Origin of the sequence: Marinobacter algicola DG893 (assembly GCF_000170835.1) — a bacterium.
Taxonomy (GTDB): Bacteria; Pseudomonadota; Gammaproteobacteria; order Pseudomonadales; family Oleiphilaceae; genus Marinobacter; species Marinobacter algicola.
Genome location: NZ_ABCP01000001.1, coordinates 402244 through 459064, shown reverse-complemented (window position 1 = coordinate 459064; position 56821 = coordinate 402244). Strand labels below are relative to the sequence as shown.

The 56821-nt window shown below is 57.4% G+C and carries 55 protein-coding genes (2 of these 55 running past the window's edge); 34 read left to right on the top strand and 21 right to left on the bottom strand.

The window, feature by feature from the left end; all coding sequences use genetic code 11:
• The 6 genes from MDG893_RS02065 to MDG893_RS02040 form a co-directional block, all read left to right on the top strand.
• Positions 1–195, top strand: the 3' portion of a protein-coding gene (locus MDG893_RS02065; protein WP_007152052.1) for an HDOD domain-containing protein. It extends 1176 nt beyond the left edge of the window; only the last 195 of its 1371 coding nucleotides appear in the window; its start codon lies beyond the left edge, outside the window; it ends in the stop codon at positions 193–195.
• Between the two features lie 216 nt (positions 196–411).
• Positions 412–1065: an adenylate kinase gene (adk, locus tag MDG893_RS02060; RefSeq protein WP_007152051.1), complete on the top strand. Its 654-nt coding sequence runs from the start codon at positions 412–414 to the stop codon at positions 1063–1065.
• Positions 1066–1069: 4 nt separating this feature from the next.
• Positions 1070–1765 (top strand): tRNA (adenosine(37)-N6)-threonylcarbamoyltransferase complex dimerization subunit type 1 TsaB, encoded by a 696-nt coding sequence (tsaB, locus tag MDG893_RS02055; RefSeq protein ID WP_007152050.1) that lies wholly within the window; start codon positions 1070–1072, stop codon positions 1763–1765.
• A gap of 36 nt (positions 1766–1801) precedes the next feature.
• On the top strand, positions 1802–2599 hold the full coding sequence (locus MDG893_RS02050) for an undecaprenyl-diphosphate phosphatase (RefSeq protein WP_007152049.1): 798 nt from the start codon (positions 1802–1804) through the stop codon (positions 2597–2599).
• 85 nt (positions 2600–2684) lie between these two features.
• Entirely contained in the window at positions 2685–3047 is a 363-nt protein-coding gene (locus MDG893_RS02045) for a hypothetical protein (RefSeq protein WP_007152048.1), read from the top strand.
• Positions 3044–3856 (top strand): class I SAM-dependent methyltransferase, encoded by an 813-nt coding sequence (locus MDG893_RS02040; RefSeq protein WP_007152047.1) that lies wholly within the window; start codon positions 3044–3046, stop codon positions 3854–3856. Before MDG893_RS02045 ends, MDG893_RS02040 begins: the two co-directional genes overlap by 4 nt.
• Positions 3857–3870: 14 nt before the next feature.
• Here MDG893_RS02040 and plsB read toward each other — a convergent pair whose 3' ends face one another.
• On the bottom strand, positions 3871–6339 hold the full coding sequence (plsB, locus tag MDG893_RS02035) for a glycerol-3-phosphate 1-O-acyltransferase PlsB (protein ID WP_007152046.1): 2469 nt from the start codon (positions 6337–6339) through the stop codon (positions 3871–3873).
• A 144-nt stretch (positions 6340–6483) separates the two neighbouring features.
• Here plsB and nudC point away from each other — a divergent pair, with 144 nt between their 5' ends.
• Both nudC and murI read left to right on the top strand, forming a co-directional pair.
• Positions 6484–7305, top strand: coding sequence for an NAD(+) diphosphatase (nudC, locus tag MDG893_RS02030; RefSeq protein WP_007152045.1), 822 nt, complete (start codon positions 6484–6486; stop codon positions 7303–7305).
• Positions 7302–8153, top strand: a complete 852-nt coding sequence (gene murI, locus MDG893_RS02025; RefSeq protein WP_007152044.1) for a glutamate racemase — start codon at positions 7302–7304, stop codon at positions 8151–8153. Before nudC ends, murI begins: the two co-directional genes overlap by 4 nt.
• Here the strand turns inward: murI and MDG893_RS02020 are convergent.
• The 4 genes from MDG893_RS02020 to MDG893_RS02005 all read right to left on the bottom strand — a co-directional run bounded on the left by MDG893_RS02020 (position 8131) and on the right by MDG893_RS02005 (position 14259).
• Entirely contained in the window at positions 8131–9138 is a 1008-nt protein-coding gene (locus tag MDG893_RS02020; protein ID WP_007152043.1) for a DUF2156 domain-containing protein, read from the bottom strand. The two genes, murI and MDG893_RS02020, sit on opposite strands and share 23 nt — an antisense overlap.
• Before the next feature lie 49 nt (positions 9139–9187).
• Entirely contained in the window at positions 9188–9841 is a 654-nt protein-coding gene (locus MDG893_RS02015; protein ID WP_007152042.1) for a class I SAM-dependent methyltransferase, read from the bottom strand.
• Between the two features lie 239 nt (positions 9842–10080).
• The gene (locus MDG893_RS02010; protein ID WP_007152041.1) at positions 10081–12255 is read right to left on the bottom strand and encodes a putative bifunctional diguanylate cyclase/phosphodiesterase; all 2175 of its coding nucleotides are present in this window, start codon (positions 12253–12255) and stop codon (positions 10081–10083) included.
• Positions 12256–12279: 24 nt separating this feature from the next.
• A complete protein-coding gene (locus tag MDG893_RS02005) occupies positions 12280–14259 on the bottom strand; it encodes an HDOD domain-containing protein (RefSeq protein ID WP_007152040.1) in 1980 nt (659 codons plus the stop codon).
• A 320-nt stretch (positions 14260–14579) separates the two neighbouring features.
• Here MDG893_RS02005 and MDG893_RS02000 point away from each other — a divergent pair, with 320 nt between their 5' ends.
• The 4 genes from MDG893_RS02000 to MDG893_RS01985 all read left to right on the top strand — a co-directional run bounded on the left by MDG893_RS02000 (position 14580) and on the right by MDG893_RS01985 (position 20610).
• Complete coding sequence (locus MDG893_RS02000; protein WP_007152039.1) at positions 14580–15893, top strand: MinD/ParA family ATP-binding protein; 1314 nt, start codon at positions 14580–14582, stop codon at positions 15891–15893.
• Positions 15894–16117: 224 nt separating this feature from the next.
• On the top strand, positions 16118–17656 hold the full coding sequence (locus tag MDG893_RS01995) for a fatty acyl-CoA reductase (protein ID WP_007152038.1): 1539 nt from the start codon (positions 16118–16120) through the stop codon (positions 17654–17656).
• A gap of 297 nt (positions 17657–17953) precedes the next feature.
• Positions 17954–19900, top strand: coding sequence for an acetate--CoA ligase (acs, locus tag MDG893_RS01990; RefSeq protein ID WP_007152037.1), 1947 nt, complete (start codon positions 17954–17956; stop codon positions 19898–19900).
• 44 nt (positions 19901–19944) lie between these two features.
• The gene (locus tag MDG893_RS01985; RefSeq protein WP_007152036.1) at positions 19945–20610 is read left to right on the top strand and encodes a LuxR C-terminal-related transcriptional regulator; all 666 of its coding nucleotides are present in this window, start codon (positions 19945–19947) and stop codon (positions 20608–20610) included.
• 82 nt (positions 20611–20692) lie between these two features.
• Here MDG893_RS01985 and MDG893_RS01980 read toward each other — a convergent pair whose 3' ends face one another.
• Entirely contained in the window at positions 20693–21676 is a 984-nt protein-coding gene (locus MDG893_RS01980) for a D-2-hydroxyacid dehydrogenase (protein WP_007152035.1), read from the bottom strand.
• A gap of 259 nt (positions 21677–21935) precedes the next feature.
• On the opposite strand from MDG893_RS01980, the gene MDG893_RS01975 reads away from it, so the two are divergent.
• The 3 genes from MDG893_RS01975 to MDG893_RS01965 all read left to right on the top strand — a co-directional run bounded on the left by MDG893_RS01975 (position 21936) and on the right by MDG893_RS01965 (position 24045).
• A complete protein-coding gene (locus tag MDG893_RS01975) occupies positions 21936–23162 on the top strand; it encodes a pyridoxal phosphate-dependent aminotransferase (RefSeq protein ID WP_007152034.1) in 1227 nt (408 codons plus the stop codon).
• Between the two features lie 5 nt (positions 23163–23167).
• A complete protein-coding gene (locus tag MDG893_RS01970) occupies positions 23168–23359 on the top strand; it encodes a CPXCG motif-containing cysteine-rich protein (protein WP_007152033.1) in 192 nt (63 codons plus the stop codon).
• 116 nt (positions 23360–23475) lie between these two features.
• Positions 23476–24045: a YceB family lipoprotein gene (locus MDG893_RS01965; RefSeq protein ID WP_007152032.1), complete on the top strand. Its 570-nt coding sequence runs from the start codon at positions 23476–23478 to the stop codon at positions 24043–24045.
• On the opposite strand, the gene MDG893_RS01960 is transcribed toward MDG893_RS01965, so the two are convergent.
• Positions 24032–25198, bottom strand: a complete 1167-nt coding sequence (locus MDG893_RS01960; RefSeq protein ID WP_007152031.1) for an isocitrate/isopropylmalate dehydrogenase family protein — start codon at positions 25196–25198, stop codon at positions 24032–24034. The two genes, MDG893_RS01965 and MDG893_RS01960, sit on opposite strands and share 14 nt — an antisense overlap.
• 162 nt (positions 25199–25360) lie before the next feature.
• Between MDG893_RS01960 and MDG893_RS01955 the strand changes: the two genes are divergently transcribed.
• Positions 25361–25717 (top strand): hypothetical protein, encoded by a 357-nt coding sequence (locus MDG893_RS01955; RefSeq protein WP_007152030.1) that lies wholly within the window; start codon positions 25361–25363, stop codon positions 25715–25717.
• A 9-nt stretch (positions 25718–25726) separates the two neighbouring features.
• On the opposite strand, the gene MDG893_RS01950 is transcribed toward MDG893_RS01955, so the two are convergent.
• Positions 25727–26620 carry a LysR family transcriptional regulator gene (locus MDG893_RS01950; RefSeq protein ID WP_007152029.1) on the bottom strand — a complete coding sequence of 298 codons (894 nt, stop codon included), beginning with the start codon at positions 26618–26620 and terminating at the stop codon, positions 25727–25729.
• A gap of 120 nt (positions 26621–26740) precedes the next feature.
• Here MDG893_RS01950 and MDG893_RS01945 point away from each other — a divergent pair, with 120 nt between their 5' ends.
• The 5 genes from MDG893_RS01945 to MDG893_RS01925 all read left to right on the top strand — a co-directional run bounded on the left by MDG893_RS01945 (position 26741) and on the right by MDG893_RS01925 (position 31495).
• The gene (locus MDG893_RS01945) at positions 26741–27952 is read left to right on the top strand and encodes an acyl-CoA dehydrogenase family protein (RefSeq protein ID WP_007152028.1); all 1212 of its coding nucleotides are present in this window, start codon (positions 26741–26743) and stop codon (positions 27950–27952) included.
• A gap of 145 nt (positions 27953–28097) precedes the next feature.
• Positions 28098–28913: an SDR family oxidoreductase gene (locus MDG893_RS01940; RefSeq protein WP_007152027.1), complete on the top strand. Its 816-nt coding sequence runs from the start codon at positions 28098–28100 to the stop codon at positions 28911–28913.
• A 41-nt stretch (positions 28914–28954) separates the two neighbouring features.
• Positions 28955–30019 carry a phosphotransferase family protein gene (locus MDG893_RS01935; protein WP_007152026.1) on the top strand — a complete coding sequence of 355 codons (1065 nt, stop codon included), beginning with the start codon at positions 28955–28957 and terminating at the stop codon, positions 30017–30019.
• Positions 30019–30708 (top strand): histidine phosphatase family protein, encoded by a 690-nt coding sequence (locus tag MDG893_RS01930; protein ID WP_007152025.1) that lies wholly within the window; start codon positions 30019–30021, stop codon positions 30706–30708. The genes MDG893_RS01935 and MDG893_RS01930 overlap by 1 nt, the downstream gene beginning before the upstream one ends.
• 16 nt (positions 30709–30724) lie before the next feature.
• Positions 30725–31495 (top strand): SDR family oxidoreductase, encoded by a 771-nt coding sequence (locus MDG893_RS01925; RefSeq protein WP_007152024.1) that lies wholly within the window; start codon positions 30725–30727, stop codon positions 31493–31495.
• A gap of 2 nt (positions 31496–31497) precedes the next feature.
• On the opposite strand, the gene MDG893_RS01920 is transcribed toward MDG893_RS01925, so the two are convergent.
• From MDG893_RS01920 to dacB, 4 genes are all read right to left on the bottom strand, one after another.
• The gene (locus tag MDG893_RS01920) at positions 31498–32367 is read right to left on the bottom strand and encodes a DUF6279 family lipoprotein (protein WP_007152023.1); all 870 of its coding nucleotides are present in this window, start codon (positions 32365–32367) and stop codon (positions 31498–31500) included.
• A 161-nt stretch (positions 32368–32528) separates the two neighbouring features.
• On the bottom strand, positions 32529–33344 hold the full coding sequence (locus MDG893_RS01915) for an OmpA family protein (RefSeq protein ID WP_007152022.1): 816 nt from the start codon (positions 33342–33344) through the stop codon (positions 32529–32531).
• 27 nt (positions 33345–33371) lie between these two features.
• Positions 33372–33746, bottom strand: a complete 375-nt coding sequence (locus MDG893_RS01910; protein WP_007152021.1) for a DUF4398 domain-containing protein — start codon at positions 33744–33746, stop codon at positions 33372–33374.
• 321 nt (positions 33747–34067) lie between these two features.
• Positions 34068–35645: a D-alanyl-D-alanine carboxypeptidase/D-alanyl-D-alanine endopeptidase gene (gene dacB / locus MDG893_RS01905; protein WP_007152020.1), complete on the bottom strand. Its 1578-nt coding sequence runs from the start codon at positions 35643–35645 to the stop codon at positions 34068–34070.
• Between the two features lie 213 nt (positions 35646–35858).
• On the opposite strand from dacB, the gene MDG893_RS01900 reads away from it, so the two are divergent.
• Positions 35859–36782, top strand: coding sequence for an aldo/keto reductase (locus MDG893_RS01900; RefSeq protein WP_040474155.1), 924 nt, complete (start codon positions 35859–35861; stop codon positions 36780–36782).
• Positions 36782–37468 (top strand): DUF6064 family protein, encoded by a 687-nt coding sequence (locus tag MDG893_RS20405; RefSeq protein WP_007152018.1) that lies wholly within the window; start codon positions 36782–36784, stop codon positions 37466–37468. The genes MDG893_RS01900 and MDG893_RS20405 overlap by 1 nt, the downstream gene beginning before the upstream one ends.
• Here MDG893_RS20405 and dkgB read toward each other — a convergent pair.
• The gene (gene dkgB, locus MDG893_RS01890; RefSeq protein ID WP_007152017.1) at positions 37437–38246 is read right to left on the bottom strand and encodes a 2,5-didehydrogluconate reductase DkgB; all 810 of its coding nucleotides are present in this window, start codon (positions 38244–38246) and stop codon (positions 37437–37439) included. The two genes, MDG893_RS20405 and dkgB, sit on opposite strands and share 32 nt — an antisense overlap.
• A 123-nt stretch (positions 38247–38369) precedes the next feature.
• Between dkgB and MDG893_RS01885 the strand changes: the two genes are divergently transcribed.
• Positions 38370–38783 carry a GFA family protein gene (locus MDG893_RS01885; protein ID WP_007152016.1) on the top strand — a complete coding sequence of 138 codons (414 nt, stop codon included), beginning with the start codon at positions 38370–38372 and terminating at the stop codon, positions 38781–38783.
• Between the two features lie 24 nt (positions 38784–38807).
• Here MDG893_RS01885 and MDG893_RS01880 read toward each other — a convergent pair whose 3' ends face one another.
• The 6 genes from MDG893_RS01880 to MDG893_RS01855 form a co-directional block, all read right to left on the bottom strand.
• On the bottom strand, positions 38808–39935 hold the full coding sequence (locus MDG893_RS01880) for a PQQ-dependent sugar dehydrogenase (protein WP_007152015.1): 1128 nt from the start codon (positions 39933–39935) through the stop codon (positions 38808–38810).
• A gap of 320 nt (positions 39936–40255) precedes the next feature.
• Positions 40256–42286 (bottom strand): Fe(3+)-hydroxamate ABC transporter permease FhuB, encoded by a 2031-nt coding sequence (gene fhuB, locus MDG893_RS01875; RefSeq protein WP_007152013.1) that lies wholly within the window; start codon positions 42284–42286, stop codon positions 40256–40258.
• Positions 42276–43208 (bottom strand): iron-siderophore ABC transporter substrate-binding protein, encoded by a 933-nt coding sequence (locus MDG893_RS01870; RefSeq protein ID WP_007152012.1) that lies wholly within the window; start codon positions 43206–43208, stop codon positions 42276–42278. The genes fhuB and MDG893_RS01870 overlap by 11 nt, the downstream gene beginning before the upstream one ends.
• Complete coding sequence (locus MDG893_RS01865; RefSeq protein WP_040474154.1) at positions 43198–43971, bottom strand: ABC transporter ATP-binding protein; 774 nt, start codon at positions 43969–43971, stop codon at positions 43198–43200. The genes MDG893_RS01870 and MDG893_RS01865 overlap by 11 nt, the downstream gene beginning before the upstream one ends.
• A gap of 99 nt (positions 43972–44070) precedes the next feature.
• On the bottom strand, positions 44071–45861 hold the full coding sequence (locus MDG893_RS01860; protein ID WP_007152010.1) for an ABC transporter ATP-binding protein: 1791 nt from the start codon (positions 45859–45861) through the stop codon (positions 44071–44073).
• A gap of 70 nt (positions 45862–45931) precedes the next feature.
• Positions 45932–46384: a YaiI/YqxD family protein gene (locus MDG893_RS01855; RefSeq protein WP_007152009.1), complete on the bottom strand. Its 453-nt coding sequence runs from the start codon at positions 46382–46384 to the stop codon at positions 45932–45934.
• 119 nt (positions 46385–46503) lie between these two features.
• Here MDG893_RS01855 and MDG893_RS01850 point away from each other — a divergent pair, with 119 nt between their 5' ends.
• A complete protein-coding gene (locus MDG893_RS01850; protein ID WP_007152008.1) occupies positions 46504–47076 on the top strand; it encodes a histidine phosphatase family protein in 573 nt (190 codons plus the stop codon).
• 38 nt (positions 47077–47114) lie between these two features.
• On the opposite strand, the gene MDG893_RS01845 is transcribed toward MDG893_RS01850, so the two are convergent.
• Positions 47115–48119, bottom strand: coding sequence for a glycosyl transferase family 90 (locus tag MDG893_RS01845; RefSeq protein ID WP_007152007.1), 1005 nt, complete (start codon positions 48117–48119; stop codon positions 47115–47117).
• A 287-nt stretch (positions 48120–48406) separates the two neighbouring features.
• On the opposite strand from MDG893_RS01845, the gene MDG893_RS01840 reads away from it, so the two are divergent.
• The 8 genes from MDG893_RS01840 (at position 48407) to MDG893_RS01805 (ending at position 54275) form a co-directional block, all read left to right on the top strand.
• Positions 48407–48910 carry a copper chaperone PCu(A)C gene (locus MDG893_RS01840; RefSeq protein ID WP_157132724.1) on the top strand — a complete coding sequence of 168 codons (504 nt, stop codon included), beginning with the start codon at positions 48407–48409 and terminating at the stop codon, positions 48908–48910.
• Between the two features lie 202 nt (positions 48911–49112).
• A complete protein-coding gene (locus MDG893_RS01835) occupies positions 49113–49445 on the top strand; it encodes a hypothetical protein (RefSeq protein ID WP_040474153.1) in 333 nt (110 codons plus the stop codon).
• Between the two features lie 120 nt (positions 49446–49565).
• Positions 49566–50177 carry a BRCT domain-containing protein gene (locus MDG893_RS01830; RefSeq protein WP_007152005.1) on the top strand — a complete coding sequence of 204 codons (612 nt, stop codon included), beginning with the start codon at positions 49566–49568 and terminating at the stop codon, positions 50175–50177.
• Between the two features lie 221 nt (positions 50178–50398).
• Complete coding sequence (locus MDG893_RS01825; protein WP_007152004.1) at positions 50399–50749, top strand: VOC family protein; 351 nt, start codon at positions 50399–50401, stop codon at positions 50747–50749.
• 199 nt (positions 50750–50948) lie between these two features.
• Positions 50949–51980, top strand: a complete 1032-nt coding sequence (locus MDG893_RS01820) for a branched-chain amino acid aminotransferase (protein WP_083797642.1) — start codon at positions 50949–50951, stop codon at positions 51978–51980.
• Positions 51981–52183: 203 nt separating this feature from the next.
• Positions 52184–52591, top strand: coding sequence for a VOC family protein (locus MDG893_RS01815; protein WP_007152002.1), 408 nt, complete (start codon positions 52184–52186; stop codon positions 52589–52591).
• A 19-nt stretch (positions 52592–52610) separates the two neighbouring features.
• Positions 52611–53300, top strand: coding sequence for a DUF899 domain-containing protein (locus MDG893_RS01810; RefSeq protein WP_007152001.1), 690 nt, complete (start codon positions 52611–52613; stop codon positions 53298–53300).
• Between the two features lie 24 nt (positions 53301–53324).
• Positions 53325–54275, top strand: coding sequence for a M14 family metallopeptidase (locus MDG893_RS01805; RefSeq protein WP_007152000.1), 951 nt, complete (start codon positions 53325–53327; stop codon positions 54273–54275).
• 36 nt (positions 54276–54311) lie between these two features.
• Here MDG893_RS01805 and MDG893_RS01800 read toward each other — a convergent pair whose 3' ends face one another.
• On the bottom strand, positions 54312–55619 hold the full coding sequence (locus MDG893_RS01800) for a short-chain fatty acid transporter (protein WP_040474210.1): 1308 nt from the start codon (positions 55617–55619) through the stop codon (positions 54312–54314).
• 230 nt (positions 55620–55849) lie between these two features.
• Between MDG893_RS01800 and MDG893_RS01795 the strand changes: the two genes are divergently transcribed.
• Positions 55850–56821 carry the 5' portion of a DctP family TRAP transporter solute-binding subunit gene (locus MDG893_RS01795; RefSeq protein WP_007151998.1) on the top strand. The gene runs 39 nt beyond the window's last position, so the window shows 972 of its 1011 coding nt (coding positions 1–972); its start codon is at positions 55850–55852; the stop codon falls past the right edge of the window.

Sequence of the window (56821 nt, the reverse complement as noted above, 5' to 3'; positions counted from 1 at the left end):
CGGTATGTGCTAATGGTCCAGCTGGCCAATGGACTGCTGAAAGACAGAGGAATTGGGGATGAATTCAACCCGGACGATGTCGCCTCCCTTGCGTCGTCCCTCGGGCTTTCAGATGGGGATATCGCCCGTCTGAACGAAGAGATTGACAGCGTTTCTGGAGAGCTGGACGCGCTGGCGCTATCCCTGTCATCCTGACCGTCGAGCACTATCAGCTACAGCCGCAACTCACAGCCCGATGTAACCTTTTGGTGCATGCTACGGAGGTCCACTTTCTAAGAGGGGGCTGAGTTCGTATAATGCGCCTTCCTTGGCAGGGGCTGCGGGCTCGTTGCTGCCGAGAAGCTGTCGCAAAGCCGCCGGGTTTTGCAACAGCTTTTCAAATGATAATGACTACAACGGGAGCACAGCGTTATGAGAATCATCATGTTAGGCGCGCCAGGCGCAGGCAAGGGTACGCAGGCCCAGTTCATCACCGAACGGTTTGAAATCCCGCAGATTTCGACCGGCGACATGCTTCGCGCGGCGGTGAAAGCCGAGTCTGATCTTGGCAAGCAGGTCAAGGAAGTGATGGCTTCTGGCGGCCTGGTGTCTGATGACATCATCATTGCGCTTATTGAAGAACGGGTTCAGCAGCCTGACTGCAAGAACGGCTTCCTGCTCGACGGTTTTCCCCGCACCATTCCTCAGGCAGAGGCCTTGAAAGACCAGGGTATTGTCATTGACTACGTGGTGGAAATCGCCGTTGATGACGAGGAAATCGTAAGCCGCCTGTCAGGCCGCCGGGTGCACGAAGGCAGTGGCCGCATCTATCATGTGAAGTACGATCCGCCCAAAACCGAAGGTAAGGACGACGAGACCGGCGATGCCCTCATCCAGCGCGAGGACGACAAGGAAGAAACCGTTCGCAAACGCCTGAAGATCTACCACGAGCAAACTGCGCCGCTCGTCGGTTACTATCAGGACTGGGCGAAAGAAGCCCCTGCGGCTGCGCCGAAATATGTGCGCGTCAAAGGCGTGGGAAGTCTGGATGACATTCGCGACCAGATCCTGACCCAACTGAAGTAACTCCGTGAAAATACTGGCACTGGATACCTCATCAGAAGGCTGCTCGGCAGCCCTGCTGGTGGACGACAGCTTGGTGGAGCGGTTTGATCTGGCCCCTCGGGGGCACACCCGCCTGTTAATGCCAATGATCCGCGAGCTTCTCGCTGAGAAGCAACTGGTGCCGGCGGACCTGGAGGCGCTCGCATTTGCCTGTGGTCCGGGTTCTTTCACGGGCCTTCGCATCGCCACGGGCGTGGTCCAGGGACTGGCCTATGGTCTTGGAATCCCGGTTATTCCGGTTTCGTCCCTGGCTGCCGTTGCTGAGGATGCGATACGCCAGTGGCAAATGCTGGACGGCGATGCCGTTGCAGTGGCCTTCGATGCCCGCATGGGCGAAGTGTATTGGGCCTGTTATATCTGCCGCAATGGACAGCCAGAGTTAATGGGTGACGAGCAGGTATGCGCACCGGCGTCTGTGGCTCTGGCTGATGGCGTATCCCGGTGGTTTGGTGCCGGCCAGGGCTGGAGCCTGAAAGAAAGTTTCCCGGACGGTGTTGCCGCAGCCATGGAACGCATCGACGAGACTCTGGTGCCCAGGGCTTCCAGAGTGGCGGAGATCGCTGCCCGCGCCTTTCATGCGGGAGCCGGAGTGCCGGCCGAACAGGCGCAACCGGTTTACATTCGTGATGAAGTGGCCTGGAAAAAACTGCCCGGCCGCTAATACCAACCTCACTGCTATCACCCGGAATCACTGCCGATGGAACTGTGGCACATTATTGTATTGGCCGTTATACAGGGGCTGACGGAGTTTCTGCCGATCAGCAGTTCGGCCCACCTGATTCTTCCCTCCCAGGTATTTGGCTGGCCGGATCAGGGCCTTGCCTTCGATGTCGCCGTTCATGTAGGGACGTTGGCAGCGGTAGTCTGGTACTTTCGGTCGGAAGTGGGCCGTCTCACGGTTGCCTGGGCCGGGGATACGGTTCGGGGCCGTGTCGGGCAGGACAGTGGTCTTGCCTGGGCGGTCATCGCGGGAACGGTTCCGGCGGGGTTGGCGGGTTTGTTGCTCAATGATTTCATTGAAACATCCCTGCGTTCCGGGTTGGTCATTGCGGTTTCGACCATCGGTTTTGGTTTGGTGCTGTGGTGGTCGGACGCGATAGGGCGTCGCAACCGGGACCTGCCGGCATTGACCATGAAAGATGCGGTGATCATTGGCGTGGCCCAGGCGCTGGCGCTGATTCCGGGCACTTCCCGATCCGGTATTACCATCACGGCGGCTCTGTTTCTGGGGTTTGGGCGGGAGGCCGCTGCCCGATTCTCATTCCTGTTGTCGATCCCGCTGATTCTCGCCGCCGGTCTCCTGAAAAGCCTGGAGTTGGTGGAGCAGGGCGGGGCCACTGACTGGGCAGCCATTGCCCTGGGTGCCGCGTTGTCATTTGTCAGCGCTGTGGTCTGTATCCATCTGTTCCTCAAGTTTCTTGAGCAACTTGGCCTGATGCCGTTCGTTATATACCGCCTGGTACTCGGTCTGCTGTTGCTTGTTATGCTCTGGTAGGGTAAAAATTGATCAGTCTGCTTTAAAGTTGCTCCAGAATCTTCCATAATCCACTACCTGTGGTCTTTTTAACCGGTGTGCCAGAATGATTGGTGGTGTTAACCCAAACAGCAGTCTTCCTTTCCAGTCCGGCAACAATAGCCCGATTCGTGAGCGCAGTGATATCGCCCGTGCGCCTGCGTCCGCACCCGATAACAACAGCCAGGCCGTTCGCCGTGATCTCACCGATACACGCTCCCCCAACGCCGAACAACGGCCTGTTCCTTCTGCCGAGTCGCTTGAACGTCGGGTCGAGGCACGTCAGGCTGCGGAGGATGTGCGCCTGGAGCGTTTCCGTGCCGATGAGGTTTCCCTGAGTACCTCCAGAGCCCTGTCCACGTTTGCCGATGTCGCCGCCGGCGGTGATCTCGCGGATGCAGGGCTCTCAGGCATCGATATCCTGGTTTGAGGCCGCCGGAAAACACCCCGTCTGAACTCGCCGTCGGCTGCAGCCCTCTTGGCGATTACCACGCTGCACGTTCCCTCGCTGAAAGCTTGTCGCTGCCCCTGTTGGGCACGGTTCGTCCGCGAGACGTTCGTGATTACCCAGTGCTCCTGTTTCTGGACGAACATGGTCTTGGGCTACAGGTGACCGGTAAGGGGGCCCCAGGGCCTGTCAGGGCCGAGTTTGTGACCGGGAAGGCGGGATACCGGAGAGAGCACGGCGGTGGCACCGGCCAGTTGATCGCCAAGGCCGTTGGTCTGAAGAAAGCCCGTCAGCCCCTCCATGTTCTTGATGCAACGGCCGGCCTTGGCCAGGATGCGTTTGTACTGGCCTCCCTGGGCTGCAGGTTAACCCTTTTCGAACGTTCGCCGGTTATCCATGCGTTGCTCAGCGATGGGCTTTCCCGCGCGGCCCTGAACGAGCAGAGCGCACCCATTGCTGCCCGGATGGCATTGCAGTCGGGTAACAGTATCGACTGGTTATCGCAGGCGGGCGCGGGCGCCGCCGATGTGATCTACCTTGACCCGATGTTTCCCCATCGCGACAAGTCGGCCCTGGTGAAGAAGGAAATGCAGGTGTTCCGCACGGTGGTGGGAGACGACGATGACTCGCCGGCATTGTTGGAGGCCGCGTTGGCGGTGGCAACCTATCGGGTTGTCGTCAAACGCCCGCGCAAGGCGGAGCCGGTTCGTGGCCCCGAACCCACCACCCGTATTGAAGGGAAGAGCAGCCGGTACGACATATACTCCATCAAGGCGTTTCCCGCTGGATAGGTCGCCGGTCGCGTTCAGGCCCCGAGCATCGTCACCTGCTGGATAGCCTGGCGTTTTTCAACGCTTAGTACCAGCCTTGCGTCTTCCGCCACTTCATCCAGACCGTCGGTGTAACACAACAGCCCGTCGTCATCGGTGGTAATAACGCCATTGTGCTGCATGTTGGCGATGAAGTTGCGGAACAGGGTCTTGTCAAAAAACTCCGGGGCGTTGAGGCCGAACAGGATCGACATACGCTCGGCCAGAAGCGTGCTCTGCTCCTCCAGTTCGCCGGCGGTAATCTTCCCCGACCCGTATTTGCGCAGGATACCGATAGCAATGTGATAGCGCTCCAGGGTCTGGATGATGAACCGTGACAGCACCCGCAGGCGCAGCATGGCGTCGGTGCCTTCCTCAGGGCGGCTGATCCGGTCGTCCTCTTCTTCGAACAGCAACCCTTTCGCCAGTAGAACGTCAATCCACTGGTTGATGACCCCGTCAATCTCCTCGGCATCGTATTTGAGGAACAGTTCAGATTTGAGATAGGGGTACGCCACGCTGGCCAGGAACTCAATCTTGTCCCGGCGCAGGGAGTTCTTGTTCTCGAACAGGCTCGCGATCAGGGAGGGCAGGGCAAACAGATGCTGAATATTGTTGCGGTAATAGGTCATCAGAATCGCGTTGCTGCCTTCCAGCGCGATGATGTCGCCCAGTTTCTGGGGCTGACGCGTGATCAGGCCCATGTTTTCGCAGTATTCGACCCAATCCTTGCCACTGCCTTCCGGCAGAGTGATGGTATCGGCGTAGGGAAAGGCTTTCAGCAGGTCGGCATACTGGTCCATCAGGCGGATCAACTGGCCTTCATCCATCGCCAGGCGATCGGTGCCCAGCAAGACCGTCGCGGTCATGCCGATGGGATTAACGGCTACCGATGCGTTAATGCTGGACGCAACACGATTGGACAGTTCAGACACCGCCTGGTTGAGCCATTTTGGCCGATATTCGGAATCGTAGGCTTCTTCCCGCCAGCTTGGTTCAACCTCGTTCAGTACCTCCGCAAGCGGAATGGCTTCACCGAAGTTTACGGCGACCTGGCCAAATGAGTTGCTCAACTTGCGAACCGTCTTGGCAATCGCGAACACGCTCTCTTTCTGTTTTTTCTTGCCCCGTAACTCACCGAGGTAAGAGCGGCCTTCCATCACCTTCTCGTAGCCAATGTATACCGGCACGAACACGATGGGCTTGCGATGGTCCCGCAGGAAGCTGCGGACAGTCATGGACAACATACCGGGGCGAGGCTGGAGCATGCGGCCGGTGCGGCTACGCCCGCCCTCGACGAAGTACTCAACGGAATAGCCACGGGAGAACATCACGTGCATGTATTCGTTGAACACGGTGGCATAGAGCGGGTTATCACGGAAACTCCGGCGCATGAAGAACGCGCCGCCGCGTCGCAGAATCGGGCCAACAATAGGCATGTTCAGGTTGATGCCCGCAGCAATGTGTGGGGGCATTAGCCCGTTCTTATAGAGCACGTAGGATAGCAGCAGGTAATCAATATGGGAGCGATGGCAGGGGACATACACCACTGCATTGTCCTGAGCTTCTTCCTTGGCAACGCGGATGTTGTTGATCGCGATGCCGTTGTAGATACGGTTCCACAGCCATGAAAGCACCACTTCCAGGAAGCGTATGGTGACGATGGACATGCTGGCAGCGATCTCATCCGCGTATTTGTACGCCTTGGCACGTACCTTTTCCGGAGGAATATCATCCTTGCGGGCCGTTTCCCGAATGGCTTCCTTGACCGCCTGGGTGCGCACCAGTCCACCCACCAGAGTGCGTCGGTGAGACAGGTCCGGGCCGAGCACGGCTTGGCGCACCCGGCGGAAATGGGTACGGAGAATGCGGGCCAGTTTACGGTTGGCGCGTTCCTCGCTATGGCGGTACTCATCAATCACCTGTTTCAGGGACAGGGGCTGATTGAACTGCACGTAAGTGCTGCGCCCATGCACCATGATGATCAGGAATTTCTGCAAACGCCCAGCCACGGACCAGGTGTCGGACAGCAGCAGTTTGACCAGCGATTTTTCCTTGTCCGGGGAGCGCCCCCAGAACAGCGACACAGGGACGATCTGGACATCCTGCTCAGAGTGTTCCAGGCCGTGGCGAACCAGCGCCCGGAATTCACTGGTGGGAACCGGCGTCTGGCGGCGACGGAACAGGCCGCCAATCCGGCGGTAGAGGAAAAAGAAGGAGTGGTTCGGACCGTTTTTGACTGGCAGGGACGACTCGGCACCGGGCAGGCCGGCTCGCAGCACCTCTTGCTCCAGAACCAATCGGCTGGACAGCGAGCTGTACTGCAGTACGTAGCAAACCGGTTTTTCCGGGTCTACTCCCAGGGCTTCCACGCTGTTGCCGCTCACATCGGTCCGAACCCACAAAAACAGGATTTTGCGAAAAAGGGTCAGGATCAGGCTGCGAAGGCCCAGGAAAAAACGCATAAACGGTCGCTCCGGTTCACAAAACAGGCGGTAAGTTTACTTGGTTGCGTGCAGTGCGGAAAGCCATGCGGTCGTTCTGTTGTGTTGTGCCGCTGTGATACATTTCCAGCTCTCTATCCACATAATAGCTTCTGGACACGGATTATGGCGTTATGGACTCCCGGCTGGTCTCCGAAAGGGCCCGACGATGACGATCTTGTGTTGGCCATCGACGGTGATGCGGTGCTGAAGCCCGACATAGACTGGCTGAAGCCCTGGCGAATGATCGCCCCTGGTACGCACGGTGATATCGGGCCGGTGTATGTTGGCCGGATGAACGGCAAGCCTGTCTACGTGGCCCAAGTCGACGCCGCCAGTCTGGCTGGATCTACAGAACGTGTGCCTCTTCGGGAAGCGCTGTTGATGATGGAGGATGCCCCTGCCGAAATGTTGGGGACCGCGTTCCAGGTGCATCAATGGTGGCGGGACCATCGTTTCTGCGGCCGCTGTGGTGAATTGACGGTGCTGCACCCGCTGGAAAGAGCCAAGTGGTGCGAGTCCTGCGGCATTCCCTGGTATCCCAGGCTGGCGCCCTGCGTGATCGTGGTCATTCGCCGTGGTGAACGCATGTTGCTGGCACGATCGTCGCGGACGAAGCGTCATTTTTTCAGCTTGATTGCGGGCTTCGTGGAGCCAGGCGAAACCATTGAAGCGGCGGTTGCCCGGGAAGTGAAAGAGGAAACCAACCTTGAGGTTAGTGGGGTTCGCTACCACTCCTCTCAGCCATGGCCGTTTCCCCATCAGTTAATGCTGGGCTTCTTTGCAGACTATGCCAGTGGCGAGCTGGTGCTGCAGGAAGACGAAATTGCGGAAGCGGACTGGTTTCTGCCGGGTGATATGCCACCTGTGCCGCCGGTAACAACCATATCCGGCGGCCTGATCCAGGCTATGGCACGGGAAATTGAAGGGCAGGGGGCATCGTCGTGACCGTGCCAAGAGTGCTGGTCTTTGATTCGGGCGTTGGCGGGTTGAGCGTTGCTGACTGTATCCACCGACAGTTGCCGGGGGTGAAGTTGGTGTACCTGGCTGACAACGCCGGCTTTCCCTACGGCGCCCAGCCGGAATCGGTGGTGATTGAGCGCAGCCAGGCACTGATTCGTCTGGCGCTGTCGGAATTCCCCTGCGATGTCATTGTGGTGGCCTGCAACACCGCGAGCACCGTGGTGTTGCCGTATCTGCGGGCCATGACATCGATACCGGTGGTCGGCGTGGTGCCGGCGGTAAAGCCTGCAGCCGCAGTGTCTGAAAACCGCCGTATTGGACTGCTGGCCACCCCCGCCACCGTTCGTCGGCCCTACCTTGCCGACCTGATTGATGAGTTTGCCAGTGATTGCACGGTGGAAAGGCTGGGGCATCCGGACCTGGTCCAATGGATCGAAAACCTGGTGTCTGGCTCGCCTGTCCCCGAACAGGCATTGTCCGTGGCATTACAACCGTTCCGGGACGTAGGTGTGGACACCGTGGTTCTGGGCTGCACTCATTACCCGTTGATAAAGGATCTGTTACAGCGCCAGTTACCTGCCGTAAAACACTGGGTGGATTCTGGCGAGGCGATCGCCCGCCGGGCGATCTGGTTATTCGAGCAGCAGGGACTGGTACTGGAGAGTCTTATGGCCCTTGACAGCGAAGGGGGGGTGGTTGATGCCGCCCTGTTTTCCGGGGATGTCCCGCAAGGTATTGGAGGGTTCCTGAACGAGCTTGGCCTGGCCACCAGCGACATCCGTGGTGGCTGGTCCTCGGCGGCAGCCGGTGTTATAGCAGGCGGGTCAGCTTGAACATGGCCAGGAACTCCAGTGCCGGTAAGGATCGGCGGTGACAACAGTAGGTTTTGAAATTGTCACCACGGAACCGTGACTTGGTAAATTCCAGCCCCTTGAAGTTGTATAGGAAGTTACCCTTCTCATACAGCCCGTGCATGATGCGTTTGAGCAACCGGCTTTCCTGATGCTCGGTAGCCGGGTCCAGGGATAGCGGAATCAAACCCAGGTCCAGATAGGGCACGCCTTCGGCCTTGAACACATCCATAGCGTGGGCCATCAGGGTGTAGAAAATACCCTGGCGGAAATCTGCGTTAGCCCTTGAGATGTTAGGCACGTAACTGATGATCTCGTTGTTGCGGTAGATGGGGTCGAAGTAGATAAAACCCACCGCTTTACCATCCTGGTACGCGTAGAAATGGCGTTCGTTTTCCCGGTACTCCATCTCCATGGGGCGTATCAGGAAACGGATCTCCTTGCTCTTGCATTTACGGGTGCGGATCCAGGCATCGGAGATTTCGCGGGTGTGATCATCACTGAAGCGCTCTTTCACGGTAATGCCGTTTTTCTCCGCCTGGTTGAGGGCCGTGCGCAGGATCTGTTTTTTCTTTCCGCTAAGGGACCAGTTCTTCAGGTTGATACGGGACTCGCTGCCAAACTGGGTGCCAAACAGGCCAAAGCGGCGGTAGAGGTAGTCCACGACGGGCTTGGAAACCTGGATATAGCAGGCGGAAGGGAAACGCTGGTGAAATTGCTCCAGGATCACCTCAAAGTGTTCCGGTGCGGTGACCGGGTCTGAGAGCACGAACGTGCCGCCCCATTTGCGCATATACGCCAGGTAGCCAACACCGGGCACGTCGAAATACTGCATTTCAGGTTGCAACGTCGAGAACGACTGGGAGTGGGTGCCGTACTTCTTGAGGTAACTGATGCGCTCTGGAAAGGTGAACGCACCCTCGTCCAGAGAGCGGACGCCATCGAGTGAAAGGATCTGGTCTGACATTGTGAAACTCCCCCGTTTATTGTTTTAAATCCGGCGTGAGGCCTCGTGTCTACACCTGTTTCCGTCCCAGGATTGACCAGTAACAGTTCATGTTCAGCAGTTTGAAATGCTTTTTCTCGGTGACGTGCAGGCCAAGGCGCTGCATGTGTTCGGGGTAGTTGTAAATCTTGTGGAAGGCATTGTTGGCGAACAGCCAGAAGATGAAGACGGCCATATACCAGTACATCTTCTTGAACAGGCGGGCCACAATGTTGCCAGTGGGGTAGCAAAAGTCGCCCACAACGACCCTGGCGTCGGCCTTGCCCAGGCGGATCAGGTGCTCCAGCACCCGCACCATCATGTCTTCGTCAAACACATTGAGGAAAAAGTTGGCGACCACCATGTCGTACTGTTCGAACTCATCGACCTTCATAATGTCGCTGTGAATGCGGCGGATGGTCAGGTGCGGCGCCTCTTTTTCCTGGGCTTCTGCGAACTTGCGAAGCATGGTCTCGGAGAGATCCACTACGGTTACGTCCGCGCCCAGTTCCGCGGCACGGATCGCGTCACGGCCATGGCCCACCCCGGCGAACAGGATGCGGGCGCCGGGCTTGACGGTTTCCACATCGAGCATGGCGGTCTTGCAGCGGTGAATGTTCTTGCCGCTGTAGAGGTTGCTCAGAAAATCGTAAACCGGACCAATGTATTTGTATTTATCGCGCATCGTGACTTCTGCCTGTCCATATCCTGGGGATGCTTCCATTCTTCTTGTGATTGTTGATTCACCGTCAGGTGAATTGAAGGAAGCGCCTGATGGATTTGAGCTTAGAGAAGCCGGTGGGGGAATTATGTGCAGTACCGCGCATTTCCAGATACATAACGTAACGAACAGCAACACTTTGCAAACCAGATCAACATTTTAGATCTGACTGTCCGACAATGGAGTATCGATAATGCGGGAAGTTAGAAAGCGACTGCGCGTGCCGGGGTATGTCCGAGGGTTTTGCCGATGACGTCTGCAGGCCGTGCGGGGCCGTAGAAGAACCCCTGAACCTGGTGGCATCCCAGGCTTTTGAGGTAGGTGAGCTGTTCGTCCGTTTCCACGCCCTCCGCCACGATCTGAAGCTTCAGTCCATGGGCCATGGCGACAATAGCGTTTACAATGCAGGCACCGTCTTCGCCTCTGCGAATGGCTTTGACAAAGGACTGATCCACTTTCAGGGTGTGAATCGGCAGCCGGTGGATGTAATTCAGAGAGGAGTAGCCCGTGCCGAAATCATCAATGGCAATCCTGACGCCCAATGACGCTAATTCCCGGAGTTTCTGACTGATCTGCTCAAGATCGTTCATGATCACGTTTTCAGTGATCTCGATTTCCAGGTTCTGGGGCGGGAAGCCGTGGGCCTGGAGCTGAGCCATCAGGGTCTCTACAAACCTTGGGTGCTCCACCTGGACCGGGGACAGGTTTACGGCCAGTCGCAGGTCGCTGTGTCCTTCCCGGATCCACTGGCCGACATCGTGGCAGGCCTGGTCGAGTACGCATTCACTGAGTTTGGCAATGAGTTTGGTTTCTTCCGCCAGTGGCAGGAAGTCCCGCGGGTAGAGCAGTCCCCGTTCCGGGTGTTGCCAGCGCACCAAGGCTTCCAGACCCACCACACGGTTGCTCGATGAGCAGACCTGGGGCTGGTAAAACACTCGCAATTCATCGCGTTCCAGCGCCATCCGCAAGTCCCTTTCCAGGCTCAGGCGGTTGGCAGTGTCAATGCTCATGCTCTCCGAGTAGAAGCGATAGCCATCTTTGCCCCGAGCTTTGACGTGATACATGGCGATATCGGCGTTCTGGATCAGTTGATCCATGGATTCGCCGGCTTCGGGGTAGGTGGCAATGCCAATACTCACGCCCACGAAGACTTCATGATCGCCCAGTTGGAAGGGCGCGCGCAGGGCCTTGATCAACTTCTTTGATATCTGTCGTGCGTCCTCGTAACCGTGGATCGACGGCAACAACAGAGTGAATTCATCACCACCGAAGCGTGACAGGGTGTCCCCTTTGCGCAGACACCGTTCCAGTCTTTGGGTGACTGCCTGCAACAGGCGGTCGCCCATGGCATGTCCCAGCGTGTCGTTGATGACTTTGAAGCGGTCGAGGTCCAGGAACATCACGGCCAGCTTCTGTTCACTGCGGCGCGCGTGGGTGATGGCCAGATCGAGCCGGTCCTTGAACAGGGCGCGGTTCGGGAGTCGGGTCAGCAAGTCGTGGTAAGCCTGGAAGTTGATAAAGGCTTCCGCTTCCTTACGCTCGGTTACATCGCGGGCCGTGCCGTAGTAGCGTGCCTCACGACCATTGTATTTGCCGTCGTCGTGATTGGTGTGGGGCCAGGTTTCCGGATCAATCGGAAACGCGGTGATTTCGAAGTGTCGAGTGGCTTTGCGGCTGCCTCGAGTTTTGAGGCGAACTTCCAGTGTCCGGGGATTGTCGGCGCTGATATTCGGGCCTTTCAGAGCATAGGTTCCCCGGGCGATGTCCCGGTCATCCAGGATATGGCGAAAGTGACGTCCACAAAGCTCGGTGGGCTGGTAGCCAAGCAGGCTCTCGATCTTGCTGTTCACAAAACAGAAATGCCCGTCGCCATCGAGCATGAAAACGATATCGGGTGAGCTGTTGACGATGTAGCGATGCAGTTCCTCGGACTTTTCCAGGCGCATTCGGATGTGTTCGTGGGCGCGAAGCAGCGAACGCTTGCCGAGCACGCCGTCGACCGTTGCCAGCAGTTCTTCCGGGTCGAACGGTTTGCGAATATAGTCCAGAGCGCCCCTGCGCAGGGCGCGGCTGACGGAACTGAATGAGCTTTCACCGCTCACGACAATCACGCCGCATTCAGGTTGTTCCGACGACAGGCGCTCCATCACGCCAAACCCGTCCACATCGGGCATGCGAAGATCCAGCATTGCGAGGTCGAACGATTCACTCTCAAGGATGCGACAGGCCATGCGCCCACCTTCCGCTTCGGTGACCTCGTAACCCTTGCTTCTTAGCAGTGAAGCAAGGCCGGAAAGCAGTCTCGGGTCATCGTCGACAACCAGGATGCGCGCCTTTCCGTCGTCGCCGTAAGTCCACTCGGTGCTCGCAGGTTTCATGTCAGTACGCCCGTCGTTTCTTCGTCATTTTTCATCGTTTTTTTTATTTGCCGCCGCGGGAAACAGTATTCGGAATACTGTGCCTTCGCGTCCTGTGCGGCAACTAATGATGCCCTCCATGTCATCAATCAACTGTTTGACCACGCTCAGGCCCAGGCCACTGTGGCCCTTACCCTTGGTGGATCGAACCGGTGAAAACAAGTATTTGCGAACCTCGTCGGGAATTCCATTGCCGGTGTCCGCCACTTCCAGTTCCACCCAGGTTTTTCCGCTCTGCCAGACCGGTGCCAGTGTGTGAATAGAAACCTCGCCCCCGTCAATGAGACATTCCGCTGCATTACGGACCAGGTTAATAATCACCTGTCGAATGACCGCGCCGGGCACGGTGATGTCGGTTGGGGCCTCGCACAGGTCCAGCTCCAGTATCCTGTCGTCGCCGCTGAAAAGGCTGTCATCCAGTAAGTCCCGCAGAATTCTCAGTTCGTCATTAAGGTTGCAGGCGCCGGTCGTGTCGGCAGCATCATGGCTCGGAGCCCGGCTGATCTGCAACAGGAGGTCCCCTGCGCGATCAAGTTCGTCACGTATGACGTCCAGCTCTTCCTGCACTTCGTCATCATCCAGCCGGTTCCGCAGTTGATAGATGTATTGCCGGATGATGGTCAGCGGGTTGCTCACTTCATGGACCTGGCGACGAATGGCCTGTCGGGCCAGTTCGGTTTCCATGCCGGCCTGACTGCTTTCGTTATGGGCCAGCGTGTCTGCGACGGCATTAGACAGCTTTGCGCTGAACAGGCGTCCGATGTCTTCGGTATGAGCGGAGTTGTCATGGTCGGTACCAACGACAAAGACGCCAGCACATTGATCTTCCCCCTGAACGGGAATGGCCACCAGAGACGGGGTTTTCAATAGAGAAAGTAGCTGGCGGTCCAGCACTGTGGTTGTGCGATCACCAAGACACAGGACGGTGCCGCTGCTGTAGGCCTCGGTCAACACGCTGGTGGCTGGCCCGCTGGCAACGGTAAGGTCAGGGGTATCGCCGTTGCTGGCAGAGAGAAGCGTCAGCCCGTCTCCGGCCTGGCCAAAATAGAGTGCCGGCAGGCCGGTGATCAGCGTCAGGCTGGTGACGGTTGCGGCCAGGCTCTCCTGGGCGCTGCCGCGAATCGGCGACAGCTCCAACGCCTGGCTGGCCATGGCCTGTTTCAGTATGGTCTGCTTGAGTTTGTGGTTGGAGTGGCGTGCGTCGTAGTCTTCCGACAGCGGAATGCCCAGCGACTCGGCCACTCCGCTCACTTCCTGGTCGATCCTGCGGTTGATCTCTCGCGTGAGCTCTTCATTGAGGCCAAAAACGGTCCCTGCCGCCGCAATGCCCGCCGCATCCGAAAGCGCCAGGCGCGTTGCCAGGCTGATCAGTTTGACCAGGTGCCCGGCATCCCGTATTTCCGTCGGCATCGCCTGCTGGTAACGCATGGCGTCAACCGCCATGGGACCCAGGCCCCATGAATTGACCAGTTCAGCCGCAATATCGGATTGATGGTCAAAGTAGTATTGCTGGGTTTCTCCTGGCGGGGTTTTCAGTGCGATCAGCTCGCCCACGTTGTGCAACATACCCAGCATGAACGCCTGATCGGGTTCGGGGTAGCGGGTCAATGTTGCCAGGGCCCTTGCCGTCAGTGCGGTGGTAAGTGAATGACGCCAGAAGTCCCGCAGCTGTTGCCACTGGTCAGCTCCGAGTTCGTAGAGAATCTGGCGTAGCGCTGCAGTCAGAACCAAGGTGTGGAAACGTCGGGTTCCCAGCCTGAGCAAGGCCTGGTCAATGGAACGTATTTGCGAGGTGGGCCCATACAGTGCCGAGTTGGCCAGAGCGAGAACACGAGCGACCAGAGCGGTGTCGGCAGAAACAATGTCACTTATGCGGCGATAACTCTCATCCTGATGGCAAGCTTCAAGCGCCCGAAGGGTAACCTCCGGGAGACTCGGTAGCTGTATGTCAGGGGCAATCTGCATAGGCCTGCCTGTATAGCGCGCCAGATATCTCGTTAGTATCTGACGACTTGTTCATAAACATTAACCCGATGGAGCTTAGACAATAACCTGCGTTTATTAAACAGTTATTGGTCCTTTTTTAAGCAGAGTATTACCTGTGTTGTGATATGTGTAAACTTTTTACAGGTTAAATGTCGCAAAACCGTCCATTATCGGGCATGCAACCCGTCTCTTTTTGTCTACAGTTAGAACTTCGTCCGGGTTACACTTTGACACAGTACTCAAATTTTCACCCGGATCACGTGTCAGTCAACGGACAAGACAGCGCCTATTAAGCATTCATGACCGACTCCCGTACTTCCAGACACATTCCGAAGCAACCCAGAACGCTGGCCATAACCGGTGGCAAGGGCGGCGTCGGGAAAACATCGGTGGCACTGAACCTTTCCCTGACGCTTGCGCGAGAGGGTTACAGAGTATTGTTGCTGGATGGTGACACGGATCTTGCCAATGTCAGTATTATGCTGGGCAGGTATCCGCAGCGCACCCTGGCCAACGTAATGGCTGGCGAGTGCTCCCTCCGCGATGTGATCATGGAAGCAGAGTGGGGCTTGCACATTATTCCCGGTGCCTCGGGGGTTGAGCAGTGCGTCGACATGGCCGCTGACGAAAGCCTCCGTGTTCTCAAGGCGTTGTCGAGGCTGGAGAAAAACTACGACTACGTGATCACAGACACGGCCTCCGGCTTGCAGAAGACCGGCATGCACATGATTGCGGCGGCGGAACTGGCCTGCGTCGTGGTCACGCCAGACCCGGCATCGCTGACCGACGCCTTCTCGCTGATAAAACTGCTGATTCGCCGTGGTTACCGAAGGACGCCGAGTGTGTTGGTGAACATGGCTCAGGGTGCAAGTCAGGCTCGATCCGTATTTCAGCGCCTTGATGCCGCTGCCGTGCGGCACCTTGGGTTGCAGTTGCATTACCTGGGTGCGATCTGGCGGGACGAAACCCTGCGGCAGTCGGTGATGAATCAGCGCCCTGTGGCACTGTTGCCGGCTTCCGACCCATCCAGCCGTCAATTCCGAACATTGGCTGACATGCTGAACGTGCGGCTGCGCCAGCTACCGTCACGAAAGGCCGGAATTGCGGCTTATTGGCACCGGGTGTCGTCTGGCCCTGCGGATGTGGCGCCTGCGTCCGACGGTGACCAGGTGAAAACACCAAAGGACCCGGCCCAGGAATGCAAGCGGCTGACCGCAGAACTCGGTGAGATACTGGCTGGCAGCAAGAGCAAGCCGCTGCTGCGTTATGAGGCGTTCCAAGGGCTTTTTGCACTGTTGGGACGCACAATGGACGCAGATACCATTGAGATCATCCAGACTGGTTTGGCTTCCCTCAACTGGGAAAAACTGGAGAAGGAACAACGAGAGCATATGGCGACCCATCTTCGCCACCTTGCCGCCGAAGTTGACCCTGTGGCGGCTCCCCGCACAGCAGGGCCGATTGCCAGCAAACCGGAGCGCGAGCCCTACTATGACCGTATCAGTTTTGGTGAACAAAGCCGGTTGATTCGGGCGCTTAAGGAACAGCCGTCCAACATTTCACTGGACCAGCTTCTGCGCTCGTTGGCGGACACCGACAAGAACGGCTATTGAACGTCTTTTATCCCGTTTTTCTCCACGCCTTTTTTTGCATTTAGTCACCTTATTTTATGGTCATTTTATTGATGCAATTTGTAGCGTAACTTTGCTCTATGTCACCGCACTGTCATTCGGTCTGTGCAAAAATCAGTCTTATCCCCGGAATCGTGGCCCGCAAAATGCAGTGAAACCCACTGCATTTGATGGCTACACAGTAAATCTGAGAAGGAGTTCTCGCCATGGCAACACAGCAGCAACAAAACGGAGCGTCAGCGTCCGGTGTTCTTGAGCAACTACGTGGTAAACACGTGCTGATCACCGGCACCACCGGGTTTCTTGGTAAGGTGGTACTGGAAAAATTGATTCGCACGGTGCCGGATATTGGCGGGATCCATCTTCTTATCCGTGGTAACAAAAGGCATCCTGCAGCACGGGAACGATTCCTCAACGAGATCGCCAGTTCTTCCGTGTTCGAACGCCTTCGGCACGATGACAACGAGGCGTTTGAAACCTTTCTTGAGGAACGCGTTCACTGCATCACCGGCGAAGTGACAGAGTCGCGTTTCGGGCTCACGCCGGAGCGGTTCCGTGCACTTGCCGGGCAGGTCGATGCGTTTATAAATTCCGCAGCCAGTGTGAACTTCCGGGAGGAACTCGACAAGGCGCTGAAGATTAACACCCTGTGCCTGGAGAACGTTGCCGCTCTGGCGGAGCTCAATAGCGCCATGGCGGTTATCCAGGTGTCCACCTGCTACGTCAATGGCAAGAATTCCGGCCAGATCACGGAGTCCGTCATCAAGCCGGCGGGCGAGTCTATTCCCCGCAGCACCGACGGCTACTATGAAATCGAAGAGCTTGTGCATTTGCTGCAGGACAAAATTTCCGACGTGAAAGCCCGATACTCCGGCAAAGTACTTGAAAAAAAGCTGGTGGACCTGGGGATTCGAGAGGCCAACAACTACGGCTGGAGTGACACCTACACGTTTACCAAATGGCTGGGTGAGCAACTCCTGATGAAAGCCCTTTCCGGGCGTTCACTTACGATTGTTCGCCCTTCCATCATTGAAAGTGCACTGGAAGAGCCTTCGCCAGGATGGATTGAAGGTGTGAAGGTGGCAGACGCCATTATCCTTGCCTATGCCCGTGAGAAGGTCTCCCTGTTCCCAGGCAAGCGTAGCGGCATTATCGATGTGATCCCGGTGGACCTGGTGGCCAACAGTATCATCTTGTCCCTGGCAGAAGCCCTTTCCGGGTCAGGGCAGCGCCGCATCTATCAATGCTGCAGTGGCGGTTCTAATCCGATTTCGCTGGGCAAGTTCATTGACTACCTGATGGCCGAAGCCAAGACCAACTATGCAGCGTATGACCAGTTGTTCTACCGACGGCCCACGAAACCGTTTGTGGCGGTCAATCGCAAGCTGTTTGATGTTGTGGTTGGCGGCATGCGCGTGCCGTTGTCGATTGCTGGCAAGGCAATGAGGCTGGCTGGCCAGAACCGTGAGCTCAAGGTTCTCAAAAACCTCGATACCACGCGTTCACTGGCCACCATCTTTGGTTTCTACACGGCACCGGATTACATCTTCCGTAACGATTCGCTGATGGCCCTGGCTTCGCGCATGGGTGAACTGGACCGTGTCCTGTTCCCGGTGGATGCGCGTCAGATTGACTGGCAGCTGTACTTGTGCAAGATCCACCTGGGAGGTCTCAACCGCTACGCTCTGAAGGAGCGAAAACTGTACAGCCTGCGGGCCGCCGACACCCGCAAAAAAGCCGCCTGACATCCGCTCAATCGGCGGTCCTTTCTATCCGCCCCCCGGTTCCGGGGGCGGAACGTCACTTGTTGTTTCCGCTGGCGAGTCTATCCTTTAGGGCAGGCTCCAGAGCATAGCGGCACCCCTCGCAAGGCCGTCATTCTAGCTAAAAGTGCCGGCGGATTGGGACGTTAGTCTAATTCATTGTTCACTGGCGCGCGTGTTGAACTATGGGTATCCGTCTTCAGGGCTTTTTTTGCCCGTCACGCTCTTTATTAAATAACCGATAATGACAATAGACTCTGACTAATAAGGGGGAGCACAATGACTGATAAACAGGTTTATCCGGTAAGTCCGGACGTGGCCAAAAGGGCCCTGCTAAACCGGGATCAGTACGAGAAAATGTACCAACAGTCGGTGGAAGACCCGGAAACTTTCTGGGCCGAACACGGCAAGCGACTGGACTGGATCAAGCCCTTCTCGAAGGTAAAAAACACCACCTACGACTACGACAACCTATCCATCAAGTGGTTTGAAGACGGCCAACTGAACGCTGCCGCCAACTGCCTGGACCGTCACCTGGAAAAGCGCGGTGATCAGACGGCCATCATTTTCGAGGGCGACGACCCAGCCGATTCCCGCAACGTGACCTACCGCGAACTGTATGAAGAAACCTGTAAGTTCGCGAACGTTCTGAAAGATCAGGGCGTCAAGAAGGGCGACGTTGTCACTATTTACATGCCCATGATTGTTGAAACAGGGGTTGCCATGCTGGCCTGTGCCCGCATCGGTGCTATCCATTCCGTTGTCTTCGGCGGGTTTTCGCCGGAAGCACTGGGCGCCCGGATAGCGAATGGCAAATCCCGTTTTGTAGTCACGGCCGACGAAGGCGTCCGTGGTGGACGCAAGATCCCGCTCAAGAAGAACGTCGACGCTGCCCTGAGTAAAGAAGACGGCGCTGACGTCGACAAGGTTATCGTGGTCAAGCGCACCGGAGGCGATGTGCCATGGAAAGACGGCCGTGATCAGAGCTATGAAGAGCTGATGAAGGTCGCTTCCTCCGATTGCCCGGCGGAGCCCATGAACGCCGAAGACCCGCTGTTCATGCTGTACACCTCTGGTTCAACCGGGGCTCCGAAAGGCGTATTACACACCACCGGTGGCTACATGGTGTACACCTCCATGACCCACGAATACGTGTTTGATTACCAGGACGGCGATGTCTACTGGTGTACGGCGGACTTTGGCTGGGTCACAGGCCACAGCTACATCCTGTATGGCCCGCTGGCTAACGGTGCGGTCACCGTCCTGTTCGAGGGTGTGCCCAATTACCCGGATACCTCCCGCATGGGCCAGGTGGTGGACAAGCACAAGGTCAACATCCTGTACACTGCACCCACCGCCATTCGTGCCCTGATGGCCGAGGGCGAGTCCTGCATGAACGGCACCACCCGCGACAGCCTGCGCCTGCTGGGCTCGGTGGGTGAGCCGATCAACCCGGAAGCCTGGGAGTGGTACCATCGCGTCATCGGTAACAGCAAGTGCCCGATTGTGGACACCTGGTGGCAGACAGAAACCGGCGGCATTCTGATTTCGCCGCTGCCGGGCGCCATCGATCTGAAGCCGGGTTCCGCGACTGTGCCGTTCTTCGGTGTCAAGCCGGCACTGGTGGACAACGACGGCAATATTCTGGAAGGCAAGACCGAGGGCAACCTGGTTATCCTGGACAGTTGGCCGGGCCAGATGCGCACCATTTACGGTGACCATGAGCGCTTCAAGCAAACCTACTTCAGTACCTACAAGGGTATGTACTTTACCGGTGACGGTGCTCGTCGCGATGAAGATGGCTATTACTGGATTACTGGTCGAGTGGACGATGTGCTGAACGTGTCCGGCCACCGCCTGGGAACAGCTGAGGTGGAAAGTGCTCTGGTAGCCCACGACAAGGTTGCTGAGGCCGCTGTCGTTGGTTACCCCCACGAAATCAAGGGGCAGGGCATTTATGTCTATGTAACCCTGGTTCATGGCGAGGAACCCAGCGACGAGTTGAAGAAAGAGCTGGTCCAGTGGGTGCGCAAGGAAATCGGTCCGATTGCGTCTCCAGACGTAATTCAGTGGGCGCCTGGACTGCCCAAGACTCGTTCTGGCAAGATTATGCGTCGGATTTTGCGTAAAATCGCATCCAATGAGCACGATCAGTTGGGAGATACCTCTACCCTGGCGGACCCGGGTGTGGTGGATGACCTGATCAGCGGTCGTGCGAACAAGTAAGGCCTGCTCGTTATCAGGCTGTGACCCTGTGAGGAATCTGTTGAATGACACAAACCATTATCGTCGCCGATGATCACCCGTTGTTTCGGGCAGCTCTGAAACAGGCGGTCAGTCAGGCGGTACCTGATGCCAAGACAGTGGAAGTGGACAGCATCAAGGCGCTGCAGGCGGCGGTAGAGTCGCATCCGGATGCGGATCTGGTGTTACTGGATCTGAACATGCCGGGCGCCCACGGCTTCTCGGGGCTCGTGTTCATGCGCGGGCAGTATCCCGGCCTGCCGGTGGTTGTCGTGTCAGGATCGGAAGAAATGCAGGTGATGCGCCGTTCGATCGACTACGGGGCATCGGGCTTCATTCCGAAGTCCGCGCCGCTGCCGACCATCACCGAGGCGATTCAGGCAGTCCTGGAAGGGGACGTCTGGTTGCCAGAGGGTGTGGCGGACAAGATTGAGCGAATGCATTCAGACATGACGGACTTCTCTGAAAAACTGGCATCACTGACGCCGCAGCAGTTCCGGGTGCTGGGTATGTTGGCCGAGGGGCTTTTGAACAAACAGATCGCTTATGATCTGGACGTCTCAGAGGCCACGATCAAGGCCCATATCACGGCGGTGTTCCGGAAGCTTGGGGTTCGTAACCGGACCCAGGCGGTGATCGCGATTCAGCAGATGGAGATTGATCCTTCGGATACGTCGTTGTCTGGTAGCTGATTGGCCTGAGAAGGTTGTATTGATTCAAAAAAAGCGGAAATCCTGTCTTGGGATTTCCGCTTTATTGTTTGAGCGAGTGGGCTCACTTCTTACTGGCGTACCCCAATTTCTTGTCCACCAGATTGAACAGCTCCTCACCCTGGTGCCAGCGGTCCAGGTTCTCCAGGAACTGGTCGGTCAGTGCCCGTTTCCAGCCGATGAAGTCACCAGACATGTGGGCGGTCATGATGACATTTTCCATGTCCCATAATGGGTGATCCGCCGGCAGGGGTTCTTCCTCGAACACGTCCAGTGCTGCGCCGGCGATGTCGCCGTTATTCAGGGCCGCAATCAGGTCGTCGGTTTTCACCACGGGCCCGCGACCGATGTTGATCAGGCGGGCGGATTTGCGCATGGACTTGAACGCTGTTTCGTCGAACAGACCCTCGGTTTGCGGGGTCAGTGGGGCGGCAATCACCACGAAGTCTGCCAGGCCGAGTTGTTCGGTCAGGTCGTCGTTGCCGTGTACTGCAACAAAGTCCGGATCGTCGTGCCGGGGTTTGCGGGCAATGCCATGGGGCTTCAGGCCGGCGGCTTTGCACAACCTGGCAATCTGGCCGCCGATGGAGCCGGCGCCGACGATCAGTACCTGCTTGCCTTCGGCCCGTTCGGTGTCCCGGTGTTGCCATTTGTGCTCAGCCTGCAGGCGCAGGGAGCGCGGAAAATCCTTGGCGAACATCAGAATCGTGCACAGCACGTACTCGGCGATGGTGCGATCGAAGATGCCCCGGGCGTTGGTTACGGTGACGTCGCCTTCAATGAGGTCCGGGAACATCAGGGCATCCACGCCAGCACTGGTGGCGTGAATCCACTGCAGTTTATCCGCTGACGGCCAAGCCGCGGCCAGGGCCTCGGTGCGAAAGTCCGTCACCATCATTACGTCGGTACCTGGCAATGTGTCCCGCAGAGTGGGCTCGTCAGAAGCAAAGCGAACCTCCGCACGGGCTCGCAGGGCATCCATGCCAGGAGGCTCTTTTTCACCGGGTGCTGTCAGAACGGTTACAACCGGTTTGCTGTGTTGGGTCATCTGTCCTCCGCCAATGCAGTTTGTCCGCGTCCGGCCGCGGGAATCGACAGTCCGGATGTCGAGACTACAGTCTGGTATCTGAGCCTGAACTGGTCAACCTGAGCCCGTATAAGATAAAGGTCGTAGCCCTTGTTATAGCGGTTATTGCGGTGTTTCGTTCCGGTAATCCAATCTTTCTGTTTTAGGTCTTGTACGGCCTCTGTTTACTGACTAACCTGCAGGAGTAGCTACTATTTTGCCCCGCGTCCAGGAGGTGTTTATGGCAGAAGCCGCCAACCGAGAAACCGGCCAGACCAAACCGCGTAAAGTGAAATACCGGAAGAATAAGGCCAGTTGGAACCCGGCGATGCAGGCGGTTCCGGTGCCGGGCATTCGTCGCATGGTGAATATGGCGGCCACCATGAAGGATGTCATTCATCTTTCCATCGGTCAGCCGGATTTGCCTACACCCAAACACGTCATTGACGCATATATTGATGCGCTCAATGCCGGGCAGACGGGGTACACCATGGATGCGGGCCTGCCCGAGCTGTTGGTTGCCCTGCGGGATTACTACGGCGCACGCTACGATCGGAAGCTGACCCGGGACAATATCCTGATCACCAGTGGAGCGACCGAAGCGATGTACCTGGCGATTTCGGCGACGTCAGCGCCGGGCCGGCAGTTCATTGTGACCGACCCGTCGTTCCTGCTTTACGCGCCGTTGATTCGTATGAATGGTGGTGAGGTCAAGTTCGTGCCCACCCGGGCGGAGAACGACCATCAGCTCGACCCGGACGAAGTGATTCGGGCCATGGGGTCGCGCACATTCGCCCTGATTCTGAATAACCCCAATAACCCGACCGGAGCTGTATACCCCCGCAGCACCGTCGAAACCATCCTGGAAGAATGTGCCTACCGGGGTATCCAGGTATACGCGGACGAAGTCTACGACCACCTTATTTTCGACGATGATGATTTCGCCAGTGTACTGAACTGCTCAATGGACCTGGACAACATCATGTGCATCAGCAGCTTCTCGAAGACCTACAGCATGGCTGGGTTGCGGGTAGGTTGGGTGATTGCAAGCCAGGCGGCGATCAAGTCGCTGCGCCGGTTCCACATGTTCACCACCTCTGTCGCCAACACGCCGTCCCAGTTTGCGGGGGTCGCGGCACTCACTGGAGACCAGCAATGCGTCAAGAACATGGTGGACATCTACCGTGAACGCCGCGACAAGGTGGTGGAGTTGGTTGACCAGACGCCTTACCTGACGGGGTACAAACCCGGTGGCGCCTTCTTTGCGTTCCCGGATTTGCCGCCCCACGTGGACGGCTCCGATCTGGCGCTGCGAATGCTCAAGGAAACCGGCGTTTGCCTGGTGCCAGGAGATGCCTTCGGGGAAGGGTGCACGAACGCCGTTCGGATCAGTTTCTCGACCACGTGCGAGAAACTGGATGAGGCCTTCGACCGGATCATCCCCTGGATGGCCAAGCAGCAGTTCTGACCGTCATGTCAGCCCTGGACTCGGTGCTTGTGCAATGCCCCTACTGTTGGGAGACGCTGGATCTCAGCGTCGACCCTTCGGTGGAAGATCAGGAGTACGTGGAGGATTGCCAGGTGTGCTGTCAGCCCATTCTGGTCCATGTGGTCCTCGACGAGAACCTGACCCCCTCCGTGACTGTCCGGGCCGAGAACGAATAACCGCCCGCCAACCTCGGCGGCGTCAATACCCTTCCTGAACGATCATTAACCCGCCCGGCTTGCCCGGGCAGCCACCTTGGCTCAGGATAGGAGGAACAGCAAAGGAGAGTCTTTCGATGGTCAACGCATCAATCCGCCTGTTTTCGGCCGTTATTCTGTTATCCATGTTCGTGCTAGGCGGCTGTGCCAGCCTGTCACCCTATTCCATTTCCGAAGCGACGTTGGAGCGCCACTTTCAGGATACCGTCAGTGACTTTGATCGCCGACAGCTGCAAAGCGGTTCGCCACTTAGCCTGAGCCTGAGCAATGCGGATATTACCCTTGGCCCTGATGGCCGTGACGTGGCGGTCATTGACCTGAGAGGGCAGGTGGCCCTGAATGCGCTGATGGCAAAGCTGCCAGTCGATATTGCTCTGAAAGTGGAAGGAGCGCCTGTCTACGACAGCGAGGAGAAAGCGATCTACATTCGGCGGCTGCAACTGCTGGAAAGCAGCATCGATTCGTCGTTTTTCAAAGGGGACCTCAAACCGGTCACGGATAACGTCATGCGGGTGGTTGCACAGATGCTGGAAACCATGCCTGTGTACCGGCTGGATGAAGCGGACCTCACCCAGCGCATGTTCGGCATGGTGCCCATGGACGTAAGGGTAGCGCCCGGACGGCTTGAATTCGTTATGGCCGAGTAAGCGATTCCAGACGTTCGCGCACGGCGGCGCCGATTTCCTGTGTCCCCCTGGATTTGCCGGCGTTTTCCGCCAGATCAGCGGCTACCGCATCAAACAATTCCCGCCCGGCAGTCGCCACCGCCGGGTCTTTCCGCCCCAGCCATTCCAGCATGCGTGCCGTGGTAAACAGCATGGCTGTGGGGTCGGCCAGGCCCTGGCCGGCAATATCCGGCGCGCTGCCGTGGGTTGGCTCGAACATCGAAGGCATGCCGTTTTCGTCCGGGTTCAGGTTGCAGGAGGGCGCCACGCCCATACCGCCGGACAGCACCGCAGCCAGGTCGGTCAGGATGTCGCCCTGCAGGTTACTGGCCACCACCACATCGAACGCCCAGGGCGCCTGCACGAACTTCATGCAAGCGGCGTCTACCAATTCATGGTGGGTAGCCACATCCGGATACTGTTTTGCCATTTCCTCGAAGGCTTCGGTGTACATATCGCCCCAATAGCGAAGGGCGTTGCGTTTGGTCACGATGCACACCTGGCTTTCGCAGGTTTTACCGTCCAGAGTGCGGAACTGTCGGGTACGGCCTTCCTCGGCACGAGCGGCGGCCCGCAGGCGGGCCTGCTCGAAGCCGTAGCGGATAATCCGATCGGTTGCCCGGCGGGTGAATACTTCCATCTGGGTGGCCACCTCGTCCGGCGCACCCTTGCGGAGTCGCCCGCCCTGGCTAACGTACTCGCCTTCGCTGTTTTCGCGAATCACCAGCATGTCGATGTCCTTGGCGCGCTCATCCGCCAGATATTGACGGGCACCGGGAAGCAGCCTGGCGGGCCGTTCGCAGACCCACTGATCAAATCCCTTGCGCATGTCCAGCAGGGGTGCCAGGGAGATACTGTCTGGCAGCAGGTAACGGTCGGGGTCGTCGACCGGTCCGGGGTCGCCCAGAGCGCCGAGGAGAATGGCGTCATAGGATTTCAATTGGTCCAGAGCATCAGCCGGCATGGATTCGCCGTTTTCTTCGTGCCAGGCATGGGACGGCCAGGGAAAGCGTGTCCACTCCATCGGCAAATCGTGTCGTTTGCGCAGGGTCTCCAGGCAGTGTACCGCCTCGGCAACCACTTCGGGACCGATGCCATCACCGGGCGTCACGGCAATTCGGGTTTTCTGGGCCATTCCGGATACTCCTTCCTGTTGCTGTGATCGTAGCGTCAGTTGTGTGATTCAGTGTAGTCATGTGCCATGGGGATTCCACACGATTTAACACCTCTGCAGTTTTACCAGTTAAGGATTGGTGGTTATAGTGCTGTGGTTGACTAATTTTACTGAGGATTTGCCTTGTTCTATCGCCTGATTACCGTCGTTGGCGGACTGTTGTTTGTCATCATCCTGTTCGCCCTGATCTGGTTCTTCTGCAAACAGTTCCTGCTTCGCCATGGCGTCAAGGAGCAGGTGTCTGATCGCGCCACCGTTCTGGCGACCTGGACATTTGCCGGCGTCAGTCTGGGTCTGGTTTTTGCAGTGTTGGGGGCCTTTGTTCTCGGCCCCTGGGCGTTCTATCGCACGTTGCGAGGGCACGACACTGAGGTGTCGGATGGGGCCGCGATCTGGTGGGGATTCGGGATTGTTGTCGCGTCACTGGGCATTACCGCCGCCGGATTTCTGGGTTTCCTGAAGCTGGTGGGTGCGTACTGACAGCGCCCTTCATACAATGCTGGCCAACTGCTCCCGAAACCAGATAAGTGCCGGCTCCCGTTCATAGGCCTTATGCCAGTATAAATGCACATCGATACCTGGCAGGTCTACCGGAGTGGTCAGAATATCGATGTCAGCCCGTTCCGCGATGATCTGCGCGTAGTTTTCCGGCATAGTCAGCAACAGGTCGGTTCCCTCAACCACCCTGCAGGCGGCGTAGTAATGCTGGCATCGCAGGCGTATGTTTCGCTGCACTCCGAACCGCGACAGCTCAAAGTCCTCAATGCCGGGGCCTTCCGAGCGGGACGAAACCAGTACATGCTTTGCTTCGAGATACTTGTCCAAGGTCAGGCCGCCGCTGGTGAGCGGGTGGCCCTTTCTCGCCAGCACCACCAGCCTGTCGTGTCGCAATAGTTCATGGCCCGTCTGATTGCTGACCGGCAACAGCACATCCACTGCAAAATCCAGTTTGCCCGCTGCCAGTTGGGTTTCCATATCCCGCCGGGGCACCCGCTGGCTGATGATCTCCAGCTCGGGGTAGCTTTCCAGCCGGCCCATGAGTTTGGGCAGGAACGTCGACTCGAGGATATCCCGCAAGGCCAGCGAGTAGGTTTTGCGCTGGTTGGCCGGATCGAAGGCGTGGAACTGGTTCACCGCACTTTGAATCTGGGTCAGCCCCGGGCGCATGGACTCCAGAAAGCGGCGGGCCAGGGGGGTAGGCACCATCTGGTTGCCCTGACGGCTGAACAACGGGTCGTCAAAATGCTCCCGCAGGCGTGACAGGGAATGGCTGACCGCCGGCTGGGTGAGATGGAGGGCCCGGGCGGCACGGGTCAGACTGCCCTCCCGGTAGATGGTGTCGAATACATGCAGCAGGTTCAGGTCCAGTCGATTCAGTGCCATGAGCATCTCCACTTCGCGAATAAGTCAGTCTTATGATAAATGATAAGAATTATTCAGTCGTGTAATAGTGAATAGAAAATTAGACTGGCTCCATATCGGTCAAACCAAGAGGACATGGCAATGGATTTCAGTATTTCCGAGAAGGGCCAGGACTATCTCAAGCGCGTCAAAACCTTCATGCAGGAAGAGATTTTTCCCATTGAAGAGCAGTACCACAAGGAACTGATGGCGCAGGAAAACCGCTGGGTGGTGTTGCCCATCATCAAGGAGCTGAAAGCAAAGGCCAAAGCCCAGGGCCTGTGGAACATGTTCTTTCCGGATGAGAGATACGGGTGTGGCCTGCTCAACTCCGACTATGCCTTGATTGCTGAAGAAACCGGCCGTAGCTTTATCGCCCCGGAAATCTTCAATTGCAATGCGCCGGACACTGGCAATATGGAAGTGCTGATCCATTATGGCTCCGAAGAACAGAAAGCCGAGTGGCTGCCCCGTCTGCAAAGCGGTGAAGTGCGCTCCGCCTTCTGCATGACAGAGCCGGCAGTGGCTTCTTCAGACGCCACCAACATGGAAGCCACGGCCACCGTGGATGGCGACGAGGTTGTTCTCAACGGTCGCAAATGGTGGAGCACTGGCGTTGGCCACCCGGATTGCAAGGTTGCCATCTTCATGGGCCTGACCGACCCGGACGCCCACAAGCACCGCCGTCATTCCATGGTGTTGGTGCCGCTGGATACCCCTGGGGTCAAAGTTGAGCGAATGCTGCCGGTGTTTGGCGCCTATGATGAGCCCTACGGTCACGGTGTGGTGTCTTTTGACAACGTGCGCCTGCCCAAGACTGCATTTATTGCGGGCCCCGGTCGTGGCTTCGAGATTGCCCAGGGCCGTCTTGGGCCTGGGCGCGTTCACCACTGTATGCGTGCCATCGGTGCGGCGGAGCGTACTCTGGAACTGATGATCAAAAGAGCGACCAGTCGTGAGGCGTTTGGTCGACCGATCGCTAAACTGGGCGGTAATCAGGATGTCATTGCCAATGCCCGTATGGCGATTGAACAGGCGCGACTGTTGACTCTGAAATGCGCCTGGGCACTGGATACTAAGGGCATCTCTGGAGCCTTGCAGGAAGTCTCGATGATTAAGGCGGTGATTCCGAAGATGCTTCAGCAGATTGTGGACGATACGATTCAGATTCACGGTGGTGCGGGTGTCAGCGACGATGATTTCCCGCTGACTCAGCTGTTCGCCTATGCTCGAGTTTTGCGCCTGGCTGATGGCCCGGATGAGGTTCACCGTGCGATGGTTGCCCGGCTGGAGTTGGCTAAATACCGGAACTGAAGCTTGGGTGCCTGGGGACGGAGGGAGGCTGTTTCAGAAACACGCTCCTTCGGCACATCCATGTGGCGCTTGGACTCCGCCATGTGGGGCCATCGCGGGCTCTTGCACCGAAACTAAAAACGATAGAAAACAGCGGAAGACAACGATGACACAACGAGTATTTATTACCGGCGGGGCCAGCGGCCTGGGCCGGGCTATTGCATTGCGGTATGCCAAAGAAGGCGCGAAAGTCTGTATTGGTGATATTAATCCTGAGCAGGGTATTACCGTAGAGCAGGAGATCAATAACGCGGGTGGTGAAGGCTACTTTGTTGAGTGCGATGTGCGCCGGCTGACCGATCTGGAGAAAATCTGCGACGACCTCACCGGCAAATGGGGTGGGGTGGACGTTGTGGTGAATAACGCTGGTGTCGCCTCCGCGGGCTCCATCGAAGACACCACCATGGCCGACTGGGAATGGATCATGGACATTAACGTGCTGGGGGTCGTTCGGGGCTGCAAGGCCTTTACCCCGCAGTTCAAGAAGCAGGGCTCCGGTGCTTTCGTGAACATCGCCTCCATGGCCGGGCTTATGCTTGCGCCGTTGATGGACAGCTACAATGTCTCCAAGGCCGGTGTGATTGCGCTCTCGGAAACCCTGAGCCAGGAGCTGAGAGACTCCGGTATACATGTCAGCTGCGTGTGCCCGGCGTTTTTCCAGACCAATCTGACCAGCAGCATGCGGTCTGATATTCCGGGCATTCAGCAGAACGTCAATAAACTGATGAAGCGCTCCACCATCACCGCCGAAAACGTGGCCGATGACATCGTTCGTTCGGTAGAGAAAGGCGATTTCTGGGTGCTGCCCCATGCCAAAGAGCGCCGCATGTGGGTGCTCAAGCGTCATGCGCCCAAGGCGTTTGACTGGTTGATGCACCAGGAAAGCAAACGCTGGATGAAGAAAATGGGCGGCAAGGCTTAAGTCATCATTTAACACAGAATCAGGAAGTAAGGGAGAGCCGTATGACCCAGATCGACCAGGCTGTTGATATCCGCGAAGGTGAAGAGCTGGATGTCGCGGCCGTTGACCGCTTCATGAAGCAGGCCATTCCGGACCTGGAAGGCCTGCCGCAGATCAAGCAGTATCCCGGTGGTGCATCCAATCTGACGTACCAGGTGGACTATGGCGATCGATCCTACGTATTGCGCCGCCCTCCGTTTGGCCATATTGCCAAGTCTGCCCACGACATGCTGAGGGAAGCCAAGGTGATGCGGGCTCTCAAGCCCGAATTCCCGTATGTTCCGAACATTGTTGCCATCTGCGACGACCACGACATTCTGGGCTGCGATTTTTACGTCATGGAGCGCCTGAAAGGCATTATCCTGCGCCAGGATTTCCCCAAAGACTTTGAACTCAGCGAGGCGGATACCCGCAAGCTGTGCCTGAACGTCATCGACAAGCTGGTGGACCTGCACAATGTCGATGCCAAGGCTACCGGCCTGGACAAGCTGGGCAAGGGTGCCGGTTATGTGCAGCGCCAGATCGGTGGCTGGAGTGACCGCTTCCGCAAGGCGAAGACGGATGACGTGGGTGACTTTGAAATGGTGATGGGCTGGCTGAACGACAAGATGCCGGACGACGTTGCCCAGGTAGTCATCCACAATGATTACCGCTTCGACAACGTGGTGCTCAACCAGGACAACCCGTTCGAGGTGATTGGCGTGCTGGACTGGGAAATGGCGACTATCGGCGACCCGCTGATGGATCTGGGCAACAGCCTGGCCTATTGGATCGAGGCCGATGACGAAGGCCCGTTCCAGATGCTGCGGCGTCAGCCGACCCACCAGCCGGGCATGCTGACCCGCAAGGAAGTGGTCGCTTACTACGCGGAGAAATCCGGCCGCAAGATCGACAACTTCGACTTCTACGAAATCTATGGCCTGTTCCGGCTGGCGGTCATTGTTCAGCAGATTTATTACCGCTATTACCATGGACAGACCAAGGACAAACGCTTTGCCGCCTTTGGCCATGCCGCCAACTACCTGGAAAAACGCTGTCAGCGACTGATCGAAGCGAGTGACCTGTAATGGCGACCATCTATCTGATTCGCCACGGGCAGGCCAGTTTCGGCAAGGAAAACTACGACCAGCTTTCTCCTCGTGGCTGGGAGCAGGGGCGTGTCCTCGGCCGGTGGCTTGCGGGCAAAGTGACGCCCAACGCCGTCTTTGGTGGCAACATGGAGCGCCATCGGGAAACGGTAGAGGCGATCGCGAGTGGTTACGGTGATGCACTGCCAGACATGCAGGCGGTGGAAGGGTTCAACGAGTTTGACCATACCCAGGTGGTGGAGCGTTTGCGCCCCGAGTGGCAGGACCGCGAACGCATGGCGCGGGATCTGGCGGCGTTCCCCAAGCCGGCAAGGGCTTTCCAACAGGTGTTCGAGGAAGCCATGCAGCGCTGGGTCAGTGGCGTGCACGATTACGAATACACCGAGAGCTGGCAAGCGTTCCGTCAGCGGGTGATTACGTCGCTGGAGCAACTGATTGAGTATGCCGACGGTGGCGAGACCCTGGTATCCACTTCCGGCGGCCCGATTGCCGTGATCTCCCAGCATCTTCTGGAACTGAGTGATCGCAAGGCCCTGGATATGAATTCCGTGATTGCCAACACCAGTGTTACCCGGGTTCTGCATTCCGGAGCCCGGCGAAGCCTGGCGGTGTTCAACAATTACAGTCACCTGGAAGCGGAAGATTCCTCCCTGGTGACCTTCCGATAATGGACTGAGGTGAAGAATGAGTGAGAAAGACCTGTTTGACCTGAGTGGGAAAGTGGCCCTGATCACTGGCGCCAGCCGCGGTATTGGCGAGAGTATCGCCCGCACCCTGGCGAATTACGGTGCTCATGTAATTGTCAGCAGCCGCAAGATTGACGGTTGCGAAGCGATTGCCGGCAGCATCCGCGAAGCCGGGGGCAGCGCCGAAGCCTACGCCTGCCACATTGGCGAAATGGATCAGATTGAAGACATCTGGCAGCACATCGAATCGAACCATGGCAAGCTGGATGTTCTGGTGAACAACGCCGCAGCCAACCCCTATTTCGGCCCCATCGAAGACACGGATTTGGGTGCCTACCACAAGACCGTGGACGTGAACATTCGCGGCTATTTCTTCATGTGTGCCCGCGGCGCACAGATCATGAAGAAAAATGGTGGTGGGTCCATTATCAACGTCGCCTCTGTCAACGGCGTCAATCCTGGCCATTTCCAGGGTATCTATTCCGTCACCAAGGCAGCGGTGATATCCATGACAAAGTCCTTTGCCATGGAACTTGGGCAGCAGAAGATTCGGGTAAACGCCCTGTTGCCGGGGCTGACGGACACCAAGTTCGCCAGCGCATTGACCAGCAACGAGGTCATCAAAAAGCAGGCGATGGCTCACATCCCCATGAAGCGGGTGGCAGACCCGGACGAAATGGCTGGCACCGTTCTGTATCTCGCGTCGGGCGCCTCCAGCTACACCACAGGCACCTGCATCAACGTGGACGGCGGCTATCTGACGATCTGACGTCAACTGCTCCGGTTTTCGGTATCCTCGCCAACACAGGCGAGGGTATCGAAGTCGCCCCGCATGTTTTCCGCCTGTTCCAGCAGGTGGTCAAGGTGGCGCTGGTCAGCCTGCTGCAGTAGGTCGGTCATCAGGCCCGCCATGGCTGCCCGGCTGTCCGACATCATCTGCTGATATCTTTCCCCTCGAACCTCCTCGTAGTTGCTCATCAGGTACCGAACCCGCTCTGAAAAGCCATCGCTGTTTCGGGCTTCCAGCGAATCGATTAACGCCTGTTGCCAGTTACGACGTCCCTCCAGCCAGATTTCCGTCTGTTGGCCACGGCCTTCCGACCAGGCGTTGACCGTTTCACGTTGGCGATCGTTAAGGGAGCCCAGCCAGCGTTCAACCCGTTCCACCGTGCGCTCGGCCCGAGCTTCCCGGGTTTGTTCGGGGTCGTCCGCCAGAAGCTCGTCCTCCAGCTCTTTTTGGCTCTCCTCCATATTGCTGGCCAATTGTTGAACCTGTTCATCGCTGAGGCTTGATAACAGGCGTGTGGCTGCCGGCCTTGCGCGTTCCATGAGGGGTGGGAAGAAAGAGAGCAGCTGTTCCTGGTGGTGGGTGACGGTGGATTGACTAAGGTCGCCAGAGCGAACATCGCTTTTGAGCTGGGTAAGCCACTTGGAATAACGCGGCAATTCAGTGGCACAGTGCCATTGGCGGAGGTCTCGGATGTCCTGCTCAAGCCGGGATTCCTGCTTGGCGGTCATGGGAATATAGTCGTCCACCCACCACACGATGCCCCAGTCCGCGTAGCGATACGCCATCTTGGTGGAACTACAGCCGGCCAATAGTACGAAACTGAGTAGCGCAACGGAGACAATTCGAATCATGACCGATCCTCGGAGAAAAGAGGGTGACCTGACCTGATCCAACAGCGGATATGAACGTACAACTCATCAGAATCAGGTTGAAGCGTTGATTTTTTGCATCCTTGAAAGAACTTGCCCCGGTTATACCGGGGCTTTTTTATGGGCACGTTCTAGCCGGGCGATCAATTTTCCCGTGCTTCGATGTTGCCCTCTTCGTCGGAGATGACAATCTCTACCCGGCGATTCTGCTGCCTTCCGCCGGAGGTGTCATTGCTGGCAACGGGGAATTGCTCACCGAAACCTTTTGTCTCCACCCGGGTTCTGCTGATGCCCATCTCGATCAGGGTATCGCTGACAGCTTGCGCGCGCCGCTCAGACAAACCCTGATTGTAGGAGGCCTCACCGGTGCTGTCGGTGTAGCCTTCCACCCGTACACGCCGGTTTTCATACTCGGCCATGAACTCGGCCAGTCGTCTGACAGTGGCTTCACCGGACGACTTCAGTTCAGCCTTGTCCAGATCGAACAGTACATCTCCGAGGGTCAACACCATTCCCCGGTCGGTTTGCTCTGCTTGCATGGCTTCCATTTGCAGGCGAAGCTCTTTGGCTTCCCGCCTGGCCTGTGCGGCTTCGTCAGCGCGCATCTCCAATTCCAGTTCCTTGCGACGCGCTTCCGCAGAATCAATCTGCTCCTGCAGCTCTGCGCGCTCTCCCTGCTCACCGGCTATTTGTGCATGGCGGTTGGCAAGATAAGCCGCGTGCTCAATCTCGGCAATGTCCGCACCATCCGCGAGCAGGCTTTCAGCGCGAGACAACTGCTCCCTTGCGCTTCTCAACTGGCGATCACCACTGCGGGCTACGTTCGGGTCGTTGCGGATTTCCTCATAGGCGGCTCGTGCTTCATCGACCTTTGCGTTATCCTGGGGCGTGCTGGCGCACCCTGCCACGAGGACAGAAACGCTTACAGCCATACCCAAAGTCATGTTGCGCTTGTTCATAACCATCTCCCGTTTCCGATGAGGCCTTTACTGGCGTTCGTCGATTCGCTTGCGAAGAGACTCGATATTGCGATTGACCTCATCAACCGCTTGTCTTGCTTTAGCGGTTTCCGAGCGAGCTCCCGCCAGTTGCGCGTCCACGGCTGCCTTCTCAAGAAGGCGTCTTGCTTCAAGGTATTTTTCCTGATTGATCAGTTCCTCGGCATCGGCAACCCGGTTCTGAGCCTGATTCAAGAGTACCGGTTCAAAATCCCTGGCATCGGACGACACGGACTGCTGAATGGCAGACTCGGCGGACCGGAGTTCACCATCCGGCCGCTCAACCGAGCTGGCACAGCCTCCGGCAATGACAGCGATGCTGATTACACCTGCAGCACCTAACATCGAAGTATGCTTGCTCATGCACAATCTCCTTCCAGTGAGGAACGGGGAAATATGCCCCGTCCAGACCCTTGATGGTGCTCGTCTGTGGCGGCGCCTCTGAAGGCTTCGCCGAATTAAGGCACCTTCTACTGCTACTTACTGCTACGCATAAGACTAGCAGCGGGATCTGATTACGGCATGAAGGTATGGAAATAAACTTCGTAGGGGGAGACGTCTCTACAACGGATCTGTTGCCGGATGCGCCACAAAAGGTTGCAGGTGCGGGGGATTGGGCTTTGGGCTGAAAAATGACAGAACGGTAACCACCGAAACCCGGCAGTTACCGCTTATTGCCAGGAGTCAGCGTATTTCTGTGCCACTGGATTGGGCCCTGGAGAGGGTTGTTCCGGTGGGCGGACGATAGTGCAGGGAGTAGATAATCCGATCCAGAACTGCCTGGCCGTTCCAGGCGGGGTCGTTGTTGATCATGCCCACGATAGCCCAGGTCGTGTTGGTGTCATCCCTCGTGAAACCGGCAATGGAGCGCACGTTCTCCAGATAACCGGTCTTGATACGTCCTTTGCCGTCGAGGCCGGAGTTTCTCAGTCGCCTGGCCATGGTGCCGTCCATTGCGATCAGCGGCATTGAGGCCATCAGGTCTGAAGAGAATGGGCTGTTCCAGGCATGCTGCAGTATTTGCGCACCCTGGCGAGCCGTAATCCGGGCTTCACGGGTCAGGCCTGCGCCATTTTCAAGCACCATGCCAGCGGTGTTGACGCCCTTCTCCTCGAGCCATTCCTGGATCACACGGATGCCGGTAACACGGTCGTCCTCTTCGTCTTCGAGCCGATGTTCAGCACCGAGGGTCAGCAGCAACTGGCGGGCCATCACGTTACTGCTCCACTTGTTGATGTCCCGCACCATGGTGACCAGATCCGGAGAGGTGGTTCGCAACAGTAGGCGAGCGTTCTCCGGTGTCTTGGCCAACAGGCTCTTGCCATTGATCGTGATGCCCATATCGGAAAGCAGCGACCGTATCAGCGAGGCGGTGTACTGCTCATGGGGCAGGAGCGACAGGTAGGCTGTGGTGCGGCAGCCCTGGGGCAACTTGCCGGACACTCGCACGGTCACCCGATGGTCTTCGTGAAAAAACGGTTCCCAGGTGAAGTGGCTACGGGCCGGGCAGGGTGCCTCTGCGATGGCGGTAACCCGGTTGTCGATCACCACGTCGTTCAACGTGGGGGCACTCCATGCCTGGGTACCGCGCTCGTCCGCACGTACCTGGAAATGCACCAGGTTGAGATTGCTCAGGTAAGGCGACGGTTGCACCAGGAAGGGCGCATGGGGATTGTCGCCGTTATCGTCAAACGTTGGCTGCCCGTTGGACAGCCGGAAAACGTCGCCGTCGAGCACCAGATTGCCGTTGATGGCGCCGATACCCATGCCGCGCAACTCGTTCAGGGTGCTCCAAAGGCGCTCGATGGTCAGCTTGGGATCGCCCCCCATATCAACGTAGAAGTTGCCGTTGAGGGTATCGCCCACAAGCTCGCCATCGGTGTAGAAGCTGGTGTCCCAGTGATAGGTCGGCCCCAGGATTTCCAGTGCAGCATAGGTGGTGACCAGCTTCATGATAGAGCCGGGGCTCATCAAGGCATCCGCATTGATGTATTGCTCAATGCCCGGCCCATTCATAGGGATGGCGGCCAGGCTCAGCGCCTGTTCGTCGTTCAGGGACTCGGTGGCGTAATCCCGCACCTGATTGCTCCAGGTTTTCGTGGTGCCACCAGCCTCGGTTGCCTCCGCAGAGAATACACTGGCAGACCCAACTGACAGGACAGCAGTCATGGTGGAAATCACCATGCCACGAGCCACTCGACCATGCTGGCGGATAATTCCATAACGGGACGTGTTCGGGTGGCGTCGTGCCTTCAGCAACATGGTGTGGCGCTCATTGATTCCAGGTGCATTAACAATAGCCCATATTCGAAGCGTGTACTATGTGGAAAGGCTCTACATGACGTTAAAAAATGCCAGTAGGGGCGTTGTTTATATTGCGTTTTTGTTAACGGATGTAAGCACCCATGCTAATCAACTGGTTAGCATTTGTACAACCTCTTGATTAGTATGATGGAAACAGAGAGTGGAGTGGGTATGGCTCGCGAAATGACTCGACGACGTTTTCTGGTTGCCATGGCAGCGGTAGGTCTTTCATGTCGAATTCCTGCGCTGATGGCTGCTCCGAAGGAGAATGCGATCATGAATCCCATTCCTTCCTCTGGCGAACGGTTGCCAGCCGTTGGCATGGGTACCTGGCGTACCTTCAATGTCGGTGGTGACCAGTACCTGACGGATCAGCGTACCGAGGTACTGAAAACCTTTTTCGATCTCGGTGGCACCCTGGTGGATTGCTCACCCATGTACGGCTCGGCGGCAGAGGTGATGGGCGAGGCGCTGGACACCCTCAACGCCCGTGAAAAACTGTTCTCCGCTTCCAAGATCTGGACTGGGGACGGCGATGCAACCCGGCAACAGGACCGGGAATCCCGCACGAAGTGGGGCATTGAGCGTTTTGACCTGCAGCAGGTACATAACCTGGTGGCCTGGCAGCAACACCTGGCAACGCTGCAGCAGATGAAAGCCGATGGCGACGTTCGCTATATCGGCATTACCACCTCCCATGGCCGCAGGCATGGGGATTTCGCACGCATCATGGAGACGGAACCTCTGGATTTTGTGCAGCTGACCTACAATGTGCTGGACCGCGAGGCAGAAGACCGGCTGTTGCCCTTGGCGAGGGAGCGCGGGATCGCCGTGATTGTGAACCGGCCTTTCCAGGGTGGGCGGCTGTTCCGACGCTTCCAGTCCAACGCACTGCCATCCTGGGCTGATGAGGTGGGCTGCCGCAACTGGGCGGAGTTTTTCCTGAAGTACATTCTTTCCCACCCGGCGGTTACCTGCGCGATTCCAGCTACCACCAGTGTTGAGCATATGAAGGAGAATATGGGCGCTCTTTACGGTGCTTTGCCCGATGAGCAACAACGCCGTCGCATGGCGGCCTATGTCGCAGGGCTGTGATGGTGACCAACTGGCTCAGCTACTCCCTGTCGGATTTTCTGATGTTCGGGCCAGAGGTGTTTCTTCGGCTCTTTGTTCGTATCAACCAGGACATCTGGCCATGGCAGAGTGTTGCGGTAGCAATGGTGATCGCGATTGGCGCCTTATTGGTACGTGGGGACGCGATGGCGAGGCGCGGTGTACTGCTGCTGGTGGCCGCTGCGTGGCTGTGGAGCGGGGCGGGCTTCCTGGTGCATTACTATGGGCCGATCAATCTGCCGGCCATCTGGTTCGGTTGGGCCTTCGTCCTGCAGGGTGCATTACTGACGGTGGCAGCGCTGCTCTGGCCCTGGAATGCGGCAAAGACCCGGCCGGCATGCTCGCGTTGGTCAACGGGAGTTGGCTGGATCATGTTGGTGGGGGTGTCACCGCTCGTGGCTGTCGCCCAAACCGGTAATAGTCTGGCATTGTCAATGTTCGCCATCACGCCGGACGTTACGGCGTTAGGAGCTGTGCCCTGTATGCTGTTGTTTCCCCGCCGGGTGCGTTGGCTGTTTCTATCGCTACCACTGATATGGTCGTTGTTCAGCGTGGCAACCCTGTGGACGTTGGGCACCTGGGTGCTGGCGGTCATTCCGGGCGCCACGCTGGTATTGGCCGCGTTGGCCTGCTTCATCAATCCCAGGTGGGCGCAAAATCCGGATTAGCGATTCGCTCGCCACAGTCTAGCCCGTCAATCTCTGCAATTTCTTCCTTGCTGAGCGTGATGTTGAGTGCGTCCAGATTGGACTTCTGGTGCTTGGGCCGGGTTGACGACGGAATCGGGACCACCCCTCGGGAGGCCACCCAGGCAATGGCAATCTGCGCTGCAGACGCATTGTGTTCGCGGCCAATACGGGCCAGGGTTTCATCGTCCATGACCTTGCCCACCGCCAGCGGCATGTAACCGGTTACGGTAATGCCCAGCGTCTGGGCATGCTCCACCACCTTGCGGTTGGCCAGGAACGGATGCACTTCCACCTGGTTGGTGAAAATCGTCGAGTCACCCAGTATTTCCTTCGCCTTGTCCATTTGCGCGCAGGTGAAGTTGGACAGCCCGATGTGGGTGGTTAGCCCTTCGCGTTGCGCGTCGCGCAGTGCACCCAGGTATTCCTCCATGGGGATGGCATCGCCCGGCGATGGCCAATGAATCAGCGTGAGGTCGACGTGGTCGGTTTTCAGTCGTGACAGGCTGTCGTGCAGACTGTTGATCAGGTCGCTGTGGTGGAGCTGGTCGTGCCACACTTTTGTGGTCAGGAAAATCTCCCGTCGTGGAATACCGCTTGAGGTAATGCCATCGCCTACTTCAGCCTCATTCCCGTACATCTGGGCGGTATCGATATGCCGGTAGCCAAGGGAAAGGGCACTCTTCACGGCATCTCGTGCATCGTTGCCCTTCAGGCGGAATGTACCCATACCGATGTTCGGAAGTGTGCTGAATGCCATAGTGTCCTCCTTCGTGAACGCTGTGACTTATATGTGGTGCCCGCCCGCTGGTTCTTCAAGTGGCGGGTGGTTATCATACCGGCCTTCGGAACCCGCAAGCGAAACCATGGTTGAGGTCACATTATGCTGACAGGGCAATGCCTGTGCGGCGATATAAAACTTGAATACGATGGCCCGTTGGGGCCGATTGCCCTGTGCCACTGTAGCCAGTGCCGCCGGGCTCACGGCAGCGCATTTTCCGCCAGTTCGCCGATCCAGAAAATCCGTACCCGTTTTACAGCGGGTGAGGACCTGATCCGTGAATACGAATCCCGGCCGGGAAAGTACCGTGGGTTCTGCCCCAGGTGCGGTAGCCAGTTATACAGCCGCGTGGATGCCATCCCCGGTATACTGCGCCTGCGGGTGGGCGTGATCAATGAGCCCCTGGAAAAAGGGCCGGCATCACACGTTTATGTGGGCTCCAAGTCGGACTGGTTCACTATCACCGACGATACGCCGCAGTTTGAGAAAACCGAAAGAACCAACGATCCTCACTGACGCTTCGCTGATCTCGTCGTCGGATTAGTCTGCCGGAACTATCCGGTAGACCTTACCGTTGTCCGCGTCCGTCAACAGCCACAATGCACCGTCGGGGCCCATTCGCACATCACGGATGCGTTCACCCAGGTCTTCCAGAAGATCCTCTTCTTCCCTGACCGTGCCGTTCTCGATGCTCAGGCGCACCAGCTTCTGCATTTTCAGGGCACCCACAAACAGATCTCCCCGCCACTCCGGGAATTTGTCACCGGTATAGAATGCCATGCCCGAGGGAGCAATGGACGGGTCCCAATAGTGCAGCGGGTCTGTCACGCCCTCCATGGTGGTTTTGCTGGTGATGGGAACCCCGGAGTAGTCGATGCCATAGGTGACGTCTGGCCAGCCGTAGTTGTTGCCCGCACGGATGATGTTGATCTCGTCGCCACCCCTGGGGCCGTGCTCATGGCTCCAGATGTCGCCTGTTTGCGGGTGAATGGTCATGCCCTGGATGTTGCGGTTACCGTAGGTGAAGAAGGTGTCATTCACCGACGGGTCGTCGACAAACGGATTGCCCGGCGCAGGGGCGCCGTCAACGGTCAGGCGGTGAACGCCGCCGGCATCGTCATCGGTGGCCTGGGCACGATCCATTTCGCCCCGGTCGCCCACCGCGACGTACAGATTGCCATCGCGATCAAATTCCATGCGGCCCGCGAAATGACGGCTGGTGTTGCCTCGGGGGAGGGCCTCGAAAATTACTTCGACCTCCGACAGCCGGTCGCCCTCCAACGTTGCACGAGCCACTCTGGTCGTCAGCCCGTCGCGGCTGATCTTATGGGCGTAACTCAGGAACAGGGTGCGATTGTTTTCGAAGTCCGGATGCAGGATCACATCCAGCAGGCCACCCTGGCCGGAAACCACCAGCTCGGGGACACCGGCAATCGGCTTGTCCTGCAATTCACCATTCTTGATTCGGCGTAGCCGGCCCTCGCGCTCGGTCACCAGCTGTGAGCCATCAGGGAGAAACGCCAGGCTCCAGGGATGTTCCAGGCCTTCCGCGACCATATCCAGTCGAAAATCGGCTTTGTCTGAGGTGAATGTTTTCCCGAAGACTGGCCCGGCTGCTGTGAGTCCGGCCAACACCAGTAGAGTCACCGTGTTGCCGAGTCGGTTCATAAAATGCTCTCCCTCCGCCAAGTTATTCCCGCATCGATTAAAGTCTAGCATTTGATACGAACGGAATGGCCGGCAGTATCAGGCGATGACATTACGACTGGGATGTTACCAAAACGTAAATGAGAACTATTTTCATTTGAGTTGATATCATGTACAGTGGTCTTACTATCAATGGAAACCATCCATACCCATGGACACAAGGAGACGTACAATGACCCCTGAACAGGAAGCAATTGAAGGACTGAAACTGGCGGCCGGCGCCGGTGTGCTTATTCTGGTGCTCACCAGCCTCCTGGTGCTCTGGTGACAGACCCCAGCCGTCACGCTTTACCGTGCCGGCTTAGTCCCCACAAAAAGTAGACGCCGCCCACCAATGCAGCCAGTAGGCCCGCCGGCAACTGGTTGGGGAAGACCACAATGCGCGACAAATAGTCCGCCAGGGTCAACAGAAGGCCACCCACCAACCCGGCCACGATCAGTTGCCTGCCAACGGTTTGCTGCCCCAGTACCCGCGCCAGGTGCGGCGCAATGAGCCCTACGAAACTCAGAGGGCCAATCACCACCGTAGCCGACGCAGTCAGTACAGCAGCAAGCAGCAGCAACAGCAGGCGGGCTTTGGTGACCGGAAGCCCGAGTGACGACGCCGACGTATCTCCCAGAGGCAGGATCGTCAGGGGCCGCACAATCAGCGCCAAAAGGCCGCAGATGAGAAGGATGAATCCCAGTAGGCCAAACGCTTCGGTTTCGGAAACCAGCCAGGTGGAACCATACATCCAGTTCAGCAGTTGTGAGGCGACGGTGCCGCCGGAGGCCATGACCAATCTCAGCCCAGCATCCATGAATACATACAGGGCCAGGCCGCCCAACAATAGCTGGTTACCAGCGAATCGATGCTTGCGGGCCAGGAGAATCAATAACCCGAGCGCACCGGCAGCGCCGAGCGTGGCAGCACCAAGCTGTCCAGCCCGCCCTACATCCGCGCCGGTGAGCACGATCAGAACCATAGCCAGCGCAGCGCCCCCGCTGATGCCCAACATCTCCGGGCTTCCCATGGGATTCCCTGTCATCCGCTGAATCAGCGTGCCGGCGAGCCCCAATGCGACCCCAGCGAGCATAGCTGCCAATAGACGCGGGCCGCGCCACACCCAGGCGTCGTCCCATTGAGTGACAGGTGTCCAGTTCCAACCATCCAGTCCCGGCGACCAACTCATGGAAACGACGACGGTTAGCGCGATCAGCCCGCTCACGATACCGCTGACCAGCAAGGGCGCGCGCCGACTGGGCTGAAAGCCTGCAAGGTTGGATTCCTGCCCGGGCATGTGATGGGTATTTCTGAAACCCTGTAATGCCAACAGGATAATGGGGCCGCCAATGAGGGCCGTGGTAGTTCCCGTGGGCACCAAAGAGCCATCGCCCCAGGTTGAAGCCCAATGCGCCAGGGTATCTGCCAGCAGCAATAGCCCGCCTCCCATGAGCGTGCTCCACAGGATGCGGCTGGCGAATGTACGTGCGCCCAGCAAACGTGCCAGTACCGGCGCAGCCAGCCCCACAAAGGCCACGACACCGACCCGGCTGACGACCGTTGCCGTCATAAGTACCACCAGGAACAGAGCCAGTGCCCGAATAAGCCCGACCCTGGCGCCCAGTGAACTGGCGGACGACTGCCCCAGTTGCAGTACCTGCAACGGGCGCATCAACAGCAATATCAGCACCGAGATCACCAGCACGCGGGGCCACAGCTCCATGAACGGCGCCCAGTTGTTCTGTACCAGGGAGCCGGCGCCCCAGATGAAAAGATTGCCCAGCCACTCACCCTTGAGCAGCAGGAAGGCCATGTTAAGGGCGCCCAGGAAGAAGGTGATGACAAGACCGGCAAGGATGACCGTGACGGGTGAGAAGCCAAGTCGCCACGTGAGGGCGATGACCATACCAATGGCAATCAGGCCACCGGCAATGGCCACCAGATCCGGACTGAAGGCCAGCAACCCCGGCGCGAACAGTGTGGCAACGGTCACCCCGAATTGACCACCCGCTTCCACACCGAGCGTGGTGGGCGAAGCCAGCGGGTTACCCAGCACCTGTTGGGTAACCGCCCCGGCCAGCCCCAGGCCGCAACCAATCAGAATGGCAATGGATACACGAGGCGCCCAACTGAAGTGAGCCAGAACCGATGAATAATTGTCAGGATTGAAGGCCCAGAACGCTGACAACACGGCACCGGCATCCAGTTGGTCGAGCCACGGGACGGCTCTGGCAAGTAGCGCGCCGAGCCAGAGGAGTATGGCGGCGATGGGCAGCCTGGCGGGCATAACCGGCCGGGAGGCAGGCATGCCGGAGGTGCTAGCGTACATTGTCAGAGCCCCCGGCCAGCAGGCTGTCTGCCAGCATGGTGGCCAGCCGTTTCACCGGAAATACCCCGCCAAACGGCCAGATGGCGTCGATCTCGTAAACCTGGTGGCGGTTGACCGCCGGCAGATACGTCCAGAATGGACTGCTGGCCAGGGTGTCAGCAAGCCCGGGGGCGGTGGGCGAAATCACCACGATGCGGCTGTCTTCATAAGGGGCTATGGATTCCAGGCCGACCACCGAGAAGCCCCAGAAGTTGCCTTGGCGGGGCCAGGCGTTTTCCAGCCCGAGGGCATTCAGGGCACTCTGGTAAAGGCCGTTGGGGGCGTAGATACGCACGTGGCGGGCGTCCATGAAATTGACCAGCGCAACTGGCCGGTCCGTCAGCCCCGCCGCTTCCAGTCGGAGGCGTTGCGTTTCCAGAGTGTTGTCGATGTCCGCAAGAATCGATTCGGCGTGATCCTCGCGGCCCAGCATCTCGCCGAGAGTGGTCAGCATGTCGGTGGCCTTCTCGAAGGGCTTGCTGCCTTCTTTGTATACGCTGATGACGTAAGTCGGGGCGATACGCTCCAGCAGTTTTGCGGCGGGCGCCATTTCGGCACTGGTAACAATCAGATCCGGTTTGAGTTCGGCGATGGCCTCGAGGCTGGGCGCAACGCGGGTGCCGATGTTGGGAACGTCCTCTGGAAGCTGCGGCTCATTTACCCACACGTCATAGCCATCGCGGTCAGCGACGCCCACGGGCGTCACGCCGAGCAACAGCAAGGCTTCTGTGGCGGCCCAGTTCAGGGCGACAACCCGTTGAGGTTGCTCGTCCAGGGCGAGGCTGCCACCTTCATGTTGCCAGGTGCCAGCACTGGCAGGTAGGGACAGGACGCCGATGAGAATCATGGCTGTCAGGGTTTTGGCAACACGCTCAGTGCACATACGAAACCCACTGGCCCGGTGCCCGCTCCATCACACCCATCGGTACACCGTAAATGGATTCCAGGGTTCCCGAGTCCATGATGTCACCAGGGCTGCCGTCAGCGATCAATCGGCCGCCTTTCAGGGCCACCAGGCGGTCGCAGAAGCGGGCGGCCAGGTCGACGTCGTGCAGCACCACGATTACGGTCAGTTCCCGTTCTTCGGCCAGCCGGTGCACCAGGCGCAGGGTTTCGACCTGATGTTTCACATCCAGGGCGGAAATCGGCTCGTCCAGCAGCAGGCAACGGGTTTGTTGAGCCAGCAGCATGGCGATCCAGGCGCGCTGGCGTTCGCCGCCGGAGAGCGTGTCCACGGAACGGTGCTGGAAGTGATCGAGCCCGGTATCGTGGATGGCCTGGTCGATGAACTGGTGATCTTTGTTGTTGTAGCGACCAAGCGGTCCACGCCAGGGATAACGCCCCAGGGCCACCAGTTCCCGTACGGTGAGGCCGTCCGTGCCCGGCGGATGCTGCGGCAGGTAACCGACCGTACGGGCGAATTCCCGCGCGCCGGTGGTCCGGAATGAGCTGCCAAGAAGGCTTGTATTGCCTGAAGAAGGCGGCATCTGGCGGGCTAGCACTTTCAATAAGGTGGACTTGCCGGAGCCATTGTGGCCGAGCAGGGCAGTGACCTCGCCTTCACGAAACTCGATGTTAATGTCGTCAAGGATGGCAGCGTCACCAATGTGCACGCCCAGGCTGGATACTTCGAAGAACGCAGACATGCAGGCTCCCATGGATCTGAGGGCCTGCAGGATAATCTAAATGCGAATTACTATCAATATTCGCTTGGCAGTGCGTGATTGGCAATATATGCCTGGGTGTCACGCCTGACCGGTCTGTACGCGCCATTGCGCGGAATAGGGGCCGTTGTTCTCCAGCAATTCCTCATGGCGGCCGGATTCCAGAATGCGCCCGCCGGCTACCACGGCAATGGTATCCGCATCCACAATGGTGGACAGCCGATGCGCGATCATGATCACAGTGCGATTGTGACCGATCCGTTTCAGGGAGCGCTGGATGGCAGCCTCGGTTTCGTTGTCCACGGCACTGGTGGCTTCATCGAGCACCAGGATGGGAGGGTCTTTCAACAGCGCACGGGCCAGTGACAAGCGCTGGCGCTGACCGCCGGACAGCCGAACCCCGCGTTCCCCCACGGCGGTGGCAAGCCCCTCGGGCAGTGCCTCGATGAATGACCAGGCCTCTGCCGTTTTGGCCGCCTCGATAATCTGTTCGTCACTGGCACCGGGGGAGCCGTAGGCAAGATTGTCACGGATGCTGCCTTCAAACAGGTACACGTCCTGGCTGACCAGACCAATGGCCTCCCGCAGGGATTTCAGACTGACGGACTGGATGGGCTGGCCGTCGATGCGGATCTGGCCGCCCGTAGGATCATAGAAACGCAGCAGCAGCTTGATCAGGGTGGACTTACCGGAGCCCGTCGCCCCGACCAGCGCCAGGGTGTTTCCGGCGGGTATCGCTACCGAAATGTCGTCGATACCGGCACCGCTGGACGGATAGCGGAAACTCACACCCTCGAAGGTGACTTCGCCTTTCACCGGCTGTTCCAGTGTTTGGCCGGAATCGTCCCGCACGTGAACCGGCTCTGCCAGCAAGTCCAGTATGCGGCGGGTACTGGCCATGGCCCGTTCAAACAGGTCGATTACTTCCGCAAGGCCTGTCAGAGGCCACAGCAGACGTTGGGTCAGGAACACCAGCACGCCGTAAGCACCGACGTTCAGAGAGCCTTCCAAGGCCATCATGCCGCCCACGGTAAAGGTGGCCAGGAAACCCGCCAGGATCGCCATGCGGATCACCGGAATAAACGCGGAGCTGATGCGAATGGCCCGGCGGTTGGCATCTACATAGGCTTCACTGCTGGCTTTCAGCCGCTCTGCTTCCCGGTTCTCGGCCGTGAAGCTCTTGATGGTGGCTATGCCGCCCAGGTTGTTGGCCAACCGGCTGGACAGGTCGCCGACCTTCTCACGCACGTCGGCGTACAGCGGGCCAGCCTTGCGCTGGAAGTAGAACGCCCCCCAGATAATCAGCGGAATGGGCGTAAACGCCAACAGGGCAATGAGTGGCGACAACACGAAAAACACAGCGCCCACGGCAACGACGGTCACCACTACCTGAATCATGGCGTTAGCGCCGCCATCCAGGAAACGCTCCAACTGGTTGACGTCGTCGTTCATGGTGGCGACCAGTTGCCCGGAGCTGCGGGCTTCAAAGAAGCTCATGTCCAGCTTCTGGGCATGCTCGTAGGCGTCTTGCCGCAGGTCGGACTGCAGGCGCTGGGCCAGGTTGCGCCAGAGGATCTGGAACAGGTACTCGAATATCGACTCGCCGGCCCAGATGAAGAAGGTGAGGACCGCAAGAATGGTGATCTGCTCCTGGGCAGTCTCGAAGCCCAGGCCGGCCACAAAGCTTTCTTCCTTGTTCACCACCACGTCGATGGCGATACCAATCAGGATCTCCGGCGCGATATCGAACAGCTTGTTGATGATGGAACAGGTGGTGGCGGCAATAATCTGGCGGCGGTAACCGCGAGCGTATTTCAGCAGTCGGCCCAGGGCGGCAAAGCTGCTGGTAGTGTGAGGGGAAGACTCTGTCATGGTTCGCTCCGCTTGCGCCAGAAAGCGGCAAGGGTAGCGGATTTACCGGAAATTTAAAATGGAATCATTATCACCTACGGGCATTCTGTTGCAGCCAGCGGTCGAGCTTGTCGGCGAATTCCTTGCGGTCGGTCTGGCTGAAGGGTGCCGGACCACCGGTAACCTGGCCGGCGTTGCGCATTTCCTCCATGAAGTTGCGCATGGCCAGGCGCTGGCGGATATTCTCTTTGGTGAACGCCTGGCCGCGCGGGTTGAACACGTCCGCGCCTTTTTCGATGGCTTCGGCGGCCAGGGGGATGTCCTGGGTGATCACCAGGTCGCCTTTTTCCATCTGGTCGATAATGTCGTTGTCGGCCACGTCGAAACCCTGGGGAACCTGCCGGCGTTTGATGTAGGGGCTCGGGGGCAGGTTGATGGCGTGATTGGCAATGAAGGTGGTATCAACCTGCCAGCGGGTGGCGGCGCGGCAGAGGATTTCCCGGATTGGCACGGGGCAGGCGTCGGCGTCGACCCAAATTGGCATGGTTGGTTCCTTTGTTGGTTCGGTTCCGGGTGAGTTTACCTTTTGTTGAGGTGAGCCCGGTAGGCTTCAATCACGTATGACTTGGTATGTATCTGGATTGGCATGGGGAGGCATTGGTCATGACATGTAGGCTATTTCTCATAGCGATGCTGAGCGTGTTCCTTTCATCACCGGTGGCCGCCGCAGACAATGAGTCAGAGGCTTGGAGCGCGCTTCGCGAGGGGCGGGCGGTATTAATGTTGCGACACGCCCTGGCACCGGGAACCGGCGACCCTGCCAACTTTGATGTCGACGATTGCAGCACGCAGCGAAACCTGAATGCCGAGGGCCGCGAGCAGGCGAGGGCGTGGAAACCCTATTTGGCGGAGCATGGCATTGAGCGGGCGCGGGTGTTCAGCAGTCAGTGGTGCCGTTGTATGGATACCGCTACCGGGATGGATATGGGGGAGGTGACGGAGTGGCCGTCGCTGAATTCGTTTTTCCAAAATCGCGACAAGGCCGACATGCAGACCAAGCAGACCATTGTCATAGTGAACGACTTGGAGCCAGGGCCGCCGGTGGTGCTGGTATCACACCAAGTCAATATTACGGCCTTGACTGGTATATACCCCTCGTCGAACGAGGGGGTGGTGATTGCACTGCCGTTGTCGGATAACCCGACCATACTGGCGAGGGTATCGCCGCGTAACTAGGCGTTTAAATCCAGTGCTCGATGTGCCATCTCTATCGGTCAACTGGCCTTCAGGCGTTGGCGGTCGTAAACCTCCTGCCCGCTCAGTTGAAGGTATTTCTGGATCACCAGCAGCGCAATGGTTTGCTCCATCTGTTGGTCAAAAAACTTCTCTACATACCGATTGGCGTTGGCAATGATGGCTTCTGCCTGTTCGGGATGATTCTGGAAATAGCGTACTTTCTCCGGCAGGTCCGAGTGGTCGTCGGCCAGTTCCACATAGTGGTAACCAGGCACTAGTGCGCCCTCCATGAACCAGGTTTCGAAGCGTGGCCGGCGCATCAGGCACAGGGAGTTGGAGGCCATGATCCACTTCAGGTTCGTCGCTACATCAATGCCTTCCACGCTCACTACGAACTGATGTTGCAACTGTTCCTCAATGCTCATGAAGTGCTTGTGGTAGGGCTGGGCCTCGGGTTCCTTGTGTTGGGTGCAGCCAATATCGCACAAGGGGTGGTCCATAAAACGGTTGGCGAACTCGACACGGTGCTGGCGGTTGGACTTGCCGCGCCAAACCGCGATGGGCTTCTTCTGGCGAAATGGGGTTAGGTCCTCAACAAACTGGTAATGCCGAACCGAGTTGAGTTTGAGCAATATTGAGTGACGGTTGGAGCGATCTCGCCGAACGGGCCGACTCTTCACAAAGCGTGGCTCGTTTGGAATTTCGGTCACGTCGCCAAACTGGTAGTCCACTTTGCGGTTGCGGGGAAAACACTGGATGAGGTTGCGAAAATCGAAGCAGTAGGCACTACTCTTACCTGCGAAGGTAAAGTCGCCGGCGTACTCCGCCGTTGAAGGCAGCGTGAACGGCGCCGCCATCCGGTTGTAGTAGGCAACTCTCCCGTCAATCTCTAGCTTGCGTTCGGGTGTTTCGGCTTCGTAGGCTGCCATCAACAGCTCGCATTGGCGTTGCCAGTAAGCGCGGGGAACCAGGGAGCGCACCGCGTTTCCAGAGTAGTAACCCAGTTTGTGCAGATTTTTGGAGAAGTTGTCACCGACTCGCATTGTGGTCACCAGACGTTGTTTGAGACGCCCCAACCGTAGTGGGCAAAGCGCAAGGAAATGTCAGGTAAACATCAATAAAACATCAAAGTGTTTCAGGAGAGTTAAATGAGAGAGCGGTGGATACAGCCCCTGCCGCCGGTGTTGGCCGGGCCTGTTCTCTGGCACACCAGAAATCTTCGTGATCCTCTCTGGTGACGTACATTACTGATTCGTCTACGATGTCCGATTGCGGCACGGCCCTGACGACGACTCCCATTGAAACAACCATTGATGAGGTAACAAGGAACATGAACCCACTCAAAACGCTGGCCGCCAGCGCCCTGATCGCCTGCAGCACCCTGATTGTCGCCCCGGCTATCGCCCACGATCATTCCTCAGACACCGTTACCATCAATCACCCCTGGAGCCGCCCGACGCCGCCCGGTGTACCCATGGGTGTTGGTTACATGGTGATCACCAACCACAGCGACAGCGACATCACCCTGACCAGCGCTACCACGCCCAGGGCGAAGAACGTCTCCATTCACGAGAGCACCATGACCGACGGCACCATGAGTATGCGCCCCCTGAAGGATGGCCTGACCATCCCTGCCGGTGACACCGTGGAATTAAAACCCCACAGCTACCACATGATGCTGGAAAAGCTGGATGGACCGTTGAAAGAAGGGGAGCGGGTGCCGCTGACGGTGAGCTTTGACGGAGCAGACTCGGTGGACGTGATGCTGCATGTTGAGCCGCTGGACGGCGACATGAAGATGGAAGGGCACGGCATGGATCACTCCGGGCATTGATTGATGTTGGCTGGAGTTATACGAACCGGGGCGTATAACTCCAAAAGCCCGTTTCCAGATTGCTGAAATAATAGCGCTTTTTGAAGGTTGCTTGGAGTTATAAGGTTTCAGGAGGATGGAGTTTCTTACAGGAGGGCGTGTGGAGATATACGAATGCTTGATATGCGCCCCGGTTCGTATAACACGCTGTTATGAGTAAATCATGAGTGAGATATTGGCTTTGCTTTTGGTGCTGTTGGTAGCAGCAATGTTCGTAATGGTGCCTGCCTGGTTCGTTTTGGTCTCTCGATACTTCAGCTTTGTCAGCGCAAACCACCCTCATCTTTACCAAAAAATGGGGCAACCATCATTGTTCGGGAACAACACGCCATCGAACAATATCTCATTTTTGAGGTATGTTTGTGGAAGGGAGTATTTTTCATCAGGTGATGATCAGCTGATATCCAAAAGCCTTTTCTTGAAAAGGTTTTTCTATTCCTATTTGGTCATTTTCGCTGCAGTGATCATAGGTGTTGCGGGCATTGGCAACTCATAACCAGTGCATTAAATTCGTTCCGGCCCGATGGGCCTCCACCGGACGGCTTTTTCTCCGCTTCGCTGCGTAAAAGCTGCCGTTTATGCAGGCGTTGTAAGCATCAAGAAGGAAGCCGATATCATGGACGTTTTTACGAAATTTAATAGAAAGAACATCCAAGATCGTCAAGTCGATACCCTCATTGGTTTGAGCAAAGGTGTTTTGGCTGACGGAACTGTAAACCAAGCCGAAGCCGAGTTTCTGATGAGCTGGCTGGTTCAGAATCGCCAAGCCAGTGAAAACCCCATCATTATCAATCTACTCCAAAAAGTTTCCGCAATGCTTGAGGACGGAGTGCTCGACAAGGAAGAATCAGAGGAATTATTGGGAATACTTCGTAAAGTTTCGGGCGATTCGGCTGAGATTGGTGAATTAGCGAAGACTACGTCACTTCCGATTAATGAGCCTCTTCCTGAAATAGAGTTTGAGGGGGCTTCTTTTTTATTTACGGGAACCTGCGCATTCGGGACACGGAAGCAATGCCACGAAGCAACCGAGGCTCTAGGAGGAGCGATAGTGAAAAACGTCAGCAAGAATCTCAACTATCTTGTTTTAGGAACCTACGTGACGGATAGCTGGGCCCACGAGACATTCGGTCGAAAAATTGAGAAGGCGGTTGAGTACAGGGATAACGGTGCGCCAATCGTTATATTAACTGAAGAGCATTGGGCGGAGTCGGGCAAGCTAGCCTGAGTGCTGCTTAACCAGTCGATCAAGTTCGTTCCGGCCTTCGGCCTACACCGGACGCCCTTGTCAGGGCGCCGTGTATGCAGGCGTTGAGTCTGTAGAAAAAGTCCGAGGTTTTCGGGTTAGTGTTCTTACCTGAAATCTGCGGAAAATTTCGTAGGCAGAAATGCTCCGGAGTTCTTTGCAACCCCACCAGAGCGAAATGAATTCAGTCTCTTGGAGACGAAATGATTGTAAAACGAATAGTTACCAACATAGCGGCGGCAACCCCCTCAGAAGCAGAGAGATTCTACTCGGCTATTTTTGGGCTCAAGGTTGTGATGGATCATGGATGGCTAAGAACCTATAGCTCGGGCGAGGAAATGACCACTCAGGTAAGCGTGGCATCGGAAGGTGGCTCCGGCACGCCAGTCCCTGACCTGTCTATCGAGGTTGATAACCTGGAGGTCGCTTTGGAGAGAGTGAAGAATGGAAATATTGAGATTGAGTACGGCCCGGTAAGTGAGCCCTGGGGTGTCCGCCGGTTCTATGTTCGTGATCCGTTCGGGAAGCTCATCAATGTATTACAGCATGAGTAACCGTTGGGGGGCTTTAACGGTTCGCTCCTTGTTGTACGTTAAAAGTATGGAGCCCGCTATTCAGGAAGAAACCACTGGCTGCGGTATCGCCACATGCGCAGCTTTAGCAGGCATCGGTTATGCCGAGACCAAAAGGATAAGGACAAGGAGATGTACAAATGAAGCAAATGGGTAGCTGTCTCTGCGGGGGCATACAACCGTGAAAGAAACAACGTCAGCGAAGCTTGTATCGCCAAGTCATGGTACCGCCCCGCCATTCGGTACTCAGTTTTGTGATCAGATGACGCTCGTCCGTTATGCCGATGGGTGTTGGTCTGAGGTGGAGACACTGCCGGTGGGGCCTTTGCCGCTACACCCAGCATCTCATGTGTTGCATTACGGCAGTTCGTGTTTCGAGGGGATGAAGGCGTTTCGGATGCAGGACGGCGGTGTTCGTATCTTTCGCCTCGACCGTCATGTTGCACGCTTCCAACGCAGTGCAGAGTTGCTTTGCTTGCCGCAGCCGCCCGCCGACATGGTTGCAGCGATGATTCGCCAACTCGTTGAGTTATGTGTTGACGACATACCAGAGGCCCCTGGAGCGCTCTACCTGAGGCCGTCACTGATTGGCACCGAGGAGAACATCGGTGCAGCGGGTGCGCCCTCGGCGCAAGCCATGCTCTATGTGTTGGCGTCCCCCGTTGGAGATTATTTCTCGAGAGGCGGTCAAGGGTTGACTATCCTGATCGAGGATCAGGAGCAGCGGAGTACGCCCGGCTTCGGCCAGGCGAAAGCCGGAGGGAATTATGCTTCAGCGCTTCGGCATGTCGTTAAAGCCAGGAAAGAACATGGAGCCGATCAGGTGTTGTTCTGTCCGAACGGCGATGTGCAGGAAACGGGAGCGTCGAACTTCTTTCTGATCAATGATTCTCAGTTGCTCACAAAGCCTTTGGATGCTTCGTTTCTGCATGGCGTTACCCGGGATTCGGTGATAACCCTTGCTCGAGACTTGAACTATGAAGTCATCGAGCGAGATTTTACCGTTGCTGAGGTCATGGATTGGATTCAGACCGGAGAAGCCGCGTTATCCGGCACGGCAGCTGTACTTTCCGGTGTGGGGTCGTTTGTGTACAAAGGCGTTACTTACAAGGTAGGCGATGGTAGCACCGGCCCTAATACTCGAAAACTGAGCGACGCTCTGCGGGCTCTGCAATCTGGTAGAACTGAAGATAGATTCGGCTGGTTGAGCTGAATGTTGCTTGTGGTGTAACGACGTGCAACTCATGGAACTTTTAGAAGAGCTCGAATTGATTTTGTCGACAGTACTGGCGGGTTTACCACCACTACTATGCCGGTAGGCAAAGGTGAGTTCGTGGCGTGTAAAAAAACATAGCCATGCCAGGTGGTCCAAACAGTCTAGCTACGGAATGTTATCCAATTGGAACGGAGGCACGGATGAAATCCATTGCAACGTCACTCATGTTTGTTGGAGAGCAGGCTGGGAAAGCCGAGGAGGCCATCAGGTTTTATACCTCGCTATTTGCTGGTTCAGAGATCGTCGATATTCAACGTTACCAGGCCGGCGAGCATGAACCAGAAGGTTCTGTGAAAATGGCGAAGTTTATAATAAACGGTCGAGAGTTTATGGCGCTCGACAGCCACCTTGATCACCAGTTTACGTTTACGCCCTCCATGTCGCTATATGTTGAGTGCGAATCGGCGAGCGAAATTGAGGAAGTATTTAAAGCCCTGGCAGAAGGTGGCTCAGAGCTAATGCCGCTGGATAATTATGGGTTTAGCCAGAAATTCGGATGGTTGAATGATAGGTATGGTGTGTCTTGGCAGCTAAACCTGTCGAACTAGTGTGTGGGAGACTCAGACAATGGCTACAGAAAAACAGCCGCTACCGGAGGTCGTTTCTCAGGAACAGTGGAAAACAGCGCTGGATCAGCTTCTTGTAAAAGAGAAAGAGTTAACCCGGGCACGGGATGCACTGAACGCTGAGCGTAGGAGGTTACCGATGGTGAAGGTAGCCAAGTACTACACGCTCCAGGGGGAGAATGGCGCAGTGTCCCTGCTCGATGTGTTCGAAGGGCGCCGTCAGCTCATTGTTTATCACTTCATGTTTGCCCCGGATTGGAACGCTGGCTGCGACGGTTGCTCCTGGTTGGTAGATGCCATGACACACCCGGCCCACCTGCATGCTCGCGATACGTCGTTGGTTATGGTGTCACGCGCACCAAGGGAAAAGCTCATGCAGTACAGGTCGCGGATGGGATGGACGGCGCCTGTTCCATGGTATTCGTCTTACGAGAGCGACTTTAACGTCGATTTTGGCGCAACCACGGATAACGGTGAAAGGCACGGTGCCAGTGTTTTTATTCGCGACGGAGATGACATCTACCGCACCTACTATACGGGTGCGCGTGGCGTCGAATGTCTTGGCACTCTCTGGACATACCTGGATCTGACTCCCTTTGGTCGTCAGGAAACGTGGGAAGACTCACCGGAAGGCTGGCCGCAGACGGAGCCCTACGTATGGAATCGCCGCCACGACGAGTACGACGTCTGACAACTCATATGGAGGAAAGATGATATGAACACGGCTCCCGCACATTATCCCATCGGTAAGCCTGGCATTCCCTGGGGTGAGGTGGAACGTGCTGAGTGGTTGTCACAACAGACCCGTCAACGGAGCTACGAGTCTGATGTGTTGAGCGTGATCGAGCGTCTGCGCCCACGTTTTGATGTGGAAGAATATGGCCATCTGGATTATGGCGCCAACCATTATCCGCTGATGGCGATTCGCAGCCGCGACTGGCGTGACGATTTGCCAGTCGTGCTGATAACGGGCGGGGTTCATGGCTATGAAACCAGTGGTGTACACGGTGCACTGCAGTTCGTTGATCAGCATGCGGCGGATTACGCGGGCCGTGTCAATCTGTTGGTTGCGCCGTGCGTCAGCCCTTGGGCATACGAGCGCATTCATCGCTGGAACCCGAACGCGGTCGACCCGAACCGTTCGTTCCGAGATGACGGTTTGGCGGATGAGGCGTCGGCGCTTATGCGACTGGTGGCCCCCGTTCGCGATCATGCATTGATGCATATCGATCTGCACGAGACCACTGATACGGATGAAACCGAGTTTCGTCCCGCGCTCGCGGCCCGAGACGGCAAGCCGTTCGAGCCGGGGGAAATTCCTGACGGCTTCTATCTGGTCGATGACAGCGAAAGCCCAGAGCCCGAGTTCCAACAGGCGTTGATTGAGGCGGTGGAGCAGGTCACCCACATCGCACCGGCTGATGGTAACGGCGAGATCTTTGGCTCACCGGTCGCCGCTCGGGGTGTCATTCAGTACCCGCTCAAACAGCTGGGCCTGTGCGCCAGTATCACCAGTGCTCCCTACAGGACCACCACCGAGGTCTATCCCGACAGCGCACGAGTAACCCCCGAGCAATGCAATGCCGCGCAGGCTGCTGCCGTGTGTGCGGCGATCGACTACGTGCTGGCGAGCCGGTGGGGAAGGTCAATCGGCCGGAGAGAGTAGCGCTACTCTCTCCGGCCTTTATACTCTGGATGGCAGTTAAAGCCAGGTCAGGCCCGCGCTGATAATGATGCCGGTGACGATCAGCAGCATCAGGCAGTAGCCCATGATGTCCTTGGCTTTCAGGCCAGCGATGGCAAGCACCGGCAGAGCCCAGAAAGGTTGTAAGAGATTGGTCCAGGCGTCGCCCCACGCAACCCCCATGGCCACTCTGGATATGTCAGCGCCAAGCTCCTGTGCAGCAGGCAGCATAACCGGCGCCTGAACGGCCCACTGGCCGCCGCCGGATGGCACGAATATGTTGACCACCCCGGCGCTGATAAAGCTCCAGAATGGCAAGCTCTCGGCGCTCGCAATGGACACAAACCCTGTTGAGATGCTTGCTGCCAGTCCGGAAGCTGTCATGACGCTCATGATGCCGGCGTAGAACGGAAACTGGATAACGATGCCAGCACCGCCTTTCACGGCTTCATTCAGGCTGGCAAGCAGGCGCTTTGGGGTCTGGTGCAGGATGATTGCAACAAACAGGAACATGAAGTTCACGATGTTCAGGTTCAGCCCGCCACCCTCGATAAAGTATTGGAAGATGAATGCGATACCGCTGAACCCGATCAGCCAGGCAAGTGTTCTGCTGTTCTCCAGGTAGTCGGCCGGGCGATTGATAACAACCGAAGTGTCGGGCTCATCGTCCAGGATTTTAGGGTCTGCGTACACGCTGTCTCTTTCGTTGGGCAGCATGAGGCGGTTAACCAGGGGCACAATGATAAAAAGCGCGGCGACGATGGCCAGGTTGAAGAAGGCGAAGATGGTTTCACTGGTGCCGATAACGCCGATCACATCTGCTGTGAAGTGGTTTTCGGTGGCAATCGTCAGTGGGATGGAGCCTGCAAGCCCGCCGTGCCAGACAATGAACCCGGAATAGGCACTGGCAATCAGCAACGGATAGTGTACGCGGATTTGCCGGGCGAGGGCTTTTGCAAACAGCGCGCCGACCACCAGGCCAAAGCCCCAGTTGATCCAACTGGCGACCAGCGCGATGAAGGTAACCAGTACAATTGCCTGGCCCGGTGTTCTGGCAAGGCCTGCAATCCGGTTGAGGATGCCACGCACCAGTGGGGTGCTCGCCATCATGAAGCCGGTGACCAGTACCAGCAGCATTTGCATTGAGAAGGTCAGCAGGTTCCAGAAACCGTCCCCCCACATCTCTACTACCGCCATGGGGCTATGCCCCTGGAACACCATAGCGGCAACGAATGACAGCAGTGTCAGTATGATGACGAATAGGTAGGGGTCCGGTAGGTATTTGTCTACCAGACTGACCATAGGTTTGGCTGCTCTGTCTAACACATTGTCCCCCAATATTTTTTTCAGCTTGTTTTGTTGCTGGCAAGCTAAACTAAAAGCCTGGGGTAGCACCAACTATCCTTTCGCCGTATTGCATTACTCATTCATTGGGGAGGGGGCACTCCCACCTTCGTCTATTGCTCCCAGATAGCCCGATTTCTATAATCAACCGTTGGTCCGCTGCCTGATAGCGGCACAGCGATCTTCACAATCCCAATAAAAAGGAAAACCACATGTTGAAACGTCGCTCTCTTCTTGCTGCCGCGGCGGCTACCCTGCTGTTCAGTGCCGTTGCTCAAGCCGACTACAAGGATGAATACACCGTTTCCACCGTACTGCCGTCTGCGTTCCCCTGGGGCCAGGCTGCCGACAAATGGGTGGAGCTGGTGAAAGAGCGCTCTGAGGGGCGTATCAACATGAAAATCTACAGCAACTCCCAACTGGTCTCCGGTGACCAGACCAAAGAGTTCTCGGCGATGCGCTCCGGGCTGATCGATATGTCGGTGGGGTCCACCATCAACTGGTCGCCTCAGGTGCCTGAGCTGAACCTGTTTTCCCTGCCTTTTCTGATGCCGGATTATGCCGCCATCGATGCGATCACCCAGGGCGAGGCTGGCGAAGCTGTCTTTGCCGCGATCAAGAAGCGTGGTGTTACACCGCTGGCCTGGGGCGAGAATGGCTTCCGCGAGCTGTCCAACTCCAAGCTGACCATTGATGAACCGACCGATCTGGATGGCCTGAAAATCCGCGTTGTTGGTTCGCCGCTGTTCCAGGACACCTTCACCGCTCTGGGCGCCAATCCCACCCAAATGAGCTGGGCCGATGCCAAGCCCGCACTGACCACCGGCGCTGTTGATGGCCAGGAGAACCCGCTGTCGGTCTTCGACGTGGCCCGTATCGATCAGGTTGGCCAGGAATATCTGACCCGCTGGCACTACATGGCAGACCCACTGGTGTTTGCGGTCAGCAATAGCATCTGGGACCAGTTCAGCCCGGAAGATCAGGCATTGCTGAAGCAGGCGGCGATTGATGCCGGCCAGTGGGAAATCGAGAAATCCCGTAGCGAAATCGATGCGACCCTGGCCGCCATCAAGGAGCGTGGCGTAGAGGTCACCGAACTGACTGATGAGCAGCGTGATGCCTTCATGAAGGCCACCCAGTCGGTTTATGAAACTTGGACTCCGCGCATTGGCGAGGATCTGGTC

Excerpts from the sequence above, each read along its gene's own strand:
- MDG893_RS01815 (WP_007152002.1), top strand. The coding sequence starts at position 52,184 with ATGAAATCCATTGCAACGTCACTCATGTTTGTTGGAGAGCAGGCTGGG.
- MDG893_RS01980 (WP_007152035.1), bottom strand. The coding sequence starts at position 21,676 with ATGACCCAACACAGCAAACCGGTTGTAACCGTTCTGACAGCACCCGGT.
- MDG893_RS01805 (WP_007152000.1), top strand. The coding sequence starts at position 53,325 with ATGAACACGGCTCCCGCACATTATCCCATCGGTAAGCCTGGCATTCCC.
- adk (WP_007152051.1), top strand. The coding sequence starts at position 412 with ATGAGAATCATCATGTTAGGCGCGCCAGGCGCAGGCAAGGGTACGCAG.
- MDG893_RS02015 (WP_007152042.1), bottom strand. The coding sequence starts at position 9,841 with ATGCGCGATAAATACAAATACATTGGTCCGGTTTACGATTTTCTGAGC.
- MDG893_RS01830 (WP_007152005.1), top strand. The coding sequence starts at position 49,566 with ATGGACGTTTTTACGAAATTTAATAGAAAGAACATCCAAGATCGTCAA.
- plsB (WP_007152046.1), bottom strand. The coding sequence starts at position 6,339 with ATGCGTTTTTTCCTGGGCCTTCGCAGCCTGATCCTGACCCTTTTTCGC.
- MDG893_RS01915 (WP_007152022.1), bottom strand. The coding sequence starts at position 33,344 with ATGAACAAGCGCAACATGACTTTGGGTATGGCTGTAAGCGTTTCTGTC.
- MDG893_RS02045 (WP_007152048.1), top strand. The coding sequence starts at position 2,685 with ATGATTGGTGGTGTTAACCCAAACAGCAGTCTTCCTTTCCAGTCCGGC.
- MDG893_RS01940 (WP_007152027.1), top strand. The coding sequence starts at position 28,098 with ATGACACAACGAGTATTTATTACCGGCGGGGCCAGCGGCCTGGGCCGG.
- MDG893_RS02050 (WP_007152049.1), top strand. The coding sequence starts at position 1,802 with ATGGAACTGTGGCACATTATTGTATTGGCCGTTATACAGGGGCTGACG.
- MDG893_RS01985 (WP_007152036.1), top strand. The coding sequence starts at position 19,945 with ATGACACAAACCATTATCGTCGCCGATGATCACCCGTTGTTTCGGGCA.
- MDG893_RS01870 (WP_007152012.1), bottom strand. The coding sequence starts at position 43,208 with ATGTGCACTGAGCGTGTTGCCAAAACCCTGACAGCCATGATTCTCATC.
- MDG893_RS20405 (WP_007152018.1), top strand. The coding sequence starts at position 36,782 with ATGGTGACCAACTGGCTCAGCTACTCCCTGTCGGATTTTCTGATGTTC.
- acs (WP_007152037.1), top strand. The coding sequence starts at position 17,954 with ATGACTGATAAACAGGTTTATCCGGTAAGTCCGGACGTGGCCAAAAGG.
- MDG893_RS01925 (WP_007152024.1), top strand. The coding sequence starts at position 30,725 with ATGAGTGAGAAAGACCTGTTTGACCTGAGTGGGAAAGTGGCCCTGATC.
- MDG893_RS02010 (WP_007152041.1), bottom strand. The coding sequence starts at position 12,255 with ATGAAACCTGCGAGCACCGAGTGGACTTACGGCGACGACGGAAAGGCG.
- MDG893_RS02020 (WP_007152043.1), bottom strand. The coding sequence starts at position 9,138 with ATGTCAGACCAGATCCTTTCACTCGATGGCGTCCGCTCTCTGGACGAG.
- MDG893_RS01935 (WP_007152026.1), top strand. The coding sequence starts at position 28,955 with ATGACCCAGATCGACCAGGCTGTTGATATCCGCGAAGGTGAAGAGCTG.
- MDG893_RS01810 (WP_007152001.1), top strand. The coding sequence starts at position 52,611 with ATGGCTACAGAAAAACAGCCGCTACCGGAGGTCGTTTCTCAGGAACAG.
- fhuB (WP_007152013.1), bottom strand. The coding sequence starts at position 42,286 with ATGTACGCTAGCACCTCCGGCATGCCTGCCTCCCGGCCGGTTATGCCC.
- MDG893_RS01910 (WP_007152021.1), bottom strand. The coding sequence starts at position 33,746 with ATGAGCAAGCATACTTCGATGTTAGGTGCTGCAGGTGTAATCAGCATC.
- nudC (WP_007152045.1), top strand. The coding sequence starts at position 6,484 with ATGGCGTTATGGACTCCCGGCTGGTCTCCGAAAGGGCCCGACGATGAC.
- MDG893_RS01930 (WP_007152025.1), top strand. The coding sequence starts at position 30,019 with ATGGCGACCATCTATCTGATTCGCCACGGGCAGGCCAGTTTCGGCAAG.
- MDG893_RS01920 (WP_007152023.1), bottom strand. The coding sequence starts at position 32,367 with ATGATTCGAATTGTCTCCGTTGCGCTACTCAGTTTCGTACTATTGGCC.
- MDG893_RS01995 (WP_007152038.1), top strand. The coding sequence starts at position 16,118 with ATGGCAACACAGCAGCAACAAAACGGAGCGTCAGCGTCCGGTGTTCTT.
- dkgB (WP_007152017.1), bottom strand. The coding sequence starts at position 38,246 with ATGGCATTCAGCACACTTCCGAACATCGGTATGGGTACATTCCGCCTG.
- MDG893_RS01835 (WP_040474153.1), top strand. The coding sequence starts at position 49,113 with ATGAGTGAGATATTGGCTTTGCTTTTGGTGCTGTTGGTAGCAGCAATG.
- MDG893_RS01950 (WP_007152029.1), bottom strand. The coding sequence starts at position 26,620 with ATGGCACTGAATCGACTGGACCTGAACCTGCTGCATGTATTCGACACC.
- MDG893_RS01845 (WP_007152007.1), bottom strand. The coding sequence starts at position 48,119 with ATGCGAGTCGGTGACAACTTCTCCAAAAATCTGCACAAACTGGGTTAC.
- MDG893_RS01970 (WP_007152033.1), top strand. The coding sequence starts at position 23,168 with ATGTCAGCCCTGGACTCGGTGCTTGTGCAATGCCCCTACTGTTGGGAG.
- MDG893_RS01945 (WP_007152028.1), top strand. The coding sequence starts at position 26,741 with ATGGATTTCAGTATTTCCGAGAAGGGCCAGGACTATCTCAAGCGCGTC.
- MDG893_RS01900 (WP_040474155.1), top strand. The coding sequence starts at position 35,859 with ATGGCTCGCGAAATGACTCGACGACGTTTTCTGGTTGCCATGGCAGCG.
- MDG893_RS01865 (WP_040474154.1), bottom strand. The coding sequence starts at position 43,971 with ATGTCTGCGTTCTTCGAAGTATCCAGCCTGGGCGTGCACATTGGTGAC.
- MDG893_RS01825 (WP_007152004.1), top strand. The coding sequence starts at position 50,399 with ATGATTGTAAAACGAATAGTTACCAACATAGCGGCGGCAACCCCCTCA.
- MDG893_RS01885 (WP_007152016.1), top strand. The coding sequence starts at position 38,370 with ATGCTGACAGGGCAATGCCTGTGCGGCGATATAAAACTTGAATACGAT.
- MDG893_RS01880 (WP_007152015.1), bottom strand. The coding sequence starts at position 39,935 with ATGAACCGACTCGGCAACACGGTGACTCTACTGGTGTTGGCCGGACTC.
- dacB (WP_007152020.1), bottom strand. The coding sequence starts at position 35,645 with ATGTTGCTGAAGGCACGACGCCACCCGAACACGTCCCGTTATGGAATT.
- MDG893_RS01860 (WP_007152010.1), bottom strand. The coding sequence starts at position 45,861 with ATGACAGAGTCTTCCCCTCACACTACCAGCAGCTTTGCCGCCCTGGGC.
- MDG893_RS01960 (WP_007152031.1), bottom strand. The coding sequence starts at position 25,198 with ATGGCCCAGAAAACCCGAATTGCCGTGACGCCCGGTGATGGCATCGGT.
- MDG893_RS01965 (WP_007152032.1), top strand. The coding sequence starts at position 23,476 with ATGGTCAACGCATCAATCCGCCTGTTTTCGGCCGTTATTCTGTTATCC.
- MDG893_RS01840 (WP_157132724.1), top strand. The coding sequence starts at position 48,407 with ATGAACCCACTCAAAACGCTGGCCGCCAGCGCCCTGATCGCCTGCAGC.
- MDG893_RS01855 (WP_007152009.1), bottom strand. The coding sequence starts at position 46,384 with ATGCCAATTTGGGTCGACGCCGACGCCTGCCCCGTGCCAATCCGGGAA.
- MDG893_RS02000 (WP_007152039.1), top strand. The coding sequence starts at position 14,580 with ATGACCGACTCCCGTACTTCCAGACACATTCCGAAGCAACCCAGAACG.
- MDG893_RS02005 (WP_007152040.1), bottom strand. The coding sequence starts at position 14,259 with ATGCAGATTGCCCCTGACATACAGCTACCGAGTCTCCCGGAGGTTACC.
- MDG893_RS01850 (WP_007152008.1), top strand. The coding sequence starts at position 46,504 with ATGACATGTAGGCTATTTCTCATAGCGATGCTGAGCGTGTTCCTTTCA.
- MDG893_RS01975 (WP_007152034.1), top strand. The coding sequence starts at position 21,936 with ATGGCAGAAGCCGCCAACCGAGAAACCGGCCAGACCAAACCGCGTAAA.